Annotated in this window: 37 protein-coding genes and 3 pseudogenes; 23 read left to right on the top strand and 17 right to left on the bottom strand. The window is 61.0% G+C overall.

The features are described from left to right. Positions 1 to 1,647: 1,647 nt before the first annotated feature. Positions 1,648 to 2,091 (top strand): SET domain-containing protein, encoded by a 444-nt coding sequence (locus AB4Y32_RS37195; RefSeq protein ID WP_368726061.1) that lies wholly within the window; start codon positions 1,648 to 1,650, stop codon positions 2,089 to 2,091. Positions 2,092 to 3,235: 1,144 nt separating this feature from the next. Here AB4Y32_RS37195 and AB4Y32_RS37200 read toward each other — a convergent pair. Genes AB4Y32_RS37200 through manD form a run of 5 tightly spaced genes read right to left on the bottom strand, consistent with a single transcriptional unit; the run spans position 3,236 to position 9,176 of the window. Beyond that, on the bottom strand, positions 3,236 to 4,081 hold the full coding sequence (locus AB4Y32_RS37200; protein ID WP_368726062.1) for a GntR family transcriptional regulator: 846 nt from the start codon (positions 4,079 to 4,081) through the stop codon (positions 3,236 to 3,238). Positions 4,082 to 4,111: 30 nt separating this feature from the next. Beyond that, on the bottom strand, positions 4,112 to 5,410 hold the full coding sequence (locus tag AB4Y32_RS37205; protein WP_368726063.1) for an MFS transporter: 1,299 nt from the start codon (positions 5,408 to 5,410) through the stop codon (positions 4,112 to 4,114). A gap of 58 nt (positions 5,411 to 5,468) precedes the next feature. Continuing rightward, positions 5,469 to 6,506 (bottom strand): L-idonate 5-dehydrogenase, encoded by a 1,038-nt coding sequence (locus AB4Y32_RS37210; protein ID WP_368726064.1) that lies wholly within the window; start codon positions 6,504 to 6,506, stop codon positions 5,469 to 5,471. Positions 6,507 to 6,557: 51 nt separating this feature from the next. Beyond that, positions 6,558 to 7,928, bottom strand: coding sequence for an MFS transporter (locus tag AB4Y32_RS37215; protein ID WP_368726065.1), 1,371 nt, complete (start codon positions 7,926 to 7,928; stop codon positions 6,558 to 6,560). Positions 7,929 to 7,967: 39 nt separating this feature from the next. Next, positions 7,968 to 9,176 carry a D-mannonate dehydratase ManD gene (gene manD / locus AB4Y32_RS37220; RefSeq protein WP_368726066.1) on the bottom strand — a complete coding sequence of 403 codons (1,209 nt, stop codon included), beginning with the start codon at positions 9,174 to 9,176 and terminating at the stop codon, positions 7,968 to 7,970. A 94-nt stretch (positions 9,177 to 9,270) separates the two neighbouring features. Between manD and AB4Y32_RS37225 the strand changes: the two genes are divergently transcribed. Next, a complete protein-coding gene (locus AB4Y32_RS37225; RefSeq protein ID WP_368726067.1) occupies positions 9,271 to 10,740 on the top strand; it encodes a mannitol dehydrogenase family protein in 1,470 nt (489 codons plus the stop codon). Positions 10,741 to 11,371: 631 nt separating this feature from the next. On the opposite strand, the pseudogene AB4Y32_RS37230 reads toward AB4Y32_RS37225, so the two are convergent. Both AB4Y32_RS37230 and ilvB read right to left on the bottom strand, forming a co-directional pair. Next, a pseudogene (locus AB4Y32_RS37230) lies at positions 11,372 to 11,680 on the bottom strand (ArsR/SmtB family transcription factor); the annotation flags it as partial. A 3-nt stretch (positions 11,681 to 11,683) separates the two neighbouring features. Then, on the bottom strand, positions 11,684 to 13,537 hold the full coding sequence (gene ilvB / locus AB4Y32_RS37235) for a biosynthetic-type acetolactate synthase large subunit (protein WP_368726068.1): 1,854 nt from the start codon (positions 13,535 to 13,537) through the stop codon (positions 11,684 to 11,686). A gap of 308 nt (positions 13,538 to 13,845) precedes the next feature. On the opposite strand from ilvB, the gene AB4Y32_RS37240 reads away from it, so the two are divergent. Further along, positions 13,846 to 14,841, top strand: coding sequence for a GlxA family transcriptional regulator (locus AB4Y32_RS37240; protein WP_368726069.1), 996 nt, complete (start codon positions 13,846 to 13,848; stop codon positions 14,839 to 14,841). After that, positions 14,838 to 15,407 carry a G/U mismatch-specific DNA glycosylase gene (mug, locus tag AB4Y32_RS37245; protein WP_368726070.1) on the top strand — a complete coding sequence of 190 codons (570 nt, stop codon included), beginning with the start codon at positions 14,838 to 14,840 and terminating at the stop codon, positions 15,405 to 15,407. Before AB4Y32_RS37240 ends, mug begins: the two co-directional genes overlap by 4 nt. Here mug and AB4Y32_RS37250 read toward each other — a convergent pair. Continuing rightward, positions 15,313 to 16,269, bottom strand: a complete 957-nt coding sequence (locus tag AB4Y32_RS37250) for a LysR family transcriptional regulator (RefSeq protein ID WP_368726071.1) — start codon at positions 16,267 to 16,269, stop codon at positions 15,313 to 15,315. The two genes, mug and AB4Y32_RS37250, sit on opposite strands and share 95 nt — an antisense overlap. Positions 16,270 to 16,536: 267 nt before the next feature. On the opposite strand from AB4Y32_RS37250, the gene AB4Y32_RS37255 reads away from it, so the two are divergent. Next, the gene (locus AB4Y32_RS37255; RefSeq protein ID WP_368726072.1) at positions 16,537 to 17,211 is read left to right on the top strand and encodes an antibiotic biosynthesis monooxygenase; all 675 of its coding nucleotides are present in this window, start codon (positions 16,537 to 16,539) and stop codon (positions 17,209 to 17,211) included. A gap of 52 nt (positions 17,212 to 17,263) precedes the next feature. Here the strand turns inward: AB4Y32_RS37255 and AB4Y32_RS37260 are convergent, their stop codons facing one another. Continuing rightward, the gene (locus tag AB4Y32_RS37260) at positions 17,264 to 17,464 is read right to left on the bottom strand and encodes a hypothetical protein (protein WP_090868327.1); all 201 of its coding nucleotides are present in this window, start codon (positions 17,462 to 17,464) and stop codon (positions 17,264 to 17,266) included. 382 nt (positions 17,465 to 17,846) lie between these two features. Here AB4Y32_RS37260 and AB4Y32_RS37265 point away from each other — a divergent pair, with 382 nt between their 5' ends. The 8 genes and pseudogenes from AB4Y32_RS37265 (at position 17,847) to AB4Y32_RS37295 (ending at position 27,450) form a co-directional block, all read left to right on the top strand. Beyond that, positions 17,847 to 19,472 carry an MFS transporter gene (locus AB4Y32_RS37265; RefSeq protein WP_368726073.1) on the top strand — a complete coding sequence of 542 codons (1,626 nt, stop codon included), beginning with the start codon at positions 17,847 to 17,849 and terminating at the stop codon, positions 19,470 to 19,472. A 12-nt stretch (positions 19,473 to 19,484) separates the two neighbouring features. Then, complete coding sequence (locus AB4Y32_RS37270; protein ID WP_368726074.1) at positions 19,485 to 20,561, top strand: HlyD family secretion protein; 1,077 nt, start codon at positions 19,485 to 19,487, stop codon at positions 20,559 to 20,561. After that, positions 20,558 to 22,135 carry an efflux transporter outer membrane subunit gene (locus AB4Y32_RS37275; protein ID WP_368726075.1) on the top strand — a complete coding sequence of 526 codons (1,578 nt, stop codon included), beginning with the start codon at positions 20,558 to 20,560 and terminating at the stop codon, positions 22,133 to 22,135. The genes AB4Y32_RS37270 and AB4Y32_RS37275 overlap by 4 nt, the downstream gene beginning before the upstream one ends. A gap of 214 nt (positions 22,136 to 22,349) precedes the next feature. After that, positions 22,350 to 23,288 (top strand): aldo/keto reductase, encoded by a 939-nt coding sequence (locus tag AB4Y32_RS37280; RefSeq protein ID WP_368726076.1) that lies wholly within the window; start codon positions 22,350 to 22,352, stop codon positions 23,286 to 23,288. A gap of 23 nt (positions 23,289 to 23,311) precedes the next feature. Next, positions 23,312 to 23,479: pseudogene (locus AB4Y32_RS40800) on the top strand (nuclear transport factor 2 family protein); the annotation flags it as partial. A gap of 81 nt (positions 23,480 to 23,560) precedes the next feature. Continuing rightward, a complete protein-coding gene (locus AB4Y32_RS37285; protein ID WP_439899897.1) occupies positions 23,561 to 24,133 on the top strand; it encodes a DUF427 domain-containing protein in 573 nt (190 codons plus the stop codon). 5 nt (positions 24,134 to 24,138) lie between these two features. Further along, positions 24,139 to 25,893 (top strand): MOSC domain-containing protein, encoded by a 1,755-nt coding sequence (locus tag AB4Y32_RS37290; RefSeq protein ID WP_368726078.1) that lies wholly within the window; start codon positions 24,139 to 24,141, stop codon positions 25,891 to 25,893. Between the two features lie 864 nt (positions 25,894 to 26,757). Next, positions 26,758 to 27,450 (top strand): alpha/beta hydrolase family protein, encoded by a 693-nt coding sequence (locus AB4Y32_RS37295; RefSeq protein WP_368726079.1) that lies wholly within the window; start codon positions 26,758 to 26,760, stop codon positions 27,448 to 27,450. Positions 27,451 to 27,959: 509 nt separating this feature from the next. Here the strand turns inward: AB4Y32_RS37295 and AB4Y32_RS37300 are convergent. Further along, positions 27,960 to 28,868 (bottom strand): LysR substrate-binding domain-containing protein, encoded by a 909-nt coding sequence (locus AB4Y32_RS37300; protein WP_368726080.1) that lies wholly within the window; start codon positions 28,866 to 28,868, stop codon positions 27,960 to 27,962. Positions 28,869 to 29,198: 330 nt separating this feature from the next. On the opposite strand from AB4Y32_RS37300, the gene AB4Y32_RS37305 reads away from it, so the two are divergent. From AB4Y32_RS37305 to AB4Y32_RS37345, 9 genes and pseudogenes are all read left to right on the top strand, one after another. Further along, complete coding sequence (locus AB4Y32_RS37305) at positions 29,199 to 29,558, top strand: MFS transporter (RefSeq protein ID WP_368726081.1); 360 nt, start codon at positions 29,199 to 29,201, stop codon at positions 29,556 to 29,558. Between the two features lie 50 nt (positions 29,559 to 29,608). Next, the gene (locus AB4Y32_RS37310; protein ID WP_368726082.1) at positions 29,609 to 30,136 is read left to right on the top strand and encodes a heme-binding protein; all 528 of its coding nucleotides are present in this window, start codon (positions 29,609 to 29,611) and stop codon (positions 30,134 to 30,136) included. 188 nt (positions 30,137 to 30,324) lie between these two features. Beyond that, a complete protein-coding gene (locus AB4Y32_RS37315; protein ID WP_368726093.1) occupies positions 30,325 to 30,747 on the top strand; it encodes a VOC family protein in 423 nt (140 codons plus the stop codon). A gap of 54 nt (positions 30,748 to 30,801) precedes the next feature. Beyond that, complete coding sequence (locus AB4Y32_RS37320; protein ID WP_368726083.1) at positions 30,802 to 31,788, top strand: LysR substrate-binding domain-containing protein; 987 nt, start codon at positions 30,802 to 30,804, stop codon at positions 31,786 to 31,788. A gap of 214 nt (positions 31,789 to 32,002) precedes the next feature. After that, the gene (locus AB4Y32_RS37325; RefSeq protein WP_368726084.1) at positions 32,003 to 32,428 is read left to right on the top strand and encodes an organic hydroperoxide resistance protein; all 426 of its coding nucleotides are present in this window, start codon (positions 32,003 to 32,005) and stop codon (positions 32,426 to 32,428) included. Between the two features lie 43 nt (positions 32,429 to 32,471). After that, the gene (locus tag AB4Y32_RS37330; RefSeq protein WP_368726085.1) at positions 32,472 to 33,116 is read left to right on the top strand and encodes an FMN-dependent NADH-azoreductase; all 645 of its coding nucleotides are present in this window, start codon (positions 32,472 to 32,474) and stop codon (positions 33,114 to 33,116) included. Further along, positions 33,117 to 33,965, top strand: coding sequence for an alpha/beta fold hydrolase (locus AB4Y32_RS37335; protein WP_439899895.1), 849 nt, complete (start codon positions 33,117 to 33,119; stop codon positions 33,963 to 33,965). A gap of 76 nt (positions 33,966 to 34,041) precedes the next feature. Further along, a pseudogene (locus AB4Y32_RS37340) lies at positions 34,042 to 34,257 on the top strand (hypothetical protein); the annotation flags it as partial. Positions 34,258 to 34,265: 8 nt separating this feature from the next. Next, entirely contained in the window at positions 34,266 to 34,571 is a 306-nt protein-coding gene (locus tag AB4Y32_RS37345) for a hypothetical protein (RefSeq protein ID WP_368726086.1), read from the top strand. 504 nt (positions 34,572 to 35,075) lie between these two features. Here the strand turns inward: AB4Y32_RS37345 and AB4Y32_RS37350 are convergent. Continuing rightward, a complete protein-coding gene (locus AB4Y32_RS37350; RefSeq protein WP_368726087.1) occupies positions 35,076 to 36,062 on the bottom strand; it encodes an AraC family transcriptional regulator in 987 nt (328 codons plus the stop codon). A 165-nt stretch (positions 36,063 to 36,227) separates the two neighbouring features. Between AB4Y32_RS37350 and AB4Y32_RS37355 the strand changes: the two genes are divergently transcribed. Then, positions 36,228 to 37,604 carry an NAD-dependent succinate-semialdehyde dehydrogenase gene (locus AB4Y32_RS37355; protein WP_368726088.1) on the top strand — a complete coding sequence of 459 codons (1,377 nt, stop codon included), beginning with the start codon at positions 36,228 to 36,230 and terminating at the stop codon, positions 37,602 to 37,604. A 49-nt stretch (positions 37,605 to 37,653) separates the two neighbouring features. Here the strand turns inward: AB4Y32_RS37355 and AB4Y32_RS37360 are convergent, their stop codons facing one another. From AB4Y32_RS37360 to AB4Y32_RS37385, 6 genes are all read right to left on the bottom strand, one after another. After that, a complete protein-coding gene (locus AB4Y32_RS37360; protein WP_368726089.1) occupies positions 37,654 to 39,027 on the bottom strand; it encodes an MFS transporter in 1,374 nt (457 codons plus the stop codon). A 64-nt stretch (positions 39,028 to 39,091) separates the two neighbouring features. Continuing rightward, positions 39,092 to 39,913 (bottom strand): enoyl-CoA hydratase-related protein, encoded by an 822-nt coding sequence (locus AB4Y32_RS37365; protein WP_368726090.1) that lies wholly within the window; start codon positions 39,911 to 39,913, stop codon positions 39,092 to 39,094. Further along, positions 39,894 to 40,163 (bottom strand): hypothetical protein, encoded by a 270-nt coding sequence (locus AB4Y32_RS40805; protein ID WP_439899896.1) that lies wholly within the window; start codon positions 40,161 to 40,163, stop codon positions 39,894 to 39,896. Before AB4Y32_RS40805 ends, AB4Y32_RS37365 begins: the two co-directional genes overlap by 20 nt. Continuing rightward, on the bottom strand, positions 40,160 to 40,396 hold the full coding sequence (locus AB4Y32_RS40810) for an enoyl-CoA hydratase-related protein (RefSeq protein WP_439899898.1): 237 nt from the start codon (positions 40,394 to 40,396) through the stop codon (positions 40,160 to 40,162). The genes AB4Y32_RS40805 and AB4Y32_RS40810 overlap by 4 nt, the downstream gene beginning before the upstream one ends. 108 nt (positions 40,397 to 40,504) lie before the next feature. Further along, positions 40,505 to 41,746, bottom strand: coding sequence for a CaiB/BaiF CoA transferase family protein (locus AB4Y32_RS37380; protein ID WP_368726091.1), 1,242 nt, complete (start codon positions 41,744 to 41,746; stop codon positions 40,505 to 40,507). Positions 41,747 to 41,884: 138 nt separating this feature from the next. Beyond that, the gene (locus AB4Y32_RS37385; RefSeq protein WP_368726092.1) at positions 41,885 to 42,769 is read right to left on the bottom strand and encodes a LysR substrate-binding domain-containing protein; all 885 of its coding nucleotides are present in this window, start codon (positions 42,767 to 42,769) and stop codon (positions 41,885 to 41,887) included. Positions 42,770 to 43,211 lie beyond the last annotated feature (442 nt).

A 43,211-nucleotide genomic window follows, 5' to 3' on the forward strand; every position in this document is an offset into this window, starting at 1 on the left:
AATCCCGCGCATTGATCGACCGCCATCGCCAGTGTCAGTTGCTTCATCGTTTTTGGTTTTACCGTCGCATGTCCACGCTATAACGCATGACAGCCATGAGTGGTGGACTTGATCAGCATTGCCTTAATACAAGATACAAGAATGTAGGTGTCCCCGAGCCAGTCACGGCAAGATCGATCAATGTCGCTCCGACCGATTAACATACGTTAGGTATCCTTATTTACACCGGCACTTTTCCCGGCGTCGATGAATTGGCACGTCATCACGCCCCAGACTTTTTTCGCGCGGGGACAGGCCGAGAAAAGCGCTTGCCTCAAGGGCTATGAAACGTCAGGGCGTCGCAACCGCATATTCCCCGGTGACTTCGGGGCTGCATGGCACATCAGATGAGACATCAGTGTGCGCCGCAGAACTCCTTTTCAATGCGCCGAATAGGCGCCGGTTTTCGATGCTTACCGCTGAGATCGCGTGCCAGTACCCGGCCGTTTACGTCAGCGCAGCGCCGGGCACACCAGATCAGGAGCCTATTCCGAGAACTTTTTGCCGCAATTTCTTCAGTCCGGCAGCGGTCCGGCGCGGACAGGGGATCGTCCTGCGACACCATAGCACTGCCTTCTGGCAGCAAATACGGACCACGCCCATGCTGAGTCTGTAGCACACCCATTGCTGATTTTGCGGAATGTCATGCTGGAAGCGCACTATGCAAGCGCGCCGGTCGATCAGGCGTTCGCGTCTTCGCGCAGGTCGATTCCCGCGCGGCGTCGTTGCTCGAGGTCCAGGGCGTACGTGAGTCGGGCAATGCCGGTGGAGCAAATCTGACATGCACCGTGGAAGCAAGAACCGCAGTTCTTCTCGCGCGCTTGAAACCGCAATGCGACTCGCCCGGCGTGGAACGCATGGGCGACTTCGGATCTCACGCGCTCGCGCCCGGGGCTTAACGAGCGACTGGTAATATGGATGACCGGTGCACGACTACGTGCCGGGTCCGTTTTCGGCGGCAACAATCGACTGTCACAGGCATGTGCGCAATCAGGTTTTCGGAAAACGCGCGTCTGGCGGCGCCTCCTGCAGAAACTGCTCTACCAGCAAGGCGAAGCCAATCGTGTCGTCGACTCGATTTTCTTAACGGCTAGCGCGCGGCCCTCCGATTACAGCGGCGACCGCCGCAGCTGCCGCCCTCCTCGCGTCAAGCGCTGGGTTGTCGGGTTCCGTGAATCTGTGCGGCCGCCAGATACGTTCCAGACGCTGACCAGAGACCGGCCAGTGAGCCTTGTGACGTGTTCTTATTTAGCCACAGGCCACAAGACCTGCAGCGATACTGGACGTAACGCGCTATTGGCTTTTGCGGCGTGCCAAATACGCCACTTCCTGCCACTGAAGATCTTCGTGACGAAGGAATTCAGACGGCTTCCCAACCAGCGTTTCGCAAGCAAGACACGCTTTCATGGTGTCCTCCTTTTGGACGCTACCAGGCACCGCGCTTCCTTGCTGACTGACTTTTGGCGAAGCCTGGGCGTTCTCGCGAACGCCAGACGGTTAGTTGCATGCGAAACGGCACGCCTTGTTGAATACGGGCGATAGCAGCGATATGCTTCGCAGAACCGGAATCACGATCACTGACACCCTGCTGGCGGGAAACGACTCACAATGCGACTGAAACGCATCACAGCACGACGCTCATCCGTACATGGCAAGGGGCTCTTTGCGCTGCAGCCGATCGCCGCCGGCGAGCGGCTCATCGAGTACAAGGGTGAAGTGACCAGCTGGCAGCGCGCCGCCGCGCGTCAGCGGTCCGAGGCCGGCCACACGTTTGTGTTTGGTCTGTCTGACGGGCGCGTGATTGACGGCAGCCGCGGTGGAAACAGCGCCCGCTTCCTGAACCACGCATGTCCACCGAACTGCGAGGCGATCGAGACGGGCGATCGCGTGTTCATTCATGCGCTAACCGACATCGCGCCCGGCCATGAGCTGTTCATCGACTACGCACTGGTGATCGACGGCGAACTCAACGACCAGGTCAGAGAACAGTACGCGTGCCGGTGCGGCACTGCCGGGTGCCGGCAGTCGATGCTCGGGGCGGCAGGCAACTGAGACATCTGGCCAACGCGTTTTTACCCGCCCGCATATCATTCCGCTTTTGCTGACATTGTTTTCGGCCACGCGCGACTCACACTCTCACCATCCTTTGCCGCCGCGTTGACACCGGTGCGGATGCGACACCATAGCGAATGGTTGTTCCCGGGAAGACCGGATGCCTCTTTGCAGACCCACAACTGCCATTCGCCACCGTGCCCCAGCAAGGGGACCGCTTACCAGGCGAATCGGCCATTTGTCGGTGCCCGTCGGACGATGTGTGGTGGGCGTGGGTTCACTTATTGATGCGGTACGTGGGAGTCCGATAGTAATTCCCATCATCAACTCCCGTGCGCGCGAGCCTTGCCGTTTGCCAGATCTTCGAGCGGACGGATCTAGTCTGACCGATTAATGATCAACGACAAGACGATACTCTCCGGAATACAGGGGAGAAGATGAGCGCGATTCAAATGTCGTTTTTCTTATTTGTAACCGGCTAGGCTGACGGCTGACCGGCGCCTGCTCCGCTCAAGCTCGATGGCCTTCTCGATAGAGTCGCTGTGCTTCGATATCCACTCTCGTGCCCACTGAATCGCGTCGCGCTCGGCCGCTTGTTTCGTTGGGCATTCCCGCAATACCGCAAAGGCCGCTTTCGGGATTGCACGCAGCTTTCGATAGTCTTCCTTTCGGGAGAAGCGAGCCGACGCTGTTCATCCATCCCCGGATAAGCGCTCCGTGACACACTCGACAAAGTAAATCACCGACCAAATACATTGGCAACCCCTATCGATGTCAGCTTTACTAAGCGTATGCCGTGCCGTGACGTTCGGCGAACTGCGTTATCAAACCGGGGGGCATCGCTGCATGTATAGAAATCCCCGACACGGTGGAATCTTCGAGGACATGCCCGCTATCGATCGATGGTGAGCCGAGTGAACAACAACACGACGACGAGCACGACTGTCTAAAGATGCCGACCCCGGAAGATCAGCCCTACCGGCGATTGCTCTTCTTCGGCCACCAAATTTTTGATGCGCTCGTATGAGCATCGAAACCGCGCCGGCCAAATTGCAATCTCGAAGTTTAAGGCCCGCGCTGCACAGGACCCCGTGCCATCGATCGCAATAAAAGGAGCAATCCGTTCCCGCGGAGCAAAAAAGCGCTAGAGCATCAGCCTCACCGCCTCTGGCTCGTCTGGCTCGAACCAGTCTGGATTCAGTCGCGCCACCGGCCCGAGCGACACCAGAATCTCTCGCAGATGCGCACGCATCGCGTTTTCCGCGGCGTCGGGATCGTGCGCCTTGAGCCCGCTCACGATCAGCGCATGCTGCTTGATCAGCAGATCCAGCGGCGACACTTCATGCAGGCTCAGATAGCGCACGCGGTCCATCTGCGCCTTGATGTCCTGGATCGTCTCCCACGCGGCAACGCAATCGATGGACTGAGCGATCAGAAAGTGAAACTGCTCGTCGCAGGCGAGAAACGCGGCCGTGTCGTTGAGCCTGGCGGCTGCCTTCTGCTCGCGCAGATTCGCGGCAAGCTCCGCCAGTTGAGCATCGGTGATGGCGTCGGCGGCCTTGCGCACGACGGCAGCCTCGATCGCCTCGCGAATGAAACGCCCCTCGCGTACCTTGCGCGGGGAAATCCGCTTCACGAATGTGCCGCGCTGAGGCAACACCTGCAGCACGCCGGCCTCGACGAGCTTGATGAATGCTTCCCGTACGGGTTGACGGGACACCTTAAACATCTCGGACACCTCTTTCTCCGAAAGCGGTGTGCCGGGCGCGAGCAGGCCGGTAAAAATCGCCTCACGCAACGAGCGGAAGATCTGCTTGCCGATCGGCTCGTGCGATTCGACGGACAAACCCGCCAGCGCGCCGCGCAGCGGCGTTTTCTGCTCGCCGGACACCACGCGTGCGCGACTCGCGGCAGGTGGTGCAGCGGTCAGCGCGGCAGTTCCTTTCTCGCTCCGCGACGCGGCCTTCGGGCTTGCAATTTTCGTGTCCATACCGGGTTATCGAAGACTAATTTACCCAAGCTACCATACTAGTTTACGCTCTGCCGGCTCTTTTTGCGACCTGGGCTCGCGGATGAAAACGAGCGCACACAGCGCGCCGATCACGGCAATCGCCCCCGCCAGCACAAACGCGCTGCCGTAAGCGCCGTGCGTCGCCTGCACGATGAAGCCGGTGACAGCCGGTCCAATCACGCCTGCGAGATTGGCGAGCAAATGCACGAACCCGCCGACGCCGCCCACGTTCTCACGGCGCACCGTGTCCTGGATCACCGCCCAGTAGACGGAGCCCGTGACATACAGGAAGAAGATCGACACCGACATCAGCGCCACCGCGCCCTGCATGCTCTGCACGCGCCCTGCGAACCCGACGCACACGGCGGCCGCACCGAGACAAACCGACAGCACGATCCGGCGCGACAACAAGGGCTTGCCAGTCAGACGCAGGATGAAATCGGTGATGAAACCGCCTGCCGCGAGCCCGATACTGCCGAGCACCCACGGGATTACCGTAGCAATGCTCATGTCGTGCAGCGACAGATGATGGGCTTCCGTCAGATAGGTCGGAAACCACGACAGGAAAAAGAACAGCACGTAGTTGTAGGAGAAGAACGCGAGCGCGGTCGCCAGAATGACCGGTTGCTTCAGGTAGAAGCCGAGTCCCGTCTTCTTGCCGGCAGGCGCATGTTCCATCGACGAAGCCTGCTGCTGGCCCGAGACGATCAGATCGAGTTCGGCCGGCTTCACACGACGGTTCTGCTGCGGATGCTCGGTCGTGGTCATCGACCAGAGCACGAGCCACGCGAGGCCGAACACCATGATCGCGACGAACGCCCAGCGCCAGCCGAACTGGATCGCCATATAGCCGACGACGGGGCCCGCGAGCGCGCCGCCGAGCGGCGTACCCGAGCTGATGACGCCGATCGCGCTCGCCACTTCGCGGCGTGGAAACCAGTTGTTCACCATCTTGCTGTTCGACGAACTGAACGGCCCTTCGCCCATGCCGAACAACACGCGCAGCACGATCAGGGAAACGATACCGCTCGCGAGCGCCGTCGCGCCGCAGAAGATCGACCAGACGCCCATCGCGCCGCCGAACACTTTCTTCGCACCGAATTTGTCGGAAGCCACGCCGCCGATGAAATTGAACAACGCATAGCCGATGAAGAAGCTGCTGAACACGATGCCCATCTGCGCATGCGAGAAGTTCAGGTCTTTCTGGATCAGCGGCGCGGCAATCGAGAGCGCCGCGCGATCGAGGTAATTGATGACGCCCGCGAGAAACAGCAGGCCGACGACGAACCATCGCTGGCTCTTGATCATGGTGTGTGTCTCCAGTACTCCGCCTCTTTGTGTGTCCGGGCGGTTCATGTGGAAAGGGTTAGTCGAAGTGCAGATGAACCTTCATCGACTGGGTGCGGTCATGCGCGACTTCGAAAGCGCGGTTGGCTTCTTCGAGCGAGAATACGTGCGTCATCAGCGGGCGCAGATCGATCTTCTGCGTGCCGAGTTCTTCGGCAGCGACGGCGTATTCGTCGGTGAAGCGGAACGAACCCTGATACCGAAGCTCTTTCGACATCACGAGATTCGCCGCCACGGGCGATTGCCCCGCCGGCAGATTGCCGACCTGAATGACCGTGCCGCCCGCGCGCGCGGCGCGTAATGCCGTATCGAGCCCAGCCGTACTGCCCGACGCTTCCAGCACCACATCAAAAGCGCCGCGCTGCTGCGCCCATTGATCGATGCGTGCGTGATCGGTGGCGAGCACGGTTTCGTCGGCGCCGAGTGTCGTCGCCATCTGCAACGCTTTCTCCGCGAGATCGAGCGCAACGATCCGGTGCGCCCCCGCACGCTTCGCCACCGCTAGCAGAATGCAACCGATCGGTCCACAACCCACCAGCAGCACCTTCGCTCCGACGAGCGACCCGGCGAGACGCAGCGCATGCAGCGCCACCGCGAGCGGCTCGGCCATCGAGGCCTGCGCGAAATCGAGTCCGTCCGGCACGGGCACGCACTGATGCGCACTCACCGCAATGAACTGGCGGAACATGCCTTGCATATGTGGAAACGTCGATGCGCTGCCCATGAAGCGCATGTTCAGGCAATGATTCGGCATGCCCTTGACGCAGTACCTGCAGGTGCCGCAGTTGAGTCCGGGATTCACGGCAACACGTTGCCCGACGGCAAGGCCGCTCACGCCTTCGCCGAGCACCGCGACTTCACCCGCGACTTCATGGCCCAGCACGAACGGTTCGCGCACCGCAAAGTCGCCACTCTTTCCCTTGAAGTAGTACGAGAGGTCCGAGCCGCAGATGCCGCCGGCACGCACGCGAATCTGGACCTGACCGGCTTGCGGATGAGGCGCATCGAGTTCGTCGATGAGGAGTTTCTTCGGTTCGTGAAGAACGGCTGCAAACATGGTCGTGGTCCTGTATCGAGGTGTTGCCGTACCGGCGTGCTCAGTGATGCGCTAGTGGCGCGCAGCGAATGCGGCGGAAGCGCGCGGTTCGCGCGAGGCCGCTTCGCGTTGCGGCGCGCCCCAGTCATGGAGATCGCCGCCGCGTCGCGCGGGAGCGGTTTCGGGCAGAAGGAAAATGCAGACGGCCGAGATGATTCCGAGCAGCGCCACATAGATGACAAGCCCGATCGAATTGCCGTGCGTCGCCTGAATCAGCTTGACCGCGACGAGTCCCAGCACACCGCTGCCGATCAGCGATCCGATCTGCCAGATGAGCGCAATGCCGCTGCATCGAACGCGCGCGGGAAACAGCTCGGGGAAAAGCGACGCCTGAGGCGCATAGCACAGGCTGTGACCAACCGAGATCGCGAGAATCATCGCCGCCTGAATTGCGAGGCGGTTGCCACTGTCGACTGCATGAAACAACGGTACGACGAGCAGCACTTGCAGCACCGCGCCCGCGATGAAAGTCGTGCACCGGCCAATGCGGTCCGATAGCGCGCCCGCCATCGGAATCGCGAGCAGTTCAAGTACCACGGCGACGATAATCGTCTGCAGCAGCAGGCTTTCGCTGATGTCGTGCGCACGTCCGTAGGCGAGCACGATCATCGTGTACATCGCGAAGGTGCACGCCTCGATCAGCTTTGCGCCGACGCCTTTCACGATAGTCGGTCCGAACTGTTTGACCACCTCGACGACCGGCCGCGACTCGACTGCCCTGGTCTCGCGGATGCTGGCGAAAATCGGCGATTCTTCCGTGCGCAGCCGGATATACAGGCCCACCACGACCAGCACGATGCTGCCCAGAAACGGCAGGCGCCAGCCCCAGTCCATCAGTTGCGCATGCGTGAGCGTTGCGCTCAGCAACGCGAAGAGACCGGACGGAATCAGAAAGCCTGCCGGCGCGCCGAGCTGCACGAGACTCGCAAAAAAGCCGCGTTCGCGGGGTGGCGCATACTCCGCCGTCAGCAGCACCGCGCCCGCCTGTTCGCCGCCGACGCCGAAACCCTGCAGCACGCGAATCAGGATCAGCGAGGCAGGCGCCCAGATGCCGATCTGCGAATAGTCGGGCAACAGGCCGATCACGAACGTCCCAAGCCCGACAATCAGGATCGTGACGATCAGCGCCTTCTTGCGTCCGATGCGATCGCCGAAATGCCCGAACACGATGCCACCAAGCGGCCGCGCCACGAAGCCCACGGCATACGTTGCGAATGCCGCGAGCGTGCCGATCAGCGGATCGCTCGACGGGAAGAACTTCGCGCCGAACACGAGCACCGCGGCCGTGCCGTACACGAAGAAATCGTAGTACTCGGCGGCGGTGCCGATTGTTGATGCAGCCGCCACGCGCCGCAACATCGCACCGGTTTTCTTGTCTGCCATGCCTGTCTCCTGGCCGTCGTTCTATCTATCGATGGGGGCTTACCAGTTCCACAGCGTGCCGTCTTCGAGCCGCGCAACGGGCAGATACGCCGGTTCGTAGGGATAGCGCGCGGCCACTTCCTCATCGATATCGACGCCATGACCCGGCGCCTCGCCCGGATGCATCATGCCGCGATCGAAGGTCCACGCATGCGGGAACACGTCGAGCGCTTCCTTCGGGAAACCCATGTATTCCTGCACGCCGAAATTGGGCACCCACAGGTCGAAGTGGAGCGCCGCGCCCATGCAGACGGGCGACAGATCCGACGGGCCGTGACAGCCCGTGCGCACCTGATAAAGTGAAGCGAAGTCGGCGATGCGCTTCAGGTGTGTGATGCCACCTGCGTGCGTCAACGTCGAGCGGATGTAGTCGATCAACTGCTCTTCGATCAGTTGCTTGCAGTCCCAGATGCTGTTGAACACCTCACCGACTGCAATCGGCGTGACCGTGTGTTCGCGGATCAGACGGAAGCCCGCCTGGTTTTCAGCGGGCGTCGGGTCTTCCATCCAGAAGAGCCGATAAGGTTCGACGGATTTGCCCAGGCGCGCTGCTTCGATGGGCGTGAGACGGTGATGCACGTCGTGCAGCAGGTGGGTATTGAAGCCAAACTTGTCGCGCACGGCTTCGAAGAGCTTCGGCACGAAGTCCAGATACTTTTCCGATGACCAGCTTTGCTCCTCGACGGCACCTTTGGTCGCGGGCTCATACATGCCGGGGCCCTTCGAGACGCCATAGACCGAAGGCATGTTCGGCACGCCGCACTGGATGCGGATCGCCTTGTAGCCGGCTTCAATGTGCTCTTCATAGCGGTCGAGCGCCTCGGGAATATCACACCCGGTCGCGTGGCCGTACACCATCACGCCTTCACGCGACGCACCGCCCAGCAGGCGGTACAGCGGCAGGTTCGCCACTTTGCCGAGAATGTCCCACAGCGCCATGTCGACAGCGGCGATTGCGGTCATCGTTACCGGGCCGCGGCGCCAGTACGCGCCCTTGTAGAGAAATTGCCAGATATCTTCGATGCGTCCAGGATCGCGTCCGATGAGCAACGGGCAGACATGATCCTTGAGATACGACGCCACCGCGAGTTCGCGGCCATTCAACGTGGCATCGCCGATGCCGTGGACGCCCTCGTCCGTCACCACCTTGAGCGTGACGAAGTTGCGGCCGGGACACGTGACGATCACGTCGGCGCGGACGATTTTCATCGGGATTTCCTTGAGTCGCATTCGATGGAACCGATGCTACCATACAAGTATATTTAATCGCCAACAACGGGTTTTCCTGCGCTTCGGACCAGACATGACCGACAGACCATCGCTTTGCCGTAGTGCCCTCGACTCATTGAACGATCATGTGCTCGGGCCGGCATGGCGCGATCCGCGCATCGGCATCGTCCATCTGGGGATTGGTAACTTTCATCGTGCGCACGAGGGCGTTTATACGGAGGAAGCGATGCTCGCGGCAGGCGGCGACTGGGGCATCTGCGGCGTGACGTTGCAGGGCGACGTGGGCAAGCGCGACGCGTTGATGGCGCAGGACGGCTTGTATAGTGTGGTGGAACGCGGACCCGAAGGCGTGCGCGTCACGGTGATTCGCGCGCTCAAGGAAGTGCTCGCAATGCCACACGATCGCGCGCGCCTATTCGAATTGCTCGCCGATGAAAACGTGCGGATCGTCTCGCTGACGGTCACAGAGAAAGGCTACTGCCGCGATACGCGAACGGGCGATGTGGACCTGAGCCACGAAGGAATCGCGCACGATCTGGCGCATCCTGACAATCCGTCGACTGTACCTGGCATTCTCACCGCCGCGCTCGGGCAAAGACGCGACGCCGGCACGCCGCCTTTCACCGTGCTGTCATGCGACAACCTCTCGCACAACGGCGCCGCACTGAAGCAGGCGGTCGCGTCGTACGCACGCGTACTCGACGAGGAACTCGCCGACTGGATTGACTCACATGTCGCGTTTCCGTCGACGATGGTGGACCGCATCGTGCCCTCGACCACCGATGCGGAACGCGACGCCGCGCTGAGCGCATTGAATTTTCACGACGCCGTGCCCGTGCCGTGCGAGCCGTTTCGCCAATGGGTGATCGAGGATCGCTTTCCGGCAGGACGTCCCGCGTGGGAGCAAGTCGGCGCGCAACTCGTCGACGACGTGATGCCGTTCGAAGTCGCCAAGCTGCGCATGCTCAACGGGACGCATTCGACGCTCGCGTATCTCTCGATGCTCGCTGGCTTCTCGACGATCGATGAAGCAATCGGCCATCCACCTCTGAGAGCACTGGTCCACGCGATGATGACGGACGAAATCGCGCCGACGCTCGACGTCCCGCCCTCGTTCGATGTGCTCGCCTATCGAGATGCGCTGCTCGCACGCTACGCAAACACGGCGCTCAAGCATCGCACTGCGCAGATTGCGATGGATGGCAGTCAGAAGATCCCCCCTCGGCTGCTGGCGACGATCGAGGCGCGTATGAACGCGGGACAATCGATCGAACGGTTGACACTGGCCGTTGCAGCGTGGCTCGTGTTCCTGCGCGGGCACGCTGACGATGGCACGCGCTATGAAATCAACGACCCGATGGCTGCGCGCCTGAGTGCAGATGTCCCCACCGAACCGGAACAACTCGTCGAAACCATGCTGTCGGTCAAGGAGGTGTTCCCGCCTGAGCTGGCGAACCACGACGCTTTCCGGCGACAGCTGGTGCAGGCTGTCCGGCTCGTCCAGCACGGGGCACTACAAGCCATTGCGATTGAGCGCAGCTAACGTGGCGTGGCCTCTTTCGCTAGTCAACGGCGCACGGCCATCCATCAGCGACGGAGATATCGTTCCACGCCGCGAAGGTCGTCCGGAGATTGTTGACTTGCAGGGTGTAAAGATTCCGTCGGGAACCCGACGTTCGACTGCCCGTCCACACGGACCGGTAACAAAGCGCTTCTGGCCCGAATCCGGGCGCACAGCGAACGAACCAAACCGACCCGTTGCAGACAATCGGCCGCAGCAAGTTTTATGGCCGCTTGCCGATGCAAAGCAGCCACCGGGACATCCAGTCACCACTTGTCCCGCGACTTATCAGAGAATTGTTCGCTTCTCGACCGCTCTTGCAATGAACACGCGACACGACGTGGCATCTGCGGAACAAGATGGTTTGACCTTGAACTCGCGATTGATGTTGCAGCCAGCCCCGGTTCAGGCGGCACACACGCTATCGTCCCATCACGGGTCGTCTGTTTTCAAGTCATCATGCCATGTCGTAGTTCCAACGGCGGCAGTCGCCGCAACGCCTGGTTATCGCCCGTCTTCACGCGCTCGCGGGAGGCTTACCCAGCGAGCAAACACCAGGAGCAGTCAAGTCTGCTTCACGACCTGCCAATGCGTTCGCGCTCGCTGAGCGGGCTATGTCGCCGTGCAGCCATCCGGCAAACGCATGAATCGCGGTTTCGTTTCGCGAAAAAATAATCCACTGCCCCACGCGTTTAGCGTTGACGAGGCCCGCTCGTTCCAGCTGCGACAGATGCCCCGATACCGTGGACTGTGACAGTCCGCTTTTCGAGTGAATCATTCCTGCCGACACGCCGCGCAATGGCGCGTACTCCGCGTCCAGAAAGTGGCTGGCAGGATCGGCCAGCCATTGCAGCACCTTTCGCCGGAACGGATGAGCCAGCGCGCGGACCATCGCATCGAAATCGTTCATCGCGTGAATCATCCTCTAGAACATATCCGCAGCTTCCTGAGTCCGCTTCGTGCTTCCGCCTGGACGGGAAGGGATAAACGATCCCGTGATCATGTCCGCGTAGGTCTGCCCCGGGCCCACCATCGGAAACACGTCGGCGTTCTCGTCGATCATCACTTCGAGAAACGCTGGTCCGTCGAATTCCAGAAACGCCTTCAATTGCCCTGCGAGTTCGTCTTTCGCATCGACGCGACATGCAAATTCGAATCCGTCCGCCTTTGCCGCCATCACAAAGTTCTTCCGATGCAGCGCCTTATCGCTGACGACCAGCCGCCCTTCGTAGAAGAGGCGCTGCCATTGGCGGATCATCCCGTCGCCGAGATTGTTGAGCAACAGCACCTTGACGGCGACGCGATATGTCGTTGCTGTCTCCAGTTCGCCGACGTTCATACGGATGCTGCCATCGCCGTCGATATCGATCACGAGCGCGTCCGGTCGTGCCAGTTGCGCGCCGATTGCTGCTGGCAGCCCAAAACCCATTGTCCCCATGCTGCCTGACGTGAGAAGGCTCCGAGGCTCGACGAAGTCAAAAAACTGCGCAGCCCACATCTGATGCTGACCGACGCCCGTGCAAACGATCGCGCGTCCACCCGTCAGTTCGCTGAGCTTTTCGATCACGAATTGCGGCTGGATTTTCGGGCTTGCCCTGTCGTAGTTCATCCCATGGGTCTGTTTCAGGTCTATAACATGAGCCTGCCAGGCGGAAGGAGGCAGATCACAGGGTCCGTATTCCAAGAGCGACCGCAGCGCATTTTTCGCGTCGCCCACATGCGACCAATGCGCCCGTTTAACCTTGCTGATCTCGGCTTCGTCAATATCGATGTGCGCAACGTAACGCGCGCCCGGCGCAAACTGCTCGGGACGGCCGCCGGCGACACGATCGTCGAAACGCGCACCAACGGCGATCAGGAAGTCGCAATCCTGCACGGCATAGTTTGCACACGCGGTGCCGTGCATGCCAAGCATGCCGAGGTGCAACTCGTCAGTCGCGGGTATCGCGCCGAGGCCCATCAGTGTCGTGACGATGGGTATTCCGTAGCGCTCGGAAAACTGCCTCAGTTCAGCTGCTGCACCTGACGCAATCACACCGCCGCCCACATACAGCAGCGGACGCCGGCTCCGTTCAAGAAGAGCGAAGAATGCGCTGCGCTTCTCCGTATCGAGGCTTGCGCCCTTCGCGACCATTCGAAGCCGGTCGGAATAGCCGCGAAACTTCAGCGTGCCTTGTCCTTTGTAAGTGCCTTTCCAGTTCTGGATGTCTTTTGGCACATCGACCACCACAGGACCTGGGCGACCCGTGCGGGCGATCTCGAACGCGCTGCGTAAGGTCTGTTCGAGCTTTTCCGGATCGGTGACCAGAAACACCTGCTTGGCACACGCCGACATGATGTTGAAGACGGGCGCTTCCTGAAACGCGTCGCTGCCAATCGCCGCGCGCGGCACCTGACCGCATATCAGCACGACCGGAATCGAATCGCCATTGCAATCGGCAATTGGCGTGAGTGCATTGGTCGCGCCCGGTCCCGACGTCACCGTAAACACGCCAACCTTTCCGCTGGCACGCGCATAGCCTGCGGCCATGAATCCTGCCGCCTGCTCGTTGGCTGGCACGACCAGCCTGATCTGGCGTTCCGGGTTTCCCTCGTGCATTTCGTTGAAGCGAAACACGGCATCGTAGGTCGGCAGGTTTGCACCGCCGCTATATCCGAAGATGGTGTCGACGCCCTGCTCGCTCAGTACGCGAAGGATGATGTCAGCGCCGGATATCGTTTCGTCGCTGTTCTCAGGTTCAAGCTGCGGTGTCGATGCAGCAGGTGCGTTTTGTGCCATAGCCGGCCTTCGTCAAGATGATTCCGTTTTCGGTCGGAGGCGCATGGTTCATCCCAGGCGCGTCCATACGACAAAAGTCTATTGGGCGGACCAGCAAGCGGGAACAACGACGTAGCACGTTCATAGGCCAAACGATGCGCGATTCGGGCCATCGCAGTGGCATATCGGAGGCTCGCGATACCGGCACAAATGCGCCCAATATTTGCACGTCATGCCACAGTTGCAGTACTGTACTTGCGCTATGCTGATCGGCTGCACGCGCTCGGGATTGACGAGGGCTGTTGCTTACAATCGATCAAGGTCATGAGATGAAAGTCGCCATTGTTCTCTTTGATGGTGTGCAAGCCCTGGATGTCGCGGGTCCGCTGGATGTGTTTGCCGAGGCCAATGCGTCGCTCGCCGCGCACCAGTGCTACGAGGTATCCCTCGTCGGATTTCAGCGGGGTACGGTGACCTGCTCGAACGGAATGCAACTCGCCGTGCCTTTCGCCTATGACGACGTCGACACCCAGTACGATCTGTTGCTGATCGCGGGTGGTCCGCGCTTGCCCGACTTTCAGCCGCCAGCCGAATTTCTCGCCTGGCTAAAACATCAGGCAAACGGGGCATCCCGCTTCGGCTCCGTGTGCAATGGTGCATTTGTGCTCGCGCATGCCGGGCTGCTCGATAACAGAGAAGTCACCACGCACTGGGAAGACGCCCCTCGCCTGGCCGACGCCTTTCCGCAAGTCTGCGTGCAATCCGACCGCATTTTCATTCGCGATGGCCGATTGTTCACGTCGGCGGGCGTGACGGCAGGTATTGACCTGTGCCTGTCGCTCGTTACGGAAGACTGGGGACACGAACTCGCCGTACGCGTAGCAAAGCGGTTAGTTGTTTATATCCAGCGCGAAGGCGGCCAATCGCAGTACAGCCCCTATATCGGCGTGCGCAAGGATGATGATCCGATCATCGGCAAGGTACATCGCTACGTGGTCGACCACATCACCGACGTTCTTTCGATCGAACAACTTGCCAGCGCAGTGTCAGTCAGCCGGCGTACCTTCTCGCGGCTGTTCGCGAAGTATGCGAAGGTAACGCCGTCGGCATTCGTCGAACAGGTGCGAGTGGATACTGCACGAAAGCTGCTCGAAGAATCGGATGCACCGCTCAAGACCGTCGCATTCAACTGCGGATTTCATAGCGCGACGCACATGCGGACCACATTCGCACGACGCCTTAACGTCACGCCGAAACAGTATCGTCTGCGGTTTCGCGGCGATGCGGGCGAAACCCAACTGGCGCTCGACGCGTTGGCAGAATGAAGCCGATCAGTTCCTCGGAATCGCATCGAGGTCTTCCTGACATTCTGGAAGCCGGTTTATCGACGGTGTTTTGCGGGATCAATCCAGGTCTTCGTGCGGCGGCGACGGGCCATCACTTCGCAGGCCGAGGCAACCGGTTCTGGCGCGTGCTTCATCTGGCAGGCTTTACACCTGAAGTCCTATCTCCCGACAATGACCGCATGCTGCTGCGATACGGCTGCGGTCTGACGGCGGCGGTCGGGCGTCCAACAGCGCGAGCCGATGAGTTGTCGCGATCGGAGATCAGAGAAGCGGCAGCCGGATTCGAGAAAAAGATCGAACGCCATGTGCCGCGCTACGTCGCGTTCCTCGGCAAATTGGCAATAGCGCAAATGAGCGGATCGCGTGATATTCAATGGGGACTTCAAACGGCAGCATTCGGTGGCGCGCTAGTCTGGGTGCTACCGAATCCCAGCGGATTGAATCGCACCTTCAGTCTTGATGCACTGGTTGACGCTTATCGGGAGCTTTATGTTGCCGCGTTTCGGGAAACTGAAGCTGCGCGTTCCTGCGCAACGTCTCCGTGACGAACTCGACGAACGAACGCACCTTGATACTCTTGCCGCGCCGCTCGACGTGCAGCAGATTAACAGGAATCGATTGCGGCTCGAAGGGCGTCAATACAGGCTGAAGTTTTCCGCTTAACACTTCAGGCGCCGCCTGATACGAAAGCAATTGCGTGATGCCCACGCGATCAACAGCAGCCATCACGGCAGCGGGCGCCAGATCGACAATCATCCGTGGGCGCAGCCGCACAGCCAGTCTCGAACCGTTTTCGCAATACATCCACTCCAGCGGATGAGTCACGCCCGTGTAGGACACGCAGTGATGCCCGGCGAGATCTTTCGGATGCAGAGGCTCACCCCACGCGTCGAGATAACCCGGCGCCGCATAGCTTCGACGACGCACGAAGCCGAGCGGAACAGCGAAGATCGAAGAATCGCCAAGGAGGCCAATACGTATCGCTATATCGACACCTTCGTCAATTAGCCGCGTCGGCCTGTCGACATACACGACATTCACGTTGACGTCCGGGTATAGGTTCGCATAGGCGTTGACCAGCGGCGCGACAAAGCGCTGACCAAAAAGAACCGGTGCAGAAACCGTCAACGTGCCGACAGGCTTGCTTTGATCGGCGAAGATATTCGCCTCTGCGTTGGCGATTGTACCCAGCGCGTTGCGGCAGGCATCAAGGTAAATCATACCCGCATCGGTCGGACGGATGGAGCGTGTCGTGCGCGATATCAGTTGCACACCGACACGCGCTTCCAGCGAGTTCAGCGCACGCGAGACGGCAGGCGCCGACATGCCGAGCCTCTCCGACGCGGCCGTTAAGCTGCCACGATCAACGATGGCGACGAACACCTCCATCTCACGATATTTGTCCATCTCGATTCCTGACTTGCGACTTCTGCTGAGGTCTGATTCTACGAGTCCTTCTCGCGCTGCGTTCCGGCTTTCTTTCGATTGACCGATGAAACATGTCATCTGGCCTGAACTGACTCAATCGATACGACCCGCTCGCGGTGTGGCTCAAATCGAATACTGAATGGCCCAAGATGTTATTCCCACATGCTTCCGTAAGTCGGCGGCATCTTCGACAATAAAATTCCCACCGGGTGGCAGTGCCCACTCTAACTGTCGAAAGGATTTGCCATGTTCTCCGCGATGCTTGAAGTTAATCCGATTCCCGAACAGTTCGATGCCTATCTCGGCATGGCGAAAATGCTGCGTCCAGAACTGGAGAAAATCGATGGCTTCATCGATAACAATCGCTACGCAAGTCTCACGCGCGACGGCTGGCTCCTGTCACTTTCCAGTTGGCGCGATGAAAAGTCGCTGATTCGCTGGCGCATCGAATCGAAACACTTCAAGGTTCAACAGGCCGCCCGCGATCGCGTGTTTGCAGACTACCGGCTGCGTATCGGCCAGACGGTTGCGGATACCCACGTTCCCGCAGGCTACGCGCTGACTGAACAACGCCTCGACGAAACGGAAACGGGCGCCGGCAAGGCGGTCATGTTGATCGACGCTCAACGCCCGGCGGACTGGATGAAGCAATCGGGCGCGGAGGCCGTCGCGAAGTCGCTCAGTCTTGACCTGACGGCTTCCGGTCTGATCGCGTGGGATGTATTCGATGCGTTGTTGGCGCCGGGCGATGTGATCGCCGCAGTTACGTGGCGCGACCTCGCTGCCGCTCAGGCGTTCGCGCAGAACATGACGGTACCCGAGGGTGCACGTCTGCGGCATATTCGTGTGATCCGCGAGTACGGCATGTACGATCGCCGGGAAGCGCCGCAACACTTTGCCGCGGCACAGCGTAATGCGTAAAGCTGCGGCCGGTTTCAACTGCTATGGCAAGAAACCGGTCGCATTCATCGACCTATCCCTCGATAATCCTGACGCTATAGTCTTCGTCCTGAAACGCGACGAAGAACTCCTCCGGCATCAGCCACGAATCGACACTAACACTATTCGCGTCGATATCGATATCGACCTTCGCATCGACATCGACACTCTTCATCGCACGTTCGATTCTGGATATGTCGTCAGAACCGATCGCTTCACTCACTGAGAATTTCATCGCCATCTCCATCCAATAACAGTTCAATTCACTCGACTGGCAGGCACTCCAAACGCGCCGTCGCTGGAACTGATTCTATCTACGAGCTTGTCGAATGACGACGCGTACCGAGCAACAATCTTTTTCAAATCTGGATGATTTACCCCGTGTAATAAGACCTTTTCCATGCGCTTAATCAAAACCATGAAAGTTCCGGCAATGGCCAGATTCCTGAATGAATTGGCCTGAAACGATTCGTCCATCGACTTCAAGAAAGACGGCGTCGCTCCTAGAATCCATCACATCATCACGCGGTAAAGAAACCGCAAAAGTCCGGGTCAAGCAGATACGTCATTACCCGGATTTGATGCATTGTTGAGGACTATTAGCCGGGTGCGATTTTATGAAGACGACTGTCGATTCCCTGACGATTGAATTGGTCGCGACGGTTGAGCCGGTCGCGCCATTAGCGCCCGCGCCTGCTGCACAAACGCCAGCACCACAGGCGCAAGCGCAGCCAGCGTTTTCGCTGCGCCTGGCCGTCGGTCTGATCGGGATGCTGCTCGCGTCGCTACTCGCGATACTGAATGAGCAGGTCACTGCGCAAGCAATGAACGACATTCGTGGCGCGCTATCGATCGCGCATGACGACGGCAGCTGGGCGACCGCGCTTTTCGAAGCGACCAACGTGGCAACGATGGCTTTCGCGCCGTGGTTCGGCATAACATTCACGTTGAAGCGCTTCACGCTCGGCGCGCTCATCGCCTCCATGCTGTTCGGCTTTCTGTGTCCGCTGTCGCCTGATCTGCCTGCGTTCTATCTGCTGCGCGTATTGCAGGGCATCGCCGGAGGATGTATTCCTCCGATGCTGATCATCGTGGCGCTGCGTTATCTGCCACCGAAGATCAAGCTCTATGGGCTCGCAGGCTATGCGCTCACTGCGACCTTCGGCCCTTCGGTGGGAACCCCGCTCACCGCGCTGTGGACCGAGTACGTGAGCTGGAAAATGGCCTTCTGGCAGATCGTGCCGCTTGGCGTGATCAGCGGCATCGCAATCCAGTTCGGCCTTCCACAAGACCCGCTCAAGCTCGAACGATTCGGATCGTTCGACTGGTTCGGTCTGTTGACCGGTTTGCCCGCCATCGCGATGCTGGTAACCGGTCTGCTGCAAGGCGATCGCCTCGACTGGCTGAATTCCTCGTTCATCTGCGTGATGCTCGGTGGCGGCGCCATGTTGTTCGCGTTGTTTCTGATCAACGAGTGGTATCACCCGGTACCGTTTTTCAAGCTGCAGATGCTGTCGCGCAGGAATTTTTCGCACGGTCTTTCGACACTTGTCGGCGCCGTTGTGTTGCTCGTTGGTGTGGCCGCGATTCCAGGTCAATTTCTCGCACGAGTGCACGATTACCGGCCGCTTCAAACGACGCCTCTGTCTCTGCTGGTCGCCCTTCCGCTGCTCGTCACGCTGCCGCTGACGGCTGCGTTGCTGAATCTTCGCCGTGTGGATTCGCGCTGGGTGATGGGGCTCGGACTACTGATGATCGGACTCACCTGCTTCCTTGGCAGCTTTATGACGTCGGAGTGGATCCGCGACAACTTCTACTGGTTGCAATCATTGCAGATCGTCGCGCAACCGATGGTGATACTCGCGATCCTGATGGGTGTGACCACCGGCTTGCCGCCCACCGATGGCCCCTTCGCTTCCGCGATGTTCAACTCGCTCAGAGGCTTCGCGGGCGTCGTGGCAACCGCGCTGATCGAGGGTTTCGGCACCGCGCGCGAACATTTTCATTCGAGCATGCTGGTCGATCATCTCGGCAACAACGCGTTGATCACCACTCAGAGCTTCGACGCGGCGCGCGGATATGGCGGGCTTGCGCAACGCATCCATGAACAGGCCGTGGTGCTCACCTCTGCCGACCTTTATCGCGTGATGGCCTGCATCGCCATCGCCGTGCTTCTTCTCATTCCTGTGCTACCGGTACGCATCTATCCGCCGTGGAGCACAACGCCGCCCACCCCTCGCTAATGGTTGATCGCCATGTTATCCGTCACCCGTCCCTCGCCCAGAATGGTTCGCATTGCCGCAGCTGTCGTCGTGCTCGGCGTCGCCGCATGGGGCAGCACGAAGCTCTTCGTCAGCCCCGGCACCGAGTCCACGAACGACGCCTACGTCGCCGCCGATTTCACGCTGGTTGCGCCGCGCATTGCTGGGCAGGTCGCGGAGGTCTTCGTCGACGACAACCAGCAGGTGAAAACCGGACAGCTGGTGATGCGGATCGACGATCGCGACTATCAGGCCGCATTGCTCAGCGCGCAGGCCGACGTAACGGCAGCGAAAGCCGCCGTTGCGAACTACGATGCCGAGATCGCGCGACAGCCGTCGCTCGTCGGCCAGGCACGTGCCACGCTGCGTTCCGATGAAGCGTCGATCGCCTTTGCGCGCGAAAACGCAGCGCGTTATCAGAATCTCTCGGAGTCGGGTGCCGGCACGACGCAGGAACAGCAGCACGCTGCCAGCGCGCTCGCCGAGCAGCTTGCGCAGCAGGCGCACGATCAGGCGGCCTTGTCTGCAACCGCACAGAACCTCGATGTGTTGCGCACGCAGCGCGACAAGGCGGCGGGCGCGCTGGCGCATGCCGAAGCCGTGCTCGAACAGGCAAAGCTCAATCTCTCATACACCGAGATTCACGCGCCCGTCGACGGAAAGATCGGCCGGCGGTCCGTGCGTGTCGGCGCATTCGTGACACCCGGCGCACCACTCCTCGCAATCGTGCCGCTTGCGGATGCTTATGTCGTCGCGAACTTCCAGGAGAACCAGATCACGCACTTGCGGCCCGGCGAGAGCGTGAGCATCAAAGTCGACAGTTTCCCCGGCGTCGTCATCAAAGGCCATATCGACAGTCTGGCCCCGGCCACCGGCGTGAGCTTCGCGCCGATCGCGCCGGACAACGCAACGGGCAACTTCACGAAGATCGTCCAGCGGGTGCCCGTCAAGATCAGGATCGATCCGAACCAGCGAGGCGCGTCCGAGCTCAGCGTGGGGTTGTCGGTAGAAGCAGAGGTGGCAATCGGCAAGCGCGCCGATATGGCGATAGCAGGAGTGGACGCAAAATGAATACGCGTGAATTTTTTATCCGTGCGTCGGCCTTGGCGCTGACGTTATTGCTCTCGCTCGCGCTGAGCGGCTGTCTGGTCGGGCCGAATTTCGAACCGCCGACCTCTGCCACGCCGGATGTATTCGACCGCACTCAGACTGCGCAGTCGCCGAGCAAACCCGTCGAATCCGGTTTCAATCCGGACTGGTGGACGCTTTTCAACGACCCGATGTTGAACGCGCTCGAAAAGCAGTTGACCGATGCCAACCTCGATGTCGCTGCGGCTTCTGCGCGCCTGCTGCAAAGCCGCGCCGGGCTGCGCGTTGCCGGTGCAGCGCGATATCCGACGCTGGATGGCGCGGCCTCGTATAACCGCGAACGCGGCAGCGAGAATGGCATTCTTTCGTTGCTCGGCGTGACACCGACAAGTTCGAATCCGCAATCTGCATCGGGCAGCGTGCCGCTGGGCGTATCGGCGATGCCTGGCTCGAAAGGCTCGCCCGCCTACAACCTCTATCAGTTCGGTTTCGACGCCTCATGGGAAATCGACATCTGGGGCCGTGTGCGGCGCGGTGTGGAAGCTGCTTCGGCATTGACCGATGCCTCTTATGAGGATCGCAATGCGGTATTGCTCTCCGCGCGCGCCGAGCTTGCGCGCGACTATATCCAGCTGCGCGATACACAAGCCTTGTTGCAGATCGCGAGACAGAATCTCGAACTGGCAAACAATACGACGAAACTCACACAAACGCGCAAGCGCGAAGGCGTCACAACCGATCTCGACGTGACGAATGCATCCGCACAGGCCGCGTCCATTGAAAGCCTCATTCCGACGCTCGAATCGCGCAAGGAAACGACCATCAACGCCATCGGGGTGTTGCTTGCCGAAGAACCGGGTGCGTTGAGCAAGACGCTCGATACGCCGCAGGATGTCCCCGCTCTGCCTGCGCAGGTGCCAATCGGGTTCCCGTCCGAGCTCGCACAGCGCCGGCCCGATATCCGCCGGGCCGAGGCGCAGCTCCATGCGGCCACGGCGGCCATCGGCATGGCCAAGGCCGACTTTTATCCGCGCATCACGTTGAATGGCAGTGCCGGATTCCAGAGCCTTCAGCTTTCGAGTCTCGCCAATTGGGCATCCGGTCAGTTCGTCGTGGGACCATCGATCACGCTGCCGATCTTCGAAGGCGGACGCCTGAAAGGCACGCTTCAATTGCGCGAGGCACAACAGCAGGAGGCCGCCATCGTCTACAAGAAGACGGTTCTCGATGCATGGCGCGAAGTGGACGATGCCCTCATTACCTACGACGCGGAACAACAGCGGCACAACAAGCTTCAGGAGGTCGTGAACCTGAATCTGCGTGCGCTTTCGGTTGCGCAGCAGCGGTATAAAGCTGGTGCGCTCGATTATCTGGACGTGCTGAATGTCCAGAAGCAGTTGCTCGATGCACAGAGCAACCTCGAACAGAGCGGTGCCGATGCTGATGCGAACCTCGTCACACTGTGCAAGGTGCTCGGGGGCGGCTGGGAATCGACGTATGGTAAGTCAGCAACGCCTCAAGACAACGAAAGTACACAGTCGACGGCGCAACGCTGATCCGCATCCGCGTTCCCGGACTGAGTGTCATCGCGTCGCCCAGGCAGCCTCTGTTGGCTCCTGGCCGCAAGCCACCCGTGTAGCTGGACATGTGACGTTTTATCGTTTTGCTGTGTTTTCAATGTGACGAACATTGCAAGGACGGGCACTTGCCATGACGCCGCGAGCAAACCGTCCTAGCATGTGAGGGCGCAGTGCGCGTGGAGGGTTCGCGATGATCGGGTCGAATGATTTCCGCAGCGGGACGGTGGCGCTGCGTGACGGCGGAGACATGCCCGTCATCGGTTTTGGTACGCTGATCGCCGATCCGGCGACGACGGTCAGTGCCACGCGCGACGCGATCGAAGCGGGTTACCGGCACTTCGATTGCGCCGAGCGCTATCGCAACGAGCGAGAGGTAGGTGCTGCGCTGAAGTCGGGACTATCGGCGCGTGGGATCGCGCGGGATGCGATTTTCGTGACGACTAAACTGTGGAATTCGAACCACCGGCCCGAGCGCGTTGGCCGCGCTCTCGACGGGAGTCTTGAAAGGCTGGGACTCGACTATCTGGACCTTTATCTGGTTCACACGCCCTTCGCGTTTCAGGCGGGCGACGAACAGGACCCGCGTGACGCAAACGGAAATGTGCTTTACGACGTAAGCGTGACATTGCTCGACACGTGGCACGCGATGGAAGAACTCGTCGACCGTGGACGATGCCGCGCGATCGGACTCTCCGACATCACGCTGAGCGAGCTTCAGCCGCTGTATGACTCCGCGAAAATCAAGCCTGCGGCGATTCAGGTCGAATCGCATCCATATCTGCCTGAAACGGAGTTGCTGGCATACTGCAACCAGCGGGGCATCGTCTTCACTGCATTCGCGCCGCTCGGGCATGGAATCAGGCCGGGGCCGCTCGAAGATCCCGTCATTGCGCGTATTGCCGCCCGTCTGGAAAGAACGCCGGCGCAAGTGCTGCTCGCGTGGGCCGTGCAGCGCGGCACGGCGGTTCTCACGACGCCAAAAACGGCGGCGCGAGCACGGGAGAATTTCGACATTTCCGCGCTTCCTTCCGATGCCTTCGATGAGATCAACGCAATAGAGACGCGACAGCGGTTCAATGAAGTCGTGAAGACGGGCAGTCCGGGTTTCATTCCGCCGTCAACCGCGTGAGGCGACTCGTGTACGACAGACAAATGCGTGAAGTGCTCGACGCGCACTGGCGTGCTTCGTCGGAAGGTAATCTGGATGCAGAGCATGATATCTACGCTGATGGCGTGGTCTGCGAGTATCCGCAGTCGGGCGAGCGAATCGTCGGGCGAAGCAACCTGCAGGCGATGCGCGGATACCATCCGGACAAGCCGGACGCGTCGCCTTCGCCTGGCGCGCGATGGATGCGTTCCACGAGGAAGACGGGCGCATCATCGGCCATGCCGCCGATCCGTATGATCGCATCGCCCGGTGCACACGAACGCATCGACCATACCACCCAGCATGCCGACCTCGGGACTACATCTTGGTTCGCCGTCCGCGCGGGCGATCAGACTGCGCCGCGCGGCGCGTGGCAGCACACTGGCCTGCCCGCCCACGCGAGCGAACTGCAAGGCGACATTCGCCGGACTTCACGTAAGCTCGTCGTCACGCATGGCGAGCGCGTCGTCGCCGATGCGACGCGCGCACACGTGCTTTGCGAATCGGGCTTCGCGCCGCGCTGGTACGTGCCGCGCGACGACATCGACGTGTCCGCGCTCACGCCTGTCGAGACTCAGACGTTCTGCCCGTACAAGGGCATTTGCAGCTACTACGACATCGGCGACGCGCGTCTGGCGGCATGGTCGTATGCGGAGGCGTATGCCGAGGTGGGGCGCATCTCGGATTTCTTTTCGTTCGAGCCGGACAAGATTTCGGTGCATCTCGGCGACAAGCAGCTTCATCTCGAGCCCGGGCAGACGGTGATTCCGCACGGTGTCGATCGCGAACTGACCATCGCCGAAGTGTCGCCGTCGCACAAGCGGTGACGGCCATGGCGCGACTACTATCGGTGAATGTCGGACTGCCGCGCGACATCGAATGGAAAGGCCGAATGGTGCATACCGGGATCTGGAAAGACCCCGTGCCGGGCCGATGCCGCGCCGGGCGGCTCAACCTCGACGGCGATGGTCAGGGCGATCTGGCGGGGCACGGCGGCGAGCAGCGGGCCGTATTCGTCTACCAGATCGAATCGTCGCGCTACTGGCAAGTGGAATTGAAGAGGAACGACCTTGCCTACGGACAGTTCGGCGAAAACTTCACAATCGAAGGACTGCCCGATTCTGACGTGTGCATCGGCGACCGCTATCGGATCGGCGACGCACTGTTCGAGGTGACGCAGCCCCGCGTCACCTGCTATCGCGTAGGCATCCGCATGAACGATCCCCGGATGCCCGCTCTGCTGACATCGAGCGGACGACCAGGCTTCTACTTCCGCGTCCTCCAGGAAGGCGAGGTTGGAGCGGGCGACGTGATCGTGAAGGTCGGCGAGTCCAAAGAGCGCATGACCGTCGCGCAGGTCAATGCACTCCTGTACTCGGCTCATGATCCGCGCGATCAACTGGAGCGAGCGTTGCGGATCGAAGCGCTGTCGCGAGGCTGGCGATGGTCATTCGAGGCGCTATTGAAGACCAGCGCGAAGGGGGGAAATGCCGGGCTCGCGCCCGCATCGGAATCGAATCCCGTTGCACCAGGTTTCCGGCCACTCACGGTGACGGCGATCGAGCCGGAATCCGCAGACGTCCTCTCGTTCAGCTTCAAAAGCGCGGATGGTGGGCCGCTGCAACCCGCTCTGCCGGGCCAGTATGTGGTGTTGCGTCTGCCGCGAACGGCGGGCGGACAGCCGCTTTTCCGCAGCTATTCGATTTCCGGCCGGCGTTCACCGGAAAGCTACCGGATCAGCGTGAAGATCGAGCCGAATGGCGTGGCCGGGAATTACCTCAAACAACACGTGCGGGTGGGCGACACGATTGACGTTAGCGCACCGCGCGGCAGCTTCGTTCTACAGCCGGGCGACGGACCCGTCGTGCTGCTCAGCGCGGGCATCGGCGCCACGCCGGTTCTTTCGATGCTGCACGCGCTGTCGGCGGCGCGCTCGACACGGCAGGTCTTGTGGCTGTACGCGGCGCACGACGGACAGCATCATCCGTTCGCCGCCGAAGCTCGTCGTCTGATGCCCACGCTCGCTCACGGACGAAGCTACGTCTGTTACAGCACACCCGAGACACGCGACCGCGAGGGCGTGGATTTCGACGCGACGGGCCACCTGTCGCAAGCGGTTCTGAACGAGGCCGGTGTGACGCGCGACGCGGACATCTACCTCTGCGGACCCGCCCGCTTCATGGATGACATGAAGGCGGCGCTCGCCGGCCTAGGCGTGTCGCCGGAACGGATTCACGCCGAGATCTTCAACGGCGGCGAGTCGCTGAACCCGGGCATTGTCGGGGCGGCCAGGCGTAGTCCGCATCTGCCGAAAGACGACGCGAACACGGGGCCGCTGGTGTCGTTCGCGCGCAGCGGCATCGCCGCGCACTGGAATCCGTCTGTCTACCAGATCATTCTTGAACTCGCGGAAGCCTGCGACGTTCCGGTCTGCTGGTCGTGCCGCACGGGTGTCTGCCACAACTGTGAAAGCGGTCTGGTGTTGGGCGCGGTGGCCTACGGGCCGGAGCCGCTCGACAAACCCGCCGAAGGCAATCTTCTCGTCTGCTGCTCGCAGCCGGTTCGCGACATCGTCGTCGATCTGTGAGCGGGACGCGATTTGATAGGCAAAACCGTCACGACCCGTTGCCCGACACGTCTGGCCGCAAGTGAAGCATCAGCGCCGCGCGGTAAATCCGAAGTGCGGGAATTGTCGATCTCAGCCTGCATCAGGCGTTCGAGCACATCGACGTCGCCCATCTGGCCGCCCTTGATCATGCTCTCGATGCTGTCGAGCGACTGCTCGCCGGCGTGCAGACGGTATACCGTGACGCCCGCCGTCAGCGGCGCACGATAGGACAGGCCCTACGCATCTTAGTGCCTGCACCGCATGGCTCGACGTACCGCCCAGAGACGGCAGGCAGCCGTGCGCGGCCAAGGCCCGACGGATGTTCGGACTTGCCATGCTGCCGCCAGTAGGTTCGTGCGGGTAGGCGGCTTCCCGTCCACTCCTCGAGGTGCCGAAATCGCTTGACCGTGTCCCAGCGCAAATGTCCGTTATCTGGTCGGAGCGGTCCTCTGAATGGCCGTGTAAGGACGAGGGCGAAAGGCTGCAGTTGGCCGAATCCAGAACTTTCTGCGCCGGACATTTCCAGAGAGCCAGATAAATGAACTGCCCTTCGAGAACTTCCTATGACGCTGATTGCAGTGTCGTAACAACTCGCTGACAATGATGCAGGCGTGCTATTACGCAGATGTCTCAAAGCGGATCACGCTGCGGCCCACAGGTCGGGCCTGCGATCGTCAACCGAAACATTGCGACTGCGGCGCCGTTCACGATGGGCGCGCGCTCCATGGATCGGCCGGCAAACTCCGCCTGCGCAATGCCTTGCCGGAGGCCGCCACAAACGCTCCCCGATGCCTCATTGATGCAGAATCGGCGCTAAGGCCACAACGACACGACCTGAATACGATGGACGACCCAGAATCGCTTTCCGTGGCACTGCCCGACGGCACTATGGTCTCTGCGCTCCTCCGAGTGCCGAAGGACGCGCGAGCCCTGTATGTCTTCGCGCACGGTGCCGGGGCGGGCATGCAGCACGCCGGCATGTCGTCATTAGCCGACGCGCTTGCGGCGACCAATGTCGCCACATTGCGCTACCAGTTTCCGTACGTCGAGCGGGGCTCCAAGCGGGTGGACTCGCCGGCCGTGGCACATGCTGCCGTGCGGGCAGCCGTCGCAGAGGCCCGCCGGCGGCTGCCAGCCCTGCCGCTCTTCGCGGGCGGCAGGTCGTTCGGCGGCCGCATGACGTCCCAGGCCCAAGCCATCTCCCCGCTCGACGGCGTGCGTGGCCTCGCTTTCGTCGCGTTCCCGCTGCACCCGGCGGGCGCGCCCGGCGTGGAGCGGGCACGGCACCTGGCGGACGTCACGGTGCCGATTCTCTTCCTGCAGGGCACGCGCGACAAGCTAGCCGAGCTTCACCTGCTGAGGTCGGTCGTCGAGACGCTGGGGCCACGCGCCACGCTGCATGTGGTGGACGACGCAGATCATTCGTTCCACGTGCGCGCATCCTCCGGCCGGACCGACGCGGAGGTCGTGCTCGAACTGGCACGAACGATGTCGGCGTGGTTCTTCGCCGAAGGAGAGTTCGTGCCCGTTACCTGAGCAAGCACAGGAATGCAGGAATGCTTGTAGCACAGTCGGGACGGCGAATCCGCCGTGCTGCACTCGCCAGCTCAAACCCTTCGCTATCCGCAGATGGTCTGTCGCATAGCCACGATAAGCGACGCCTGTCGCGTCAGCGACGTTTTCCCAGTGCCGAGTGAGTGAATTTGTCAGATCCGCCTGCGGTGATCCGCTGATTTGGCCGCCGTCGATCCGTGAATGACCGCTTCGGGATGCGGGCGTAACCAGACTGGCGGAGCGTCGAACGATGCGCATTGGCCGGTCACTGCCCGACCTGGTCGCCCGAAACCGACCTTCAGCTGCCCTTCCAAGCGTCGTGACCGCAGCGTCTGCTTCCAAGGTCTAACGGACATAGGTCCACGCTGGGTCGACCGCTGTTCTTCGGCCTTTGAGTGCGTCGACGCTGACCCGGCCACGATAGTTGGCAAATGATCGCTTCTTTCGCCCAAGTCCGATGCCCCGACCTGAGCCTCTGCGGGAGCTTGGCTTCAGCCCGAGCGCTGGACTTCGCTGTGCAGCCATCGCCGTAGCGCTTCGATGGACTCAATCCTTTCGTTGTCGGGTCTCCAGACGACGTAATACGCGTGTACGTCGACCACGCTGCGCTTCCACAGTCGCACGAGGCGACCAGAAGTGAGATCCGCTTGCACGAGCGAGCGCCGCGCGAGCGCTATGCCTTGTCCGGCCGCTGCCGCTTCGATCAGCGCGTTCATATCGGTGTACGCGTGACCATCGTCCGCCTCGGTCATGTCGAGCCCGGCAGCCTGAAACCACACCTCCCAAGGTTGCGATTTATAGCGCAACAGTGTGCACGTGGCGAGGTCAGCCACCCGTCTCGGCAGCTTGCCGTCTCGGTAGCGCGGGCTCGCAACTGGAAACAGTTCCTCGTCCATCAGCTTGTCCGACTGCAATCCCGACCAATGCCCTGGGCCGTAGCGCAGCGCGACGTCCACGCGGTCTTGATCGTCGAACCGCGTCAGCATTGCGCTTGGCCGAACGTCGAGCTGGATGTCCGGGTGCTGCTTGCGGAAACGCTCGAGCCTCGGCAGCAGCCAGCGGGCCGCGAACGCCGGCAATACGCTGACGACCAGTGGCACCGGGCGTTTGCCTGGCGCCGGCGCCCGCGGCGCAGGCGTTACGAACGTGCGCTCGAGGATCCGTAATGCATGGCGTGCCTGTAGCGCGAGCGCCTGCGCATGCGGTGTCGGAATCGCGCCGTGGCGTTCGCGCACGAACAGTACGGTGTTGAGCTGCGCTTCAAGCGCGCGAATATGCTGGCTCACCGCGCCCTGCGTCAGCGCAAGCTCCTCGGCTGCACGCGTGAAGCCGCCGCAGCGGACGGCGGCTTCAAGCACGCGAAGCGTCTGGATTGGAGGAATGTGTGCGCTGATCTTCATCTAGGCATTAATACCACTAATGGCTGGGCCCGACAATTCATCATTTGTCGGTGCGCTCACCGATGCCTAGACTGGCCGCCATGAACCAACGACTCTAATGCTCGCAAGCCGCCCGCTCGCTGGCCGCAGGTGCGCCCCGACAGGAACCTGTTGCCTGCCTCTCGACAACGCAGATGCGTTACGGAGTTGGTCGCGCTCGGCGTGCGGATGAGCCATTAGACAAAGAAGTGAGCTGCCAAATTGAATTCGTCGAATACGTCACCCACACCCGTTGAGTCGATGTTCTTCAGGTATTGGGTCCCTGTGCTTGCTTGTGGCACCGCGTTTTTCATGATCGTTCTCGATACCTCGATTGTGAACCTGGCGCTAGCTCGGATCGGGGCGGAGTTCAGTTCGGCGCTTTCTTCACTACAGTGGCTGGTTGACGGTTACGCAGTTGTTCTCGCCAGCCTGCTGTTGGGGGCCGGTGCGCTTGGAGACCGCGTCGGCGTCAAGGGCACATTCACGACCGGGCTCGTGTTGTTCTCGGTGGCGTCTGCAGCATGCGGCTGTGCGCCCAATATGCCCGCGCTGCAGATGGCGCGCATCGCTCAAGGTGTGGGTGCGGCCTTGCAATTGCCGAATTCGCTAGCAGCGCTGAATCACACGTTTCTCGACCCGTCGATTCGGGCCGCTATGGATACCGCTTGAAATGACTGGCGTCGGGCGCTTTTTTTATAACCTTTGAGAGGTGAATTACGATGAAAATAAAGTCGGTAGCAGCGGTCGGCGTGATGGTTTTGGCTTCGTTGGTCGGCGGCACGTCCGCAGTCGCGCAAGTGTCGACGAGTGGATATGTATTGCCAATGAATCTTGCGTTGGAAGGAGCTCTCGAGGCAGTGCAGATGTGCGCAGCAAAGGGTTATGACGTGACGGCAACGGTTGTTGACGTGTCAGGAACGCCGCAAGTCGTACTGCGAGGCGATCACTCAACCATTCACACGAAGGACTCCGCTTATCGCAAGGCATACACTATCGTGACGATGGGGCCAATCTTCCATATGGATTCAACAAGCGGAATCCTTAGTTTTCTGTCCAAGTATCCGCCGCTAGCTGCACAGGCTTTAGCGTCGACGCCAAACGCTGCGGTACTTCCGGGTGGTATAGCGATCAAGGTCCGAGATGAGATCGTGGCGGGCATCGGAGTAGGCGGATCTCCGGGCGGTGACAAGGATGAGGCTTGCGCGAAAGCGGGGGCGGAGAAGATCCAGGGGAATCTCACGCGTTGACGTATCGTATCCGTTATAGCAATGCTTCTGACCAGTTCGACGGCGGGGTGCGACAGAACGGACGCGACTTACGTCCACGAGTTGCCCCTTAGCGTTGATTTCACCTGGCACTGCAATGAGGGATGGCTGCGAGCTCCAGGCTGGCAGACAATGCAATTGCGGCACCGGAACTAAAGGAGCGCTTGAGAATGACTGATGCACCGCTGACACTCGGCATCGATCATGTTGGGCTGACGGTTCGTGATTTGAACGCCACGCGTGACTTCTTCGTGCGTTGCCTCGGCTGGAAACAGGTTGGCGAGCGTCCCAGTTATCCGGCGGCATTTGTGTCCGACGGCTACGTCACACTGACGCTCTGGGAAGTGACGACCCGGACACATCGCGTTGAATTCGATCGCAAGACGAATGTCGGCCTGCATCATCTGGCGCTGCGCGTCGGGAGCGAAGCCGCGCTCGATGAATTGTTCACGCGGGTATCCCGATGGCCGGGGATCGTGGTCGAGTTTGCGCCTGAGAACCTGGGCCAAGGCCCCAAGCGTCATACGATGGTGTATGAGCCGGGCGGCATCAGGCTCGAGTTCGATTTTGATCCGCGAATGCGTGCTTCGTGACACTGCCTCCTAATCTACAATTGACCGCCAGTTCAGCAAGCTTCTTCAACGGGAATGCGAGCCCCCAACCATCTGAATGCGCTCAGGGCAATGGAAGCCGTGGCCCGGCATCTGAGCTACGCTTCCGCGGCGCATGAACTGCATGTCACCCCTGCGGCGGTCGGCCAGTTGATACGCGGACTGGAAGACACGCTCGGCGTCGCGCTGTTTCATCGCTCGCCTTCTGGTTCGTCGAGGCTTGCGCTCACGGACGCTGCCCGTTCGGTAATGCCTGATTTGCAAGCTGGCTTCGATCTGTTGTCGAGCGCGGTCGAACGTCTGAAGGCGAGCAAGGCACGCATTGCATTCACCGTGACTGTGCCGCCTGCTTTCGCGGACAAGTGGTTTCTGCGCCGCGTGGAGCGCTTCCAGAGCCGATACCCCTGCTACGACCTGCGCATCGACATGAGCGGATGGTTGCTCGATTTCACCGCCGAGAGAATCGACGCGGGTGTCCGGTACGGGGCTGGTCACTGGCCCGGTCTCGTCGCGACGATTCTGCTGCGCGACGACTATTTCCCGGTTTGCAGCCCGTTACTGCTGCGTGGCGAGCATCCTCTCAAAGAACCTTACGATCTGCAGTTTCATCAGCTGATTCACGACGTCTCGATGTGCGACTTCCCGGTGTATCCGACCTGGCGATCGTGGCTGCAAATGATGGGATGTCGCGACGTCGTGGACAGCGACCGCGGACTGCAAATCAGCGACTCCGCCGCGGCCATTCAGACGGCCATTTCCGGCAACGGGGTCGCGCTTGCGCGCACTTCCCTCGTCGAGCAGGACATTCAGGCAGGCCTGCTCGTCCGGCCGTTCGAGAAAGCGCAAAGCTGCGAGCTTGCCTACTACATCGTCCACAAACGAGAAAACGAAAACGCACCGGCAGTGGTTGCGTTCAAGGAATGGCTAATCTCGGAGGTCGGGACGCCACATAGTTCAAGCGTGGCAACTCTACAGCCATCCGTCTCGTCGATGGCTCGCGCACCTGGTCGCCAAACGCCCTGATCGTACCTTCCTCATTTGATTGGCTTTCGCTACGCCCCTCGGGTGATCGCCAACTGTGCGCGGCAAGCTAGATAGTTTTTCTTTTTCGGCCGCACAGAACTTCTCATTTGCCGGAGCACGCCTCCTGCGCCGATAGTGCAGACATCGAGGGCACACTGCAAGCGTCGATTTGTTTCCTGCTTTATGCGCCCGTCATGAAGCCTCGGAGTCTCCCATGTCAATCGAAACCGTTCTGTACCGCGCCCGCGCATATGCCACAGGCGGCCGTGACGGCCGCGCCACAATACCGGAAGCCAAGCTGGATCTGAAGCTGACAAAACCGAACGAACTCGGCGGAAAAGGAGGTGACGGCACCAACCCCGAACAGCTCTTCGCCGCCGGTTACAGCGCGTGCTTCATCGGCGCAATGCAATTCGTTGCGGCGCGCGACAAGATCGCCATGCCCGCGGCTGCCTCGGTAGTCGGCAGCGTCGGCATCGGCCGCATTCCGAACGGCTTTGGCATCGAGGTGAAGCTGATGATATCGCTGCCCGGTGTGATGCGCGAGGAAGCCCAAGCGCTGATCGAAAAGGCTCACGTGGTGTGTCCGTATTCGAACGCGACGCGAAACAACATCGACGTGACGCTTACGTTGGTTTAAGCCACGGCCCAGATCTTACCTTACACCCCTTTGGAGTCATCTCATGCCGATCTTGCTGCATATTGAAGCGTCGCCACGTAAGCGGCGGTCTGCCTCGCTTGACGTTGCGCGCGCGTATCTGGAGGCCTATCGCGACGCCCATCCGGATCATCGGATCGACGTGCTTGATCTATGGGCAATCGGATTGCCGGAATTCGACGGCGACGCGCTCGACGCCAAATATGCAGACCTGAGCGGTACGCGGCTCAGCGCTACCCAGCAGCAAGCTTGGGCGGGCATCCGGAAACTCGCGCAGCGGTTGCACGACGCCGATACGCTGCTCTTCTCCGTGCCGCTATGGAATTTCTCCATCCCGTACAAGCTCAAGCATTTCATCGACGTCGTCTCGCAGCGGAACATCCTCTTTTCCTTCGACGAACGAGGGCTGAAGGGATTGCTGAAAGGCAAGAGAGCGGCGGTCATTTATGCGAGAGGCCTCGACTACTCAATAGACTCAAGCACGCCGGCTCATTCGTTCGATTTTCAGCGGCCGTTTATGGAGGTGTGGCTGCGATCCGTCGGCGTGATCGACGTCGAATCGATCGTCGTCGAGAAAACCCTTCTTGGTCCCGAAGTCGATGAGGTGGCCAGACAGGCTGCGCGCAAGCAGGCAGCGGCGTTGGCGGGGGGCATCCGTTTCGATCGGTAAATGAATTACCGCCAGTTACAAACGCGTAGCATCACTCTTGATTCCTTCCCTGCTTTCTTACGACGCGCCATTTTGAACACGCCGCAAAAATTGTTGCTGCCGCTGGTCATCGCCGGTGCTCTGTTATCCGCTGCCACTGCGCAGGCCGCGCCCGATCCTGATCTTGCCGGCAAGAATATCGTTCTGGTACACGGCGCCTGGGCGAACGGATCGAGCTGGGACAAGGTTATTCCCCTGCTCGAGGCAAAAGGCCTTCACGTGACGTCCGTGCAAAATCCATTGACGTCCCTTGGCGATGACGTATCGGCTGCGACCCGCGCGATCGACCGGCAAAACGGTCCAGTGGTGCTGGTGGGCCATTCGTGGGCGGGGTCCGTCATCACGCAGGCTGGTAACAACGACAAGGTCAAAGCGCTCGTGTACGTCGCGGCATTTGCGCCGGACAACGGGCAATCGGCTAACGACATTCAAAATGGGTTGCCAGCGCCTTCGTGGGCGGCGGAAGTGCATAAGGACGCTGCGGGATTCCTGACGCTGTCCGATAAGGCGATGGCTGAAGATTTCGCGCCCGATGTTTCGCCTGCGCAAGTGCGTTTGCTCGCTGCGACGCAAGGGCCGTGGTATTCAGGCTGTGTGGCCGAAAAGATCGGTCACGCGGCGTGGCACGACAAGCCGTCGTGGTATGTCGTCCCGACGAAAGACGTCATAGTTCCTCCCGACTTTCAGATGAGATTGGCGAAACAGATCGGCGCGACGACCGTCAAGGTTGAGGCGAGTCACGTACCGATGCTGTCGAAACCGGAAAAAGTCGCCGCGGCAATCATCTCGGCAGCGCGTCAGGCAAAGTAGCAAGCTTTCGCGTGCGGTCGGTGAGTCTTTGTGCCAGATCGACTCGTCTTCAACACGCACAACATACGGAGTATTCATGCCAATTCTTAAGAGACTGCGTGTCTTGCTTGCGACGCTTACGTTTGTCGGCGCCGCCTTCGCGCAGGAGCCTCACGTCGAACGCATTCGCGGCGATATTGTGTTGCTTCGGGGCGATATTCTGACGGTACATCGTCGCAGCGGCGACACCGTCTCGATCGAAGTCAAACCGGACGTCACCCTGTCAGCTCTCAAGCCAATGAGGCTCTCGGATGGGTAAGCGTGCTGGCAAGACGTTTGCCGGGTATCGTGACAGTGGGGCAACAAGGGCTCGTCTGTTTTGTCGGCGGCTCGGCCATCTCGATCATCATCGACACCACCCTACGCCTCGCGCAAGTGCCAGGAAATATGGAAAACGGAATTGTGAACGGGCTGTTGCGGTTCTCGGGGGATGCTGCGACCATTGTCGCGCTTCTGCTCATCGCACGAATCTCAAGCGAGATGAAGACTTCGCATTCGTTTGCGGCCGGGAGTGTGCCCGAGATGGTTATCGCGCGTGCGAAGGAAGGGAAGGCGCTGCGGCACTAGTCGGTGGCACTATGTATTGGCGTGTCGAGCCAACCGCTAGATCCGATTCCATTCTGGGACGGACGCGGTGTGCGGGCCGACGGGCGTAGTCATTGTCCGGTCGCACATCGTTGAGAACGTGGTCCGCGCGGAAGCGGACTTTCGGAACACGGGCGAGGAGAATTAGGCGGACGACCGCAAGGCCAAGAAGCAGCATTCGAGCATTTGAATCGAATGACCGTTTGTTGGGTGGAGCCGACGTCTGAACGTCTGGGTTGCGGCACAGCTGAATGTCTCCTTGTGGCCGAACGCGGCCGACCTGCAAGGCATCCACGAGAATCTTCTACGGCAGCAATGCTGACTCCCGCGGCCGACAGTGGCCACGGCCACCCGTCCGCCGCTGTTCAGGACGCCGTGAACCCAAACGGCCCTAGCCGGATCCTATTGCCAAAGAACCGCGACATCGCTCAAGCCTCTATCGTCGAATCCCAAAAGGCCGATAGTGGAAAACATGCAATTGCCAAATCAATGGGACGAAACGTACAGCGACGATCGCGGCCCCGCCTCCGGCACCGCGAAATGCCGCTTCATTCTCCTCAATTCTTCCGAAGGCGTGCCACCAAAGAGCCGCTTGAATTCGCGGCTGAACTGCGACGCGCTCTCATAACCCACCTGTGCGCTTGCCGCAGCGGCGGTCATGCCGTGTCGCGCCATCAACAGCCTCGCCTGATGCAGTCGCGTCGACTTGATGTACTGCAGCGGAGATGTGTTCGTGGCCGCCTTGAAGTGCAGATGAAATGACGGCACACTCATCGTCGCTTCCCTTGCGAGCGCTTCGATCGTTAGCGACTCCGCATAGCTCGAATGAATCTTGCGCAGTACTCTCGATATGCGCCCGAAGTTTCCATCCACGTTGAGCGCAGCGCGCATCGAAGCGCCCTGCTCCCCGATGAACACGCGAAAGTAGATCTCCCGCACGAGCGCTGGCCCCAATAGCGCAGCTTCGAGCGGATCGCGCATCGCGTCGAGGAGCCGCAGCATGGTTTCGCCGAGCGCGACATCGAGCCTCGTCGTGGCCATGCCGCCCGGTTCGCCCGGCACCACGCCCTTGCGCTCGTCGATCTGCAGGAGCACATCGGCGGCAAGCGTCGGATCGAGGCGCACGTACACCGCGAGCAACGGTTCGTTGGCGGTGGCGTCGGTTTCCATCGAGAACGGCAGCGGCAAGGCGACGGTCAGATAGTGCTGCGCATCGTAGACATACAACTTGCTGCCGAAATAGCCGCGCTTGCGGCCTTGCGCAATCACGACGATACCCGGCTCGTACAGCACCGGCGTGCGCGTCAGCGGGCGGTTCGATCGCAACAGTCGAATGTCCGGCATCGGCGTCGCGTTATAGCCTTCGTTCGGCGCGAGTTCCAGCAGCCGGCTCACCATCGAAGCGTGCACCCGGGCCAGTGCTGCGGCTTCGGTTTCCATCGTCGGCAACTTGGGAGAGTGGTGCGTTTTCATACTTCGGGTTCGATAAAAGTGCATTCATAGAATCGGGCAAGCTTCGCAGACGATCACACGTTCTCGTCCCGTTGCAACGTACCTAACATTCGATCATGCATCGGGATGCGTGAATCACGATGCGTCGATGCGCTGAGAAAGCTCACTTACTTCGGAGAATAAAACATGATCGATGTAATCAATCCCGCCGACGGGACGGTCGTCGGGCAAGTCAAACATCATTCGGAAGCGCAGGTGCGCGCGGCCATCGGTCGCACATGCGCGGCCTTTCCGGCCTGGTCGCGCTCGTTGGCGTGCGAACGAAGCGCACTGCTGCGCAAATGGTTCGACCTCGTCAGCGCCGACAAGACCGCATTCGCCGAACTCATGTGCCGCGAAAACGGCAAGTGCATGTCGGAAGCCTTCGGCGAAATCGACTATGGGTTAGGCTTCGTCGAATGGTATGCGGAGGAAGCGAAGCGTGTGTACGGCGACACCATCCCCACGCACGCGAAAGACGCCGCGGTCGTCGTGACGAAGGAACCGGTCGGACCGGTCGCGTCGATCACGCCGTGGAATTTCCCGTTCATGATGATCACGCGCAAGGTGGCGACCGCGCTTGCGGCGGGCTGCACGATCCTGCTGAAGCCTTCCGAGGAAACGCCGCTGACCGCGTACAAGCTGCTCGAATACGCGCGCCGCGCCGGCATTCCGGGAGGTGTGTTCGAGATGGTCACGGGCGACCCCGTGCAGATCGGCAAGCTCATCACCGACGATCCGCGCATCCGCAAGATCTCGTTCACCGGTTCGACCGCAGTGGGCAAGTTGCTCGCCGCCCAGTGCGCCGGCACGCTGAAGAAGATGACGATGGAACTGGGCGGCAACGCGCCGTTCATCGTCTTCGACGACGCCGATCTCGACGAAGCCGCAAAGGCGCTCGTATCCGCGAAGCTTCGCAACAGCGGACAGGTCTGCATCTCGCCGAACCGCGTGTATGTTCAGGCGAGCGTGCACGACGCGTTCGTTCAGCGCGTGAAGACGCTCGTCGAAGCGATTCCGGTCGATCAAGGGCTGCAGGACCGGTTCGTCGTTGGTCCGCTGATCAGTCGCGCAGCCATCGACAAGGTCGCCCAGCTCGTTGACGATTCCCGCAAGCGCGGCGCCAAAGTCGTGCTCGGCGGACATCCGCACGCGAAAGGCGGACTCTTCTATGCGCCCACGATTCTCGTCGATGTCGCGGACGATATGCCGATCGCCTCGACCGAAATATTCGGCCCCGTCTTCCCGATCTATCGCTTCTCCACCGAAGCCGAAATCATCGCGCGCAGCAACGACACCGAATATGGTCTCGTCGCCTATGCCTTCACGCGCGAACTGGGCCGCTCGTTCCGGCTGTCGCGGAACCTCGAGGCGGGCATGGTGATTCTGAATTCCGGCTCGGTCGGCACGGCTTCGGTGCCGTTCGGCGGCGTGAAGCAATCGGGTTACGGGCGCGAAGGCAGCCATCATGGAATCGAGGAATATGTGCACGTGAAATACACGCTGATGGGTGGTCTCGTCTGAACGACGCGAGGCGCGGCATCACGATGCTGCGCCTCGTGCCATCGCGGACTCAGCGCACCGGCAACTGGCCCGCGTCCGCTGGGCTTGCGCACTGTATTTCGTGATTACGCTGACGGATCAGCCGATCCTGCCGCAGTCCCCAGAAGTACGTGACGGCGACACAGGGCAACAGCGACACGATCGAGTACCCGACGCCTGCAAGCGAGTTGCCTGTCAGATTGACGAGCGAAAGACTGATCAACGGAAGAAACCCGCCGAACAGCACATTGCCGAGCTGTTGCGACAATCCGAAGCCCGTGGTCCTGCTTCGCGGCGGAAAACATTCGGCGATGAACGCGGGCAGCGGCGCCATGATCATCGCGGTCAACACAGCCAGCAACGCGACGAGCAGCGTCACCGTGGCCCAGCCGCCTGCGAGCGCGTTCGTCCTGATGCCCGCGAAAGCCGGATACGCTGCAAGAATCCAGAGCACGATGCCGATCAACATCACACGAGCACGGCCGATCGCATCGGACAGACGTCCGAACATCGGATAAAGCGGCACGGCCACGACGATAGCGACGCCGAGGCACAGATTCGCCCGCGACGAATCGACCTTCAACACGTTCTGCAGGAAGTACAGCATGTAGACGATCGACATATAGAGCGACACCGACGTTCCGCCTTGCGCGCCGAACATCGCGACAAGAATCGCTTTCCACGACGTCGCGCTCGACAACGTGTCCTGCAGAGGCGATTTCGACAGACGGCCCGCCTGCTTCATCTCCGCGAACACGGGCGTTTCCTTCATGCCGAGCCGGATCCATGTCGCCACCGCGACGATCGGCGCCGAGATCAGGAACGGAACGCGCCAGCCCCACGATTCGAATGCCGATGCATCGAGCGCGAACTTCAGAGCGGACACGATCGCCAGCGCCAGCAGCAGGCCGAGGCTCGCGGTGCTTTGCAGCACGCTCGTCGCCATGCCTTTGCGGCCTGCGGGCGCATGCTCCATCACGTAGACGACCGCGGAGCCGTATTCGCCGCCGAGCGCGATGCCTTGCACCACGCGCAGCGTGATCAGTCCGATCGGCGCGAGCAAGCCGGCCATCGCGTAGGTCGGCAGACAGCCGATGCCTACCGTCGCGATACCCATGATCCCGAGCGTGATGACGAACGTCTTCTTGCGTCCGATCCGGTCGGACATCGGGCTGAAGATGATCGTGCCCAGCGGCCGCGCGACATACGCGATGCCAAACGTGGCGACGCCCGCCATCGCGGCGACGGCTCGGTCCGTCGATGGAAGGAACAAGTGCGTCAAGGTCGATGTCAGCGCGACGTAGACGAAGAAATCGTAATACTCGAGCATCGTGCCCAGGCTCGATGTGGCGATAATCCGTAGCATGCCGGGCTTTGAATATCGGGCTCCGGAAGTCGTGGACATGGTCGTCTCCTGTGATTCGGTTTGTGAGGCCCCGCGCGATCGGCGCAGTGGCCGTATCGGCACATCACATGTGCGTGCGCTTCTTCGTCGCCTGCTGCTCCATAAACCGGCCGACAGCCTCCTTGTGCTCGTGACCGCACAACAGAATGGCCTGCAGGCCTGCCGCCAGCTCGAGCGTCGTCGAGAGCGAAGCATCGGCCGCTTTGCGCACGAGCCGCTTCGCCATGCGCTGCGCAGTCGGCGGGTTTTGCGCGATGTGTGTCGCCAGCGACCGGGCCTCGATGTCGAGCGCGTCCTCCGGCACCACCTTCGACACGATGCCTAGGCCCAGCGCCGTTTCCGCATCGATGAACTCGCTCGTCAACGTCAATTCGAGCGCCTTCGCGTAGCCCACGATACGCGTCAGGAACCACGATCCGCCGATTCCCGACACCAGCCCGAGCCGCAAGAAGCTCTCTGCGAACACGGCTTTCGTGCTCGCCATGCGGATATCGCACATCAACGCAAGATCGCAGCCCGCTCCGACCGCCGCGCCATTGACCGCGCACACCGAGGGCACGTCGAGACCGCTCATTGCGCGCGTGATTCTGTGCAGGCTGCGAATCAGGCGGTCGTGTACATCTTCGACGCCGCCGCTCATGAGATCGCTGCCGCTTTGCATGTCTTTCACATTGCCGCCCGTGCAGAAGTGGCGCGACGACGAACGCAGCAGCACGCAGTGCACGTCGCGCCGGTCGTTGACCTGCTCGAGCGCGTCCGACAGCGCCTCCGTCATCGCGACGTTCAGCGCGTTGCCGTCGCTCGGGCTATTGAGCGTGAGCATGAGCACGCCGTCATCGACAGACGATTCGACCAGCGAACCGGCATCATTGGGATAAGTTGACAAGAAAAAGTCTCCTGATCGTTTTGCCGGCTACTACCGGTTCGGGAATGCGGCCTGACGGCGTTCCAGAAACGCGGCCATGCCTTCTTTGTGATCGTCCGTTCCGGGCGCGGGCTGCACGCAGCGTCTGCCGCGAGCGGTCGGCAAATCGACTGCGATGCTCGCGTGTTTGACGGGCGAGTCCGATGCCGAGCTTGATCTCCGGCTGGCCGAAGAGCGCGTCGTCCGCGGCGATGACGATGTCGCACATCATCGCCAGTTCGCAGCCGCCGCCGAGCGCATAGCCACCCCCGCCGCAATGAGCGGTTTGCGGGCCGTGCGGATGCGGTCCCAGCTGCGGCCGATGTAGTCATCCGAGAATGCGTTCGCGTAGTCGAGTTTCGACATCGCGACGATGTCGGCGCCGGCGGCGAAAGCCTTTTCGGATCCTGTCAGAACGGTCGCGTGGACCTGCGGATCGGCTTCGCTGCGCAGCAGGACATCGATCGATCAACTGGTCCATCAACGCGTCGGTCAGCGGATTGAGCGGATTGTCCGACGCGAGACGCACGAGCGCGACCCGTCCGCGTCGCTCGCTCACGATCATCCCGGCGCTCATGCGCACACCTTGCGGCCTTCATCGCAGAGTTCGCGCGCCGCGCGGCCCACGCGGATCACGCCCGCGTTCAGCAGTCCCGCGATTTCGCTTTCGGCGAAGCTGTATCGCTGCAGCATCTGCAACGTGTGCTGGCCCGTCAGCGGCGCGGGCAGATCCGGCGCGGCAGGACGATCGGATGGACCAAGCGCGAAGCCGTGCGTGCGCATCGGGCCCGCGACTGGATGATCGATCATCTGCGCCAGCCCGCATTCGGCGTATTCCGCTGTTTCGATGACATCGCCGTAGGTTGCGACCGGCGCGCAAAGAATGTCGCGCGCCGCGAGCCGTTCCATCCACTCCGCAGTCGTGCGTTCGACGAAACGCGCGGCGAGCATGTGATGCAGCGTCGCGCGATGGCGCACGCGATCGTCGTTGGTAGCGAATCGCGGATCCGCTTCGAGCGCAGGCGTTGCGAGCACATCACACAACGCGTGCCATCGTTCCGGATGGTAGGCGACGACCATTATCCAGCCGTCCTGCGTCGGGAACGCTTCGTTCGGGCACGCATAGGGCGCGGCGCTGCCGGTCTTATCCGGCTCGCGCCCGGACGCGAAGAACGCGGCGAAGCCGATCTGCTGCAGCATCAGCGTCGCGTTGTAGAGACTCACGTCGAGATGCTGCCCGCCGCCGCCCGCGCGGACCTGATGCAGCGCGCCGAGAATCGCGATGGACGCAAGATAGCCGCCCATCATGTCCGCGACGGGGATCGGGACTTTCAGCGGCTCGGCGCTCGTCGTGCCGAGCGTGCTCATCAGACCGCTGACGGCCTGGATCACGCCGTCGACGCCAGGCCGCTTGCGATTCGCGCCCGTCTGACCGAACGCGGAGATCGAGCAGTAGACGAGCCGGGGATTCAATCGCCGCAAGGTCTCGAAGTCGAGTCCCATCGACGCCATCACGCCCGGCCGGAAGTTTTCGACGAGCACGTCCGCATCCCGCAGCATCCGGCGAACGGCCCCGCGCCCTGCGTCGGTTTTCAGATCGATCGCGACGCTGTACTTGTTGCGGTTGACGCTGATGAAGGCGGGGCTTTCACCGCTTATCCACGGCGGCCCGATGCGCCGACCGATCTCGCCATCGGGCGGTTCGATCTTGACGACGTGCGCGCCGAGATCGGCGAGCGTCATCGAGCAGACCGGTCCGGCAAGGACGTGGGAGAAATCGATCACGCGCACGCCGTTGAGGCTGTCTCTTGGCATTTTTGATTGTCCTGTATCGTGAGTCGCCATCGCAGCGAATCATGCCGACGAGAATACGTACCCGTCGGCCCTGCGGACAATCGACAATTTAGAAACGAGCCGCTGACTTTTTGTTAAAGGGTCGTCGGCTCGCGGGCGCTATTCGTTGAGCAACGTGAGCAGCCAACGGCGGAAAGTCTTCAGTGCGTCGGATTGCGGACGCCCGGTCGGCCACGCGAAGTAGTAGGTGTGATGCCCGCGATCGAGCTCGAACGAAAACGGTGCGACGAGCAGACCGCTTTCCAGTTCACCGCGCACCAGCGCCTTCTGCGCAATCGCGACGCCGTGCCCTTCTATCGCTGCCTGGTACGCGAGCAGCGACGTTTCGTAGCGCATTTCGCGGCGCCGTGCGTTCAACGGAAAGCCCGCTGCCTTCAACCACAACGTCCAGTCTTCCGGGCGCGCGAGCGTGTGCAAAAGCGTTTCGCCCTGCAACTGCGAGCGTGCCCTGACCTGTCGTGAAGGCGCAGCGACAGGCACAAGTTCGTTCGCGATCAGACGTTGCACGCGCAGGCCGGGCCACTTGCCGTCGCCTAGCTGGATGCCGGCGTCGATGTCCTCGCGCGCGAAATTCAGCGGAGCCGGGGATGTCGTCAGTTGCACGTCGATGTTTTCGTGCATTCGATGAAAGCTCGCGAGACGCGGAATCAGCCAGCGCACCGCGAAGGTCGCGGGCGAGCGGATCTTGAGGACGCGCGCGCGCCGCTCGGACGAACGCAGGCTGTCGGTGGCGTCGCGCAGCGATGCGAATAGCGGCATGAGTTCCGCCAGATACCGCGCGCCCGCCGACGTCAGCTCCAACCGCCCTTTCACCCGTTCGAACAGATCGACGCCCAGGTAAGCTTCGAGCGAGCGCACCTGCCGGCTGACAGCGGCGGGGGTCACGGTCAACTCGTCAGCGGCCTTGGAAATGCTCAGCAGGCGTCCGGTCGCCTCGAACGCCCGGGTGGGATTCAACGGGGGAAGCACTGCGCGACGTTCCATAGCCTGTCCGTGTAGAAGCAAATTGCGATTGTGGCTCGAAATGCCGAAGGATGGTTCGACATGTGGCCACTCGCCAAATAGTGAACCACGGAAGAGCAAGGGCAGAGCAAGAGGTTATTTTGGCTGCGTAACGTCTCGCCCAATAGAAGGTCGGGCTCAAAGTCTTGAGCGGCCTTTCGGCGGCCGATCGGCAGACGGCCGCAAGATCAACGTGCTCGGCTAGACTATCGGACCGGTTTGGAATTGAATGAGCCGTTCGAATGGCAGCTTGCTGCTGTGGATGAGTGGCCGCTTGTTGGCCGATAGTTCGCATTCAGGGAGGTGTCAGGAATTTCGTGTGCTGAGGTCGGGTTAAAAGATCTCAGCTCATGGCGCTCGTGAATCGCTCGCCGAACAGAATGGCGAACTGATTGACTGCTTGCCGCCAGGTGATAGGCGGCAT

It is taken from the genome of Paraburkholderia phymatum (genome assembly GCF_040965635.1).
Lineage (GTDB): Bacteria > Pseudomonadota > Gammaproteobacteria > Burkholderiales > Burkholderiaceae > Paraburkholderia > Paraburkholderia phymatum_B.

What these genes read in the sequence shown, in the direction of transcription:
- AB4Y32_RS37195 (WP_368726061.1), top strand. Translation starts at nt 1,648, where the DNA reads ATGCGACTGAAACGCATCACAGCACGACGCTCATCCGTACATGGCAAG.
- AB4Y32_RS37200 (WP_368726062.1), bottom strand. Translation starts at nt 4,081, where the DNA reads ATGGACACGAAAATTGCAAGCCCGAAGGCCGCGTCGCGGAGCGAGAAA.
- AB4Y32_RS37205 (WP_368726063.1), bottom strand. Translation starts at nt 5,410, where the DNA reads ATGATCAAGAGCCAGCGATGGTTCGTCGTCGGCCTGCTGTTTCTCGCG.
- AB4Y32_RS37210 (WP_368726064.1), bottom strand. Translation starts at nt 6,506, where the DNA reads ATGTTTGCAGCCGTTCTTCACGAACCGAAGAAACTCCTCATCGACGAA.
- AB4Y32_RS37215 (WP_368726065.1), bottom strand. Translation starts at nt 7,928, where the DNA reads ATGGCAGACAAGAAAACCGGTGCGATGTTGCGGCGCGTGGCGGCTGCA.
- manD (WP_368726066.1), bottom strand. Translation starts at nt 9,176, where the DNA reads ATGAAAATCGTCCGCGCCGACGTGATCGTCACGTGTCCCGGCCGCAAC.
- AB4Y32_RS37225 (WP_368726067.1), top strand. Translation starts at nt 9,271, where the DNA reads ATGACCGACAGACCATCGCTTTGCCGTAGTGCCCTCGACTCATTGAAC.
- ilvB (WP_368726068.1), bottom strand. Translation starts at nt 13,537, where the DNA reads ATGGCACAAAACGCACCTGCTGCATCGACACCGCAGCTTGAACCTGAG.
- AB4Y32_RS37240 (WP_368726069.1), top strand. Translation starts at nt 13,846, where the DNA reads ATGAAAGTCGCCATTGTTCTCTTTGATGGTGTGCAAGCCCTGGATGTC.
- mug (WP_368726070.1), top strand. Translation starts at nt 14,838, where the DNA reads ATGAAGCCGATCAGTTCCTCGGAATCGCATCGAGGTCTTCCTGACATT.
- AB4Y32_RS37250 (WP_368726071.1), bottom strand. Translation starts at nt 16,269, where the DNA reads ATGGACAAATATCGTGAGATGGAGGTGTTCGTCGCCATCGTTGATCGT.
- AB4Y32_RS37255 (WP_368726072.1), top strand. Translation starts at nt 16,537, where the DNA reads ATGTTCTCCGCGATGCTTGAAGTTAATCCGATTCCCGAACAGTTCGAT.
- AB4Y32_RS37260 (WP_090868327.1), bottom strand. Translation starts at nt 17,464, where the DNA reads ATGAAATTCTCAGTGAGTGAAGCGATCGGTTCTGACGACATATCCAGA.
- AB4Y32_RS37265 (WP_368726073.1), top strand. Translation starts at nt 17,847, where the DNA reads ATGAAGACGACTGTCGATTCCCTGACGATTGAATTGGTCGCGACGGTT.
- AB4Y32_RS37270 (WP_368726074.1), top strand. Translation starts at nt 19,485, where the DNA reads ATGTTATCCGTCACCCGTCCCTCGCCCAGAATGGTTCGCATTGCCGCA.
- AB4Y32_RS37275 (WP_368726075.1), top strand. Translation starts at nt 20,558, where the DNA reads ATGAATACGCGTGAATTTTTTATCCGTGCGTCGGCCTTGGCGCTGACG.
- AB4Y32_RS37280 (WP_368726076.1), top strand. Translation starts at nt 22,350, where the DNA reads ATGATCGGGTCGAATGATTTCCGCAGCGGGACGGTGGCGCTGCGTGAC.
- AB4Y32_RS37285 (WP_439899897.1), top strand. Translation starts at nt 23,561, where the DNA reads ATGATCGCATCGCCCGGTGCACACGAACGCATCGACCATACCACCCAG.
- AB4Y32_RS37290 (WP_368726078.1), top strand. Translation starts at nt 24,139, where the DNA reads ATGGCGCGACTACTATCGGTGAATGTCGGACTGCCGCGCGACATCGAA.
- AB4Y32_RS37295 (WP_368726079.1), top strand. Translation starts at nt 26,758, where the DNA reads ATGGACGACCCAGAATCGCTTTCCGTGGCACTGCCCGACGGCACTATG.
- AB4Y32_RS37300 (WP_368726080.1), bottom strand. Translation starts at nt 28,868, where the DNA reads ATGAAGATCAGCGCACACATTCCTCCAATCCAGACGCTTCGCGTGCTT.
- AB4Y32_RS37305 (WP_368726081.1), top strand. Translation starts at nt 29,199, where the DNA reads ATGATCGTTCTCGATACCTCGATTGTGAACCTGGCGCTAGCTCGGATC.
- AB4Y32_RS37310 (WP_368726082.1), top strand. Translation starts at nt 29,609, where the DNA reads ATGAAAATAAAGTCGGTAGCAGCGGTCGGCGTGATGGTTTTGGCTTCG.
- AB4Y32_RS37315 (WP_368726093.1), top strand. Translation starts at nt 30,325, where the DNA reads ATGACTGATGCACCGCTGACACTCGGCATCGATCATGTTGGGCTGACG.
- AB4Y32_RS37320 (WP_368726083.1), top strand. Translation starts at nt 30,802, where the DNA reads ATGCGAGCCCCCAACCATCTGAATGCGCTCAGGGCAATGGAAGCCGTG.
- AB4Y32_RS37325 (WP_368726084.1), top strand. Translation starts at nt 32,003, where the DNA reads ATGTCAATCGAAACCGTTCTGTACCGCGCCCGCGCATATGCCACAGGC.
- AB4Y32_RS37330 (WP_368726085.1), top strand. Translation starts at nt 32,472, where the DNA reads ATGCCGATCTTGCTGCATATTGAAGCGTCGCCACGTAAGCGGCGGTCT.
- AB4Y32_RS37335 (WP_439899895.1), top strand. Translation starts at nt 33,117, where the DNA reads ATGAATTACCGCCAGTTACAAACGCGTAGCATCACTCTTGATTCCTTC.
- AB4Y32_RS37350 (WP_368726087.1), bottom strand. Translation starts at nt 36,062, where the DNA reads ATGAAAACGCACCACTCTCCCAAGTTGCCGACGATGGAAACCGAAGCC.
- AB4Y32_RS37355 (WP_368726088.1), top strand. Translation starts at nt 36,228, where the DNA reads ATGATCGATGTAATCAATCCCGCCGACGGGACGGTCGTCGGGCAAGTC.
- AB4Y32_RS37360 (WP_368726089.1), bottom strand. Translation starts at nt 39,027, where the DNA reads ATGTCCACGACTTCCGGAGCCCGATATTCAAAGCCCGGCATGCTACGG.
- AB4Y32_RS40805 (WP_439899896.1), bottom strand. Translation starts at nt 40,163, where the DNA reads ATGATGTGCGACATCGTCATCGCCGCGGACGACGCGCTCTTCGGCCAG.
- AB4Y32_RS37380 (WP_368726091.1), bottom strand. Translation starts at nt 41,746, where the DNA reads ATGCCAAGAGACAGCCTCAACGGCGTGCGCGTGATCGATTTCTCCCAC.
- AB4Y32_RS37385 (WP_368726092.1), bottom strand. Translation starts at nt 42,769, where the DNA reads ATGGAACGTCGCGCAGTGCTTCCCCCGTTGAATCCCACCCGGGCGTTC.